Consider the following 41,974-nt stretch of genomic DNA (forward strand, 5'->3'; position numbering starts at 1 on the left):
CCCGGGGCCGGTCTTGCCGGTGCCGGGGACACCTTCGGCCCCGATGGCGTCCCCGCCCCGGCCGACGCCCCCACGGGCCGCGTCCGCCGCTTCTGGGCGACCCGGCGCGTCCCCGCCGCCGTGCTCGCGGCCCTCGTCGTGGGCGGGGCCGGACTCCTGCTCTACGACGTGGCGGCCGTACGCGCCGACCGCCGGGCCATGGCCTGGCGGCGCGAACTCGCCGACGGCCTCGCGACCCGGCCGCTCGACGACACCTGGGTCGTCGTCGGCGCGGCCGTCGCCGCCGTCCTCGGCGTCTGGCTCCTGGTGCTGGCCGCGACCCCCGGCCTGCGCGAGATCCTCCCGATGCGCCGCGAACACGCCGACGTACGGGCGGGGCTCGACCGGGAGGCCGCCGCCCTCGCCCTGCGGGACCGGGCCATGGAGGTCTCCGGGGTGCAGTCCGCCAAGGTCCGCGTCCGCCGCTCCAAGGCCGCGGTCAAGGCCGTCTCGCACTTCCGGGACCTCGACGAGGTCCGCGCCGACGTGGAGTCGGCGCTGACGGCCGGCGTCGACGAACTCGGCCTCGCCCACCCGCCCGCCGTCACGGTCCGGGTGGCCAGGCCGCCCAGAAAGGGATGATCCGGTGAGAGTCGTCCTCCGGCGCGTCAACCGCCTCCTGCTCGGTCTCGCCGGGCTGGTGCTGCTCCTCCTCGGCGGCGGCGTCCTCGCCGCCGCCCTCGACCTGTCCGTACCGTCCTGGTGGCCCTGGTCGGGCCCCTCGGACGTACTGCTCTCCACCGCGGACCGGCAGCGCTGGCGGTCGGAGGGCTGGTGGTGGCCGGTGGTCATCGCGGTCCTCGGACTCGTCGTCCTGCTGGCCCTGTGGTGGCTGCTCGCCCAGTTCCGGCGGGCCCGGCTCGCCGAGGTCGTCGTCGACAGCGGCGACGGCGAGGTGGCGGTGCTGCGCGGCCGGGCCCTGGAGGGCGTCCTGGAGGCGGACGCCACCGCGCAGGAGGGCGTGTCCCGGGCCCGGGTCGCCCTCACGGGCCGCCGCGCGGCTCCCTGCACCCGCGTCGCGCTCCACCTGGAGCCGTACGCCTCCCCGGGGGCCGCGCTCACCACGCTCAGCGGACAGGCACTGGCTCACGCCCGGACGTCCGCCGGACTGCCCGCGCTGCCCACCGAGGCGCGCCTGCGGGCGGTGAAGCACCGGGCCCGCAGGGTCGCCTGAGGGTCAGAACCCGGCGCGCGCCCCGCCGTCCACCGGGATCATCAGGCCCGTGAGGTACGAGGCGGCCGGCGACAGCAGGAAGGCCGCCGTCCGCCCGAACTCCTCCGGGGTGCCGTAGCGGCGCAGCGGGATCTCCGCCTCGTTGGCGGCGCGGGCCGCGTCCGCGTCGCCCGAGAGGGAGTCCAGGAACCGCACCCGGTCCGTGTCGATCCGGCTGGGCAGCAGTCCGATCACCCGGATCCCGCGCGGCCCCAGGTCGTTGGCGAGGGACTTCGCGAAGCCGGCGAGACCCGGGCGGAGCCCGTTGGAGAGGGCCAGGCCCTGGATCGGCTCGTGGACCGAGGCGGACAGCACCAAGCCGATGACGCCGCCCTCGTCGAGGGCGGCGGCCGCCGCGCGGGCCAGTCGTACGGCCCCGAGGAAGACGGTGTCGAAGGCGGCCGCCCACTCCTCGTCGGTGTTGTCGGCGGCGAAGCCGGGGGCCGGCCCGCCGACGCTGACGAGGATGCCGTCGAAGCCGCCGAACCGCGCCCGCGCCTCGGCGATCAGCCGCTCGGGGGTCCCGGGGTCGGTGTTGTCCGCGACGACGCCCGCCGCGTTCGGCCCGAGCTCGGCCACCGCCTCGGCGACGGTCTTCTCCTCGCGGCCGGTGACCAGCACCCTGGCCCCCTCGGCGAGCAGCGCCTCGGCGGAGGCCCGCCCGAGCCCCCGCGTCGCCCCGGTCACCACGTACACACGGTCCTTCATCCCAAGATCCATGGACCTATCCTGCCGGGTCCTCGTCCTCGGCTGCCAGTGCGAACGCCGTGCCCACCAGGCCGATGTGGCTGAACGCCTGCGGGAAGTTGCCCAGCTGGCGGTCCGTCACCGGGTCGTACTCCTCCGCGAGCAGGCCCACGTCGTTGCAGAGGGCCACCAGGCGTTCGAAGAGCGCGCGGGCCTCCTCGCGCCGGCCGCAGAGCCAGAGCGCGTCCGCGAGCCAGAAGGAGCAGACCAGGAAGGTGCCCTCCTGGCCCGGCAGCCCGTCCACGGTCCCGCCGTCCGTGCTGTAGCGGCGTACGTAGCCCTCGTGCAGCAGCTCGGCCTGTACCGCCTCCACCGTGCCCAGCACCCGGGGGTCGTCCGGCGGCAGGAAGCCGACCTGCGGGATCAGCAGGGTCGCGGCGTCCAGCTCCTGCGAGCCGTACGACTGGGTGAAGGTGTTCCGGACGGGGTCGAAGGCCCGCGCGCACACCTGCGCGTGGATCTCGTCGCGCATGGTCCGCCAGCGGGCCGCGTCCCCCGGCAGCGAGGGGTCCGCCTCCAGGGTCCGCACCGCCCGGTCGGCGGCCACCCAGGCCATCACCTTCGAGTGGGTGAAGTGCCGTCGCCGGCCGCGCACCTCCCACAGCCCCTCGTCGGGCTCGCGCCAGGTCGACTCCAGGAAGCCGAGCAGGCTCAGCTGGAGGTTCCAGGCGTGCTTCTCCGCGGGGATCCCGGCCTCGTGGGCGCGGTGGAGCGAGTCCATGACCTCGCCGTACACGTCGAGCTGGAACTGGTCCACGGCCGCGTTCCCGGTCCGTACCGGCGCCGAGTCGGCGTAGCCGCGCAGCCAGGGCAGGGTCGTCTCCGGGAGCCGCCGCTCCCCGGCGGGCCCGTACATGATCTGGAGGTCGGCCGGGTCGCCGGCGACCGAGCGGAGCAGCCAGTCCCGCCAGGCGCGCGCCTCGTCGACGTAGCCGGCGGCGAGCAGCGCGCCGAGGGTGAGGGAGGAGTCGCGCAGCCAGCAGGCGCGGTAGTCCCAGTTCCGCACGCCGCCGATCTCCTCCGGCAGGGAGGTGGTGGGGGCGGCCATGATGCCGCCGGTCGGCGCGTAGGTGAGGGCCTTGAGGGTGATCAGGGAGCGCAGCACCACGTCCCGGTAGGGGCCTCGGTAGGTGCAGCGGTCCGACCACTCGCGCCAGTCCGCGAGGGAGTGCTCCAGGGACTCGTACGGGTCGACGAGGTCTGGGCGCGGTTCGTGGGAGGGGTGCCAGGTGAGGACGAAGGCGACCTTCTCGCCGGCGTCGACGGTGAAGGCGGAGCAGGTGGAGAACTGCTGGCCCCAGGTCTTCACGGGCGGCTCGCTGCGCAGCCAGACGGCGTCCGGCCCGGCGACCGCGACCCGGTGGCCGTCGGAGCGGCGCATCCAGGGCACGACCGAGCCGTAGTCGAAGCGGAGCCGCAGGACGGAGCTCATCTCGACGCTCCCGCTGATCCCCTCGACGATCCGCATCAGGTCGGGGGCCGTGTCCCGCTGCGGCATGAAGTCCACGACCTTGACCGTGCCCGTACGGGTCTCCCAGAAGGTCTCCAGGACGAGGGTGCCGTCGGCGTAGCGGCGGGAGGTGCAGCTGGTGGCGCCCTTCGGTGCGATGCGCCAGTGGCCGTTCTCCTCGTCACCGAGGAGCGAGGCGAAGCAGGCGGCCGAGTCGAACCGGGGCAGACACAGCCAGTCGACCGATCCGTCACGGCCGACGAGTGCGGCCGTCTGGAGATCGCCGATGAGGGCGTAGTCGTCGATACGTTGCGTCACTCTTTGGGCTGTTCCCGCAAGTGGCGGTGGTCAATCAGCGGGACGGAGTGGCCTGGGCCTCAGCCGCGTGGCTCCCGGGGCCGTCCGGGGTGTCCGGGGCGTCCGGGGCGTCGTCTCCGCCGGCCCCGGAGGCGCCCGCGGCGCCCGAAGCGCCCGCGGTCTCGCGGTCGCGCTTCTCGCGGCGGACCAGGATCACCCAGCCGACGGGGACGCCGGCGGCGAAGAGCCACCACTGCACCGCGTACGCCATGTGGGCGCCGATCGACTCGTGGTCGGGCTCGGGGATCAGCTCGGGGGTGTCGCCGGCGGGCTCGGGTCCGGTCTGCTCCAGGTAGCCGCCGAGCACCTCGCGGCCGATGAGCTGCGCCTGCTGCCCGCTGTTGATGAGCATGACCTGGCGGTCGGGGAGGCCCTTCAGGTCCTTGATGCCGCTCGCGCCGGTCGTCTCGTCGGCCTTGAGCCGGCCGGTGATGGTGACCTCGCCCTTGGGAGCGGGCGGCACCGGCGGGAAGGAGTGCTGGTCGGCGGCGGCTGGGACCCAGCCGCGGTTGACCAGGACGACCAGGCCGTCCCGGAGGACCAGCGGGGTCAGGATGTGCACGCCGACCCGCTCGTCGGAGGAGGTGCGGCGCCGGACGACCACCTCGTGGGTGGTGTCGAAGGTGCCGGTGGCGGTGACGGGCCGCCAGTAGTCGGAGCGGGGGACCGTGTGCCCGGGGGAGGTGAGCTCCTCGACCGGGACCGGCTTCGCCGCGATGCTGTCCGCGATCAGGGCGTTCTGGGCGACCCGGCGCTCGTGCCGGTGGAACTGCCAGAAGCCCAGCTCGATCATCGTCGGGACGAGGACGAGGGCGATGAGGGTGAGGATCACCCACTGCCGGGACAACAAGAAGCGGTACACCCCATGACCGTACAACTCGGTCCACGGGGTGCACGCACGGGGGGGCGGCTCGCGGGGAGGCCGGGCGGAGGCGGGCCGATGGCCGTCTCCCCGGACCCCGCCGTCCTTCAGACCCTGTCGACGATGCCCACCTTTCCCTCCGCGCGGGCGCAGTGGCCGCCGCAGAACCAGCTGCCGTCGACCTCGACGCCCTGTCCGATGATCTGGACCCGGCAGTGCTCGCAGATGGGCGCCATGCGGTGGATGGCGCACGCGAAGCAGTCGAAGACATGGACCGCGCCCTGTGCATGTACCTCGAAGGACATGCCGTAATCGTTTCCGCAGACCTCACAACGTGCCATGCGCCACAGGGTGGGGCTCACGCCCCGGCGGGCGCCGCGCGGCACGCCCGCCGGGCCGGGGGTGTCACCCGTCTGCCGGGGCCACGTCCCGCAGCAGCTGGGTGTAGGCGGCCTCGTCGACGATCGGCGTGCCGAAGGTCTTGGCCTTGACGGTCTTGGAGGTGGCCGCGTCCGGGTCGTTGGTGACGAGGAGGCTGGTCAGCCGGGAGACGCTCCCCGCCACGTGCAGCCCGGCCTCGACCGTGCGGTCCTCCAGGAGTTCGCGGTCGACGGAGGTGTCCCCCGAGAACGCCACCCGCATGCCCTGCCTGAGCGGTCTGTCCGTCTCGTACCGGCCCGGGTTGGGGTACGGGCACGGCGGCCGCTTCCGCGAGGGGCGCCAGCTCCCCGCCCGGTACGACGAGCCGTACCCGGCCTGGTGGCCGATCCGCGGCTGCGGCGCGGGCGACGCGGCCCACTCGGTCAGCGGCCGGCATTCGAGCAGCGGCAGCCGCACGTTGCGCTCGGCCGCCGTGTGCAGGCTCGGCCGGAACGCCTCCGCGAGCACGCGCGCGTCGTCCAGCGCGTGGTGCGCGCGCTGCTGGACGACGCCGAAGTGGGCGGCGAGCGACTCCAGCTTGTGGTTGGGCAGCGGCAGCGACAGTTCCTTGGCGAGCGCGATCGTGCACAGCCGCTGCCGCACCGGCGCGGCCGACTCCGCGCGCGCGTACTCCCGGGCGATCATCTGCCAGTCGAACATCGCGTTGTGCGCGACGAGCACCCGCCCGTCCAGCCGGGCCGCGAACTCCGCCGCGATCTCCGGGAAGAGCGGCGCGCCCTCCAGGACGTCGGTGGTGAGCCCGTGGATCCAGACGGGACCCGGATCGCGCTCGGGGTTGACCAGCGTGTACCAGTGGTCCTCGACGTTCCCCTGGGCGTCCAGCCGGTAGACGGCAGCCGACACTATCCGGTCGTCGCGGGCGAGTCCGGTGGTCTCCACGTCGACGACCGCGTACCCCTGCGGGTAGGCGGCCGGCCACGTCGCTGCTGTCGTTCGGTCGTCAAGCACGGTCACAGAGAATACGGCCCGCGGCCGACAGCTCCGTCCCCGGTGCCCCCGGGAGCCCCGGCGAGGAGTCCGTCGACCAGGGCCCGCACCGAGTCGACGAACAGCCGCTCGGTGTCGACCGGAGCGGCGAGCGCCCGCGCCAGGGGGGCGTCGGACTCGGCGTCCTCACCGCTCCACAACTCCTCCTCGGCGGGCGACTGCGCCGGCGCGCGCTCCCGGTTGCGCTCCACCAGGACGAAGCCGACGACCTGGAACTGCACCGCGCGCACGGCCCGCGCCGCGTGCGCCCCGCGCAGTCCCGCGGCGTGCGCCTCGTGGACCAGCGCGCGCTGGGCCGGCAGGAACATGCGTTCCGTCAGGCCCCGTTCGTGGACCATCGCGACCAGATGGGGGCGCTCGCGCAGCGCGCGGCGCAGCGCGCGGGCGACCGAGACCAGCCGCTCGGCCGGGGTCGCGCCGCGCGGCCGGATCGTGTCGAGGTCGGCGACCGTCCGCTCCACCAGGGCGTCGAGCAGCGACTCGCGGTTGCCGACGTGCCAGTAGATCGAGGTGACCGCGGTGCCGAGGTCGGCCGCGAGCCTGCGCATGGTGAGGGCGTCCGGGCCGTGCCGGCGCACCAGGGCGGCGGCGGCCTCCAGGACCTCCTCGCGGGTGAGTGCGGCGCGCGCCATCCGTCCCCCAACTCCTGTGCGTGCACGGGTCTTTACCCTTCATCGCCGTCGGTGTAACTGTGTTACAGACTCGACCCCCCGAAGGGTGGTACGCCATGGCACGAGTACGGTACGGGGCGCGCACGGACGCCGAGATCACGGCGGCCCGCACCAGGAGCGCGAAGCTCCCCGACATCTGGTCCACCGGAGTGGTCGCCCTCTGGGAGACCGATCCGGAGGTGGTGGCGGCCGTCCTGCCGCCCCCGCTGAAACCCACCGCGCGGCCCCTCGTCCGGGCCACGATCTCCCAGGTCGACCTGCCCGGCTACCCGCTCGGCGCCGGCTCGGTGGCGGTCGCCGCCGCCCACGGCGACCGCGAGGGCTGGTACCCGCTGGTCATGCCGATGACCCACGAACGCGCCCTCGTCGGCGGCCGGGAGGTCTTCGGCGAACCGAAGAAGCTCGGCGAGGTCGTCGTCGAGCGCGACGGCCTCGTCGTCCGCGCCGCGCTCGGACGGCACGGCATCGACTTCGTCGAGGTGCGCGGCGCGGTCTCCGGGCCGCTGCCGCTCCCGGAACCGGCCGAGCGGACCGACTTCTACTTCAAGTTCCTGCCGGGCGTGGAGGGCTCGGGTTTCGACGCCGACCCCGTCCTCGTCCACTGCGTCCGCCACGAGAAGGTCCGCCGGCTGGAGCGCGTCACCGGCGACGTGGTGCTGCGCGAGTCCATGTACGACCCGGTCGCCGACCTCCCCGTCCGCCGGCTCGTCGAGATCACCCTCGGCGAGAAGACCACCGACCAGAAGGGCGCGGTCGCCGAACGGGTCTCCGCGCAGGCCCTCCTGCCGTACATCCACCAGCGGTACGACGACCCGCAGCAGATCCTCGACGGACCGCCCGAGGGGAGCGCCTGATGGAGCTGCGGGAGGGACAGGTCGCCGTCGTCACCGGCGCGGCGAGCGGCATCGGCCTCGCGATGGCCCGCCGCTTCGCCGCCGAGGGCCTGGCCGTCGTCCTCGGCGACATCGAGGAGGGCGCGCTCGCCGAGGCCGCCGACGAGCTCACGGCCGCCGGGGCGCGGGTCCTCGCCCGGACCGTGGACGTCTCCGACCCCGACGCGGTGCGGGAGTTCGCCGACGCCGCGTACACGGCCTTCGGCGCCGTCCACGTCCTCTGCAACAACGCCGGGGTCGGCTCCGGCGCCGAGGGCCGCATGTGGGAGCACGAGCCCAACGACTGGAAGTGGGCCTTCTCGGTCAACGTCTGGGGCGTCTTCCACGGCATCCAGGCCTTCGTCCCCCGGATGCTCGCGGGTGGCGAGCCCGGCCACGTCGTCAACACCTCCTCCGGCGACGGCGGCATCGCCCCGCTGCCCACCGCCTCCGTGTACGCGGTCACCAAGGCGGCCGTCGTCACCATGACCGAGTCCCTCTACGCCCACCTCCGGGCCGAGCACGCGCGCGTGGGCGCCTCCGTGCTCTTCCCCGGCCCGTACATGCTCCGCACCGGCCTCTGGGAGTCGCACCGCAACCGACCCGAGCGGTACGCCAAGGAGCGCCCGCGCAGGACCCCGTACCGCAGCCTCGACCAGTGGGAGGCCGCGATGAGGGAGGCCGGCCACGAGGTCGCCTTCACCCCGGTGGAGGAGGTCGCCGAGCACGTCGTCGACGGCATCCGCGCCGACCGCTTCTGGATGCTGCCGGAGAGCGAGCACAGCGACCGGCAGATCCGGGCGCGCTCGCGGTCGATGCTCGACCGCGCCGACCCGTCGTACCTGGAGAGCTTCATTCTCGACTGAGGAGGCCGTGATGGCCGATCCGAACGACCCGTATCTGATCATCTCCTCCGACTGCCACGCCGGACTCCCCACCGAGGAGTACCGGCCCTATCTGGACTCCCGCTTCCACCGCGCCTTCGACGACTTCCTCGCCGGCCGCGAGGCGCGCCGGGAGGCCATGACCCGGCTGGGGGTCCGCAACGAGGCCTTCGCGCAGCAGTGGTTCAGCGACCACGAGGAGGGGCTGCGGGGCGGCTGGGACGCCGGGCAGCGCCTCAAGGAGCTCGACGGCGACGGGGTGGCGGCCGAGGTCGTCTTCCCCGACGCGGACGCCGTCGACAGCCGGACCGCCGCGCCCTTCGGCGTCGGCCTCGGCCTCTCCGGAGACCAGGACCCCGAGCTGGGCATGGCGGGCGCGCAGGCGCACAACCGCTGGCTCGCCGAGTTCGTGGGCCGGAACCCCGCCCGGCACTGCGGAGTCGCGCTGCTGCCGATCACCGCCGAGCCCGCGAAGGTCGTCGCCGAGATCCACCGGGCCAGGGAGTCCGGACTCGGCGCGCTGATGATCCCCTCCATGTGGGTGGACAAGGCGCCCTACCACGACCGGGTCTACGAACCGGTCTGGGCGGCCGCCGCCGAGACGGGGATGCCGCTGGTCACCCACTCGGGAGCGGCACCCCGCGAGGAGTACGGCGACCACCTCGGCATCTACGTCTCCGAGGTCACCTGGTGGCCGGCCCGACCGCTGTGGTTCCTCCTGTGGTCGGGCGTCTTCGAGCGGCATCCCGGACTGCGGTTCGGGGTCGCCGAGTCCGGCTGCTGGTGGCTGCCCAACCTGCTCTGGTTCATGGACCGGCTCTACCTCGGCGCGCACGGCGGCAAGAAGCTGTCCCCGTTCGCCGAACTGAGGCGCCCGCCGAGCGAGTACCTGGACCGGCAGGTCTTCGTCTGCGCCACCAACACCAAACGCCGCGAACTCGCCCAGCGGTACGAGATCGGCGTCGACAACATCCTGTGGGGCTCCGACTTCCCGCACCCGGAGGGCACCTGGCCCGACACCCGCGGCTGGCTGCGGCGGACCTTCCACGACATCCCGGTGACGGAGACCCGCCGGATGCTGGGGCTCGCGGCGGCCGAGGTCTTCGGCTTCGACCTGCCGACGCTGGAGCCGATCGCCCGCCGCATCGGCCCCACCCCCGCCGACCTCGGCCAGCCCGCCGACCAGACCGCCGTCGAGGCCTCCTGGGCCCGCTCGCGCGAGGTCGGCCGCCACTGGCTCACGGACCACGACTTCCCCACCCTGGGGGTGAGCTGATGGACCGCTACACCGTCATCTCCGCCGACTGCCACGCCGGCGCCGACCTCCTCGACTACCGCCCGTACCTGGAGAGCCGCCACCACGAGGCCTTCGACGCCTGGGCGGCCTCCTACGTCAACCCGTACGAGGACCTGCTCGCCGACACCGCCGACCGCAACTGGAACTCCGATCGCCGGCTCCGCGAGCTGGAGGCGGACGGCATCGTCGCCGAGGTCGTCTTCCCCAACACCGTCCCGCCGTTCTTCCCCAAGGCCTCCCTGATGGCCCAGCCGCCCACCGCGGCCGAGTACGAGCTGCGGTGGGCCGGACTCCAGGCGCACAACCGCTGGCTGGCCGACTTCTGCGCGGCCGCCCCGGGGCGCCGGGCCGGGGTGGCGCAGATCCTCCTCAACGACGTGGACGCGGCGGTCGCCGAGATCCGCCGCGCCCGCGCGGCGGGGCTCACCGGCGGCGTCCTGCTCCCCGGCGTGCCGCCCGGCTCGCCCGTGCCCGAGCTGTACTCGGAGGCGTACGACCCGATCTGGGCGGTCTGCGCCGAGCTCGACGTCCCCGTCAACCACCACGGCGGCTCGGCGTCGCCGCCGCTGGGCGACGAACCGGCCGCCCGGGCGGTCTTCATGGTGGAGACGACCTGGTTCTCCCACCGGGCCCTGTGGCACCTGGTGTTCGGCGGGGCCTTCCGGCGCCACCCGGGGCTCCGGCTGGTCCTGACCGAACAGGGCTCGGGCTGGATCCCGGGCGTGCTCGACATGCTGGACTACTACCACGGCCGGCTGGTCTCGGCCGCGACGCGGGCCGCCACCGCCGAGTCCAAGTTCGGCGCCGGCCTCGCCGAGGCCATGGGCAGGGGACCCAGCACCGTCTGGCGCGACAACTGCTTCGTCGGCGCCAGCTTCATGCGGCCCCACGAGGTCCCGCTCCGCGACCGGATCGGCCTCGACAAGATCATGTGGGGCAGCGACTACCCGCACGACGAGGGCACCACGCCGTACTCCCGCGAAGGCCTCCGGATCGCCTACGCCGGACTGCCGACGGAGGAGGTCGCGGCGATGGTCGGCGGCAACGCGGCCCGCGTCTACGGCTTCGACCTCCGCCTCCTCGCCCCCCTCGCCGCCGTCCACGGCCCGCGCGTCGAGGAGATCGCCGAGCCCCTGAAGGAGGTCCCCGCGGGCGCCACCAGCCCGGCCTTCGCCCCGGGCGGGTCGGTCCGCGTCTGGTGACCCGCCGGGTGCGACGCTCACGGACGTGACCGACGCACCCCAGCCGACCGACGTACCCGCCGCCGACACCCCGGCCGCCGAGACCCCCGGCGGAGGCCTCGGCTCCCGTCTCAACTGGCTCCGGGCCGCCGTGCTCGGAGCCAACGACGGAGTCGTCTCCACCGCGGGCCTCGTCGTCGGCGTCGCGGGCGCCACCGAGTCCCAGGCGGCCCTGCTCACCGCCGGCCTCGCCGGGCTGCTCGCCGGATCGATGTCGATGGCGGCGGGGGAGTACGTCTCCGTCTCCACCCAGCGCGACTCCGAGAAGGCCGCCCTCGCCGAGGAGAGGCGCGAACTCCGCGAGGACCCGGAGGCGGAACTGGCCGAACTCACCGGCCTCCTGGCGGCCCGCGGCCTCTCCACCGACGTGGCCCGCGAGGCCGCCGAGCAGCTCACCGCCCGCGACGCGCTGCGCGCCCACGCGCGCGTGGAGCTGGGCATCGACCCCGACCGGCTCACCGTCCCCTGGCACGCGGCCGCGGCCAGCTGCCTCGCCTTCACCGTCGGCGCCCTGCTCCCGCTCCTCGCGATCGTCCTGCCCCCGGCCTCGGCCCGGCTCTGGGTCACGGTGCTCTCCGTGCTCGCGGCCCTCGCCCTCACCGGCTGGTGGAGCGCCCGCCTGGGGGCCGCCCCCGCCGGCCGCGCGATCCTCCGCAACGTGGCCGGCGGAGCCCTGGCGATGGCGGTCACCTACGGCGCGGGCTCCCTCCTCGGGTCGACGGGCGTCTAGCCGCCCCACGGCGCCCGCCCCCGCCACCGCGCCGACCCGCACCCGCCGCGCGGAAGCACCGCACGCGATGTACGACGAACGTCGTACAACCGTCCGACAGCAAGGAACGTCCGTCATGCGCGCCACCACCATCCACGCCCCGTTCGACCTGCGCGTGGAGGACGTGCCCGACCCGGTCGTGCGGGACGCCACCGACGTCGTCGTCCGCGTCCTGCGCGCCTGCGTCTGCGGCAGCGACCTGTGGGCCTACCGCGGCGAGTCCGCCCGGCAGCCCGGCCAGCGCATCGGCCACGAGTTCCTCGGCATCGTCGAGGCCGCGGGCTCCGAGGTCACCGGATTCACCGCCGGAGACCTCGTCGTCGCCCCCTTCGTCTGGTCCGACGGCACCTGCGACCGCTGCGCCGAGGGCCTCCAGACCTCCTGCCCGAGCGGCGGCTTCTGGGGCTCGGTCGGCTCCGACGGCGGCCAGGGCGAGGCCGTCCGCGTCCCCTTCGCCGACGGCACCCTCGTCAAGCTCCCCGCCGACGCCGCTTCGGACGACCGCCTCCTCACCGCGCTCCTCGCGCTCTCCGACGTCCTGGGCACCGGCCACCACGCCGCCCTCGGCGCCGGGGTCCGCAAGGGCTCGACCGTCGCCGTGGTCGGCGACGGCGCCGTCGGCCTCTGCGGCGTCCTCGCCGCCCGCCGCCTGGGCGCCGAGCGGATCATCGCGCTCGGCCGGCACACCGCCCGCACCGACATCGCCCGCCTCTTCGGCGCCACCGACGTCGTCGCCGAGCGCGGCGAGGCCGCCGAGGCCGCCGTCCGCGAGCTCACCGGCGGCCAGGGCGCCCACGCCGTCATCGAGGCCGTCGGCACCGAGCAGTCCATGCGGACCGCCGTCGCCGTCGCCCGCGACGGCGGCTCGATCGGCTACGTCGGCGTCCCCCACGGCAGCGGCACCGGACTCGACCTGTCCGTCATGTTCGACCGGAACATCGCCCTGCGCGGCGGCGTCGCCCCCGTGCGCGCGTACATCCCGGAACTGCTCCCCGACGTCCTCGACGGCACCATCGACCCGTCGCCGGTCTTCGACCTGACCGTCGGCCTCGACGGAGTCCCCGACGGCTACCGGGCGATGGACGAGCGCACCGCCCTCAAGGTCCTCGTCACGCCGTAGCCCAGGCGGGGGCGTCGGCCCCCTGGACGCCCGGCGGGCGGGACCAGCCCGCCGGGCCGCCCTCGTACGCGACGGGCGACAGCGCGTGCCGCAGCCGGCCGAGCGGCCCCTCCGTGTCGGTGACGTACCGCCCGGGTTCGTACCGCGGCAGCGCGTGCGTCAGCCAGTGCCCCGTCCCGGCCAGGGCGAGCCGCACCAGCCGCGTGCCGCCGTCCCGGTCCTGCTCGGTCAGCGACCGCAGGACCGCCGCCGCGAGCAGATAGCCGGTCCCGTGGTCCAGCGCCTGCGCCGGCAGCGTCCCCGGCCGCTCCGCCGACCCCTCGGTGACCGCGATCCCGGTCGCCACCTGCACCAGGCTGTCGAAGCCGCGCCGCCCGGCCCACGGGCCGTACTCGCCCCAGGCGGAGAGCCGCGCGGTGACCAGCCCGGGGCGCTCCAGGCCGAAGCGGTCCAGCGCGCCCGGCCGGTAGCCGGTGACCAGCACGTCGGCCGAGTCCAGGAGCTCCTGGAAGGTACGCCGGTCCGACGGCCGGTCCAGGTCGAGCGCCGAGGTCCGCTTGCCGACGTCCGTGTCCGCGTGCTGGTCCGGCAGTTCGGGACGGCCCGGCGGGTCGATCCGCAGCACGTCCGCGCCGAGGAGCGCGAGCGTCCGGGTCGCGACCGGCCCGGCGATCACCCGGGTCAGGTCCAGGACCCGCAGCGGCCCGCCGCGGCGCCGCGGCGGGGCGTCGTCGAGCCGCTCCCGGGTCAGCAGCGGCCGCGCCGCCACCTCCCGGCCCTGCGGATGCTCCGCCCACCGCGCGGGCGTCCGCAGCGCGACGGCCAGACCCCCGGCCGCGTACACCGCCGTCTCGACCTCGACCGCCCCGCGCGCCTCGATGGCGGCGCCGACGGCCTCCACGGACCCGTCCCGCACATCGAGCGCGGTCAGCAATGCCGCCTCGTGGTGCGGGTAGTTGGCATGCGTGCGGACCCAGCCGTCGGCCGCCCGCCAGAATCGGGAGAGCGGGGCGAAGCTCACCGGGGACCGCCCGTCGACCCGCAGCTGCCGCTCGCTCACGAACGCGGTGGCGACGGCGCCGTCGTCCACCCGTACCGGCCCGGGCAGCCCCGCCCGCTCCACGGCGGCGAGCGAGCAGACCGCGACCGAGGCCCGGGCGAGCTCCATCACCGGAAGCCGCGCGGCCAGCAGCCCCGCGGGTCCGCCGTACTCCACCCGGTCCACCAGGGCGGGATCACCGCCGAGGACCGACCACAGCAACTCCGTACCCGTGCGCACCGTGTTGTCCATGCTGTCGTTGCCCATGAGCCGACTATGGCACCCGGTGCCATGCGAAGGGCCCCGGTGTGGCACAGCACACCGGGGCCCTCATCCGCTCATGTGCCTAGTGACGGCGGACGGCGTCCAGCGCGTCGATCAGACCGGCTCCGTAGAAGCCGTTCTTGTTCTTGCCACCCTCGCACACCGCGTCGATCTTGCCGTCGGCGTCGATGTCGTAGGGGTTGGTGCACGCGCGCTTGTCGGCCTGCGCGTACAGCAGCGCCTTGAGGGCCGCCGGGCTCGCCGAGGGGTACGTCGACTTGAGCAGCGCCAGGACGCCCGCCGCGTGCGGCGCGGCCATCGAGGTGCCGGCCTTGTAGTTGTAGCCGCCGTTGACCGTCGTCGACAGGATCAGGCCGTTGACCGCCGGGGGCTCCGGGGTCTGGAACCGGGTGCTGTCGCCGCCGGGGGCCGCGATGTCGATGACACCCAGGCCGTAGTTCGAGTACGACGACTTCAGGCCCTTGGCGCCGGTCGCGGAGACCGTGACCACACCCGGCAGCATCGCCGGGTAGTCGAGGCACTTCTTGGGGTCGATGACCCGGTCACCGGGGGTGGTGTCGTTCGGGCTGCTGTTGTCGAGGATCTCGTCGGCCGCCAGGTCGAACTTCGAGTTGCCGGCCGCCGCGACGTTGACCGCGCCCTTGTGCTCCGCGTAGCGGCTCGCGCGGGTGACCGCCTCGATGAGCGCCTTCTGGTCCGCGTCGTTCTTGCACGCGAACATCCACGGGTCGGTGTAGTAGCTGTTGTTCGTGACGTCGACGCCGTGCTCGGCCGCCCACACGAAGCCGCAGACCACGGCCTCCGTGTAGAAGAAGCCGTCCGGGGTCGACACCTTGATGCCGGAGACCTTCACGCCCGGGGCGACACCGGTGATGCCGATGCCGTTCTTGGCGGCGGCGATCGTACCGGCGACGTGGGTGCCGTGGTCGCTCTCGCCCGGGTTCGGACGCCATGAACCGGGGGTGGTGTCCGCCTTGCCGGAGACACAGTTCGCGGAGGCCTTGGCGTCGAAGTTCGGCGCCAGGTCCGGGTGGGTGTCGTCGACACCCGTGTCGATGACGCCGACGGTGACCCGCTTGCTGCCGAGGGTCCGCTTGTGCGCCTTGTCGGCCTTGATCGCCGGGAGGTCCCACTGCAGGGGCTCGAGGGCGTCCTGCTCGTCCGTCGCACGGGCGGCGGCGGCCTTGGCCTCGGCCTCGGTCAGCGCCTGCGAGCCGCCGCCGACGGAGTTGTCCGTCTGCACGGAGAGCGGGGCGGTGCGGGTCGAACCGGCCGACACCACGCCGTAGGCCCGACGGATCTCCTTCGCGAACTCGGGGTTCTGCGAGTGGACGACTATGACACCTATCTGGTCGTACGAGACGACCACCGTGCCACCGGCCCGGACGATCGACTTCCGCACCGCGGCGGGAGTGCCGCGACCCGCGCCGACGTTCACGACGTAGGACAGCTTCGGCCCGTTCGTCGCCACGGTGGCCTTCGCCGGTGCGTCGCTCAGTTCCGCGGCGGAGGCAGCGCCGGAGGGAAGGAAGCCGAGCGAGGCCGTGAGCGCGAGACCAACAGGCAGAGCGAGAGCTCGGCCGCGCCTCGATCCCAGATGAGCCATGGGTTCTCCACATCATCCGTATGTACTGCCCGCGCGCGGGTTTACGCGCGGACAGGTGCATGACGAGTGAAGCTATCGCTGATCTTCCTCGCCCATCAATGAGTTGAGAAGACTTCATGAAGATCTGACCGAAGAAATCCTCGGCGTGAACCACTTCCCGTTCGGCGCCGTGCCGTTGGGCAGGGGAGGGGCTCCGGCCGGAGCCCCCGGTTCCACACCCCGGTGAGGCCCCCTTGTCCATGCCGTCCGCCCCCGCGTCACGAGGAGAGTCCGTGCCTACCGAAGCACCCCCGCCGACCAGAGACGGGACGGAGGGCCCCGCGGGTCCCGCCGGGCCCGGCACGGAGCAGTTCATCGAGGTGCAGGAGGGGGCCGAGTTCGGCGAACTCCGCCGCACGTACCGCTCCTTCGCCTTCCCGCTCACCCTGGCCTTCATCGCCTGGTACCTGCTGTACGTGCTGCTCTCCAACTACGCGGGCGGCTTCATGGGGACCAAGGTCGTCGGCAACATCAACGTGGCCCTGGTCCTGGGACTCGGCCAGTTCGCCACCACCTTCCTCATCGCCTGGCTCTACTCCCGGCACGCGGCGAACCGGCTCGACCCCCAGGCCGACGCCATCAGAAAGCGCATGGAGGGCGACGCATGAACACCCCCGTCCTGCTCGCGGCCAACGCCACCAGCGAGCACCGACCCCTGATCATCGCCCTCTTCGGCGCCTTCGTCATCGCGACCCTGGCCATCACCGTCTGGGCCGGCCGGCAGACCCGCAGCGCCGCCGACTTCTACGCCGGCGGCAGCCAGTTCACCGGCTTCCAGAACGGCCTCGCGATCTCCGGCGACTACATGTCCGCCGCCTCCTTCCTCGGCATCAGCGGCGCCATCGCCCTCTACGGCTACGACGGCTTCCTGTACTCGATCGGCTTCCTGGTCGCCTGGCTCGTCGCCCTGCTGCTGGTCGCCGAACCGCTCCGCAACTCCGGCCGGTTCACCATGGGCGACGTCCTCGCCTACCGGATGCGCCAGCGCCCGGTCCGCACCGCCGCCGGCACCTCCACCATCGTCGTGTCCATCTTCTACCTGCTGGCGCAGATGGCGGGCGCCGGCGTCCTCGTGTCGCTGCTCCTCGGCATCACCAGCGACGGCGGCAAGATCGGGATCGTCGCCCTGGTCGGCGTCCTGATGATCGTCTACGTGACGATCGGCGGCATGAAGGGCACCACCTGGGTGCAGATGGTCAAGGCCGTCCTGCTCATCGCGGGCACGCTCCTCATCACCTTCCTCATCCTGCTGAAGTTCGACTTCAACCTCTCGCAGCTGCTCGGCGCCGCCGCCACCAACAGCGGCAAGGGCGACGCCTTCCTGGAACCCGGCCTCAAGTACGGCGCCACCGCCCTCTCGAAGCTGGACTTCCTCTCCCTCGGCATCGCCCTGGTCCTCGGCACCGCCGGACTGCCGCACATCCTGATCCGCTTCTACACGGTGCCGACCGCCAAGGCCGCCCGTAAGTCGGTCAACTGGGCCATCGGCATCATCGGCGGCTTCTACCTGATGACGATCGTCCTCGGCTTCGGCGCCGCCGCGCTGCTCAGCGGCGACACCATCACGGCGTCCAACAAGGCGGGCAACACGGCGGCCCCGCTCACCGCCCTGGAGGTCGGCGGCGGCGCCGGCTCCACCGGCGGCGCGATCCTTCTCGCCGTCATCTCCGCGGTCGCCTTCGCCACCATCCTCGCCGTGGTCGCCGGCCTGACCCTGGCCTCGTCCTCGTCCTTCGCCCACGACATCTACGCGAACGTGATCAAGCGCGGGAAGGCCACCGAACAGGAGGAGATGCGGGCGGCCCGGCTGTCCACCGTCCTCATCGGCATCGTCTCGATCGCCCTCGGCGCCCTCGCCCGCGACCTCAACGTCGCCGGCCTGGTCGCCCTCGCCTTCGCCGTCGCGGCCTCCGCCAACCTGCCCACGATCCTCTACTCGCTGTTCTGGAAGAGGTTCACCACCCAGGGCGCGCTCTGGTCGATCTACGGCGGACTGATCTCCTCCGTCGTCCTCGTCCTGTTCTCCCCGGTCGTCTCCGGCGGCCCGGCCTCGATGTTCAAGGGCGTGGACTTCCACTGGTTCCCGCTGGAGAACCCCGGCCTCGTCTCGATCCCGCTCGGCTTCCTCCTCGGCTGGCTCGGCTCCCTCTTCTCCAAGGAGGAGCCGGACGCGGGCAAGTACGCCGAGCTGGAGGTCAAGTCCCTCACCGGCGTCGGGGTCGCCGCCGCGGTCAAGCACTGACCCCAGCGCAGTCGGCCGTACACGGTCCGCGACCTCCGGGCGGCCGCGTCGTAGAYRTCTACGACGCGGCCGCGCCGGTCCTCGTGACAATCTGCCCTGCTCGCCGGCCGCCCGCTCACGTAGGCTCGAACCACACGCCCACACCAAGACGGGGAGGGGGCCCACAGTGCTCATCGACACCTTCGGCCGGGTGGCAACCGACCTGCGCGTCTCGCTCACCGACCGCTGCAATCTCCGCTGCACGTACTGCATGCCGGAAGAGGGCCTGCAGTGGCTCGCGAAGCCCGACCTGCTCACCGACGACGAGATCGTCCGGCTCATCCGCATCGCCGTCACCGACCTCGGCGTCACCGAGGTCCGCTTCACCGGCGGCGAACCCCTGCTCCGCCCCGGACTCGTCGGCATCGTCGAGCGCTGCGCGGCCCTGGAGCCGCGCCCCAGGATGTCCCTCACCACCAACGGCATCGGGCTCAAGCGCACCGCCGCCGCGCTCAAGGCCGCCGGCCTGGACCGGGTCAACGTCTCCCTGGACACCCTGCGGCCCGAGGTCTTCAAGACCCTGACCCGGCGCGACCGCCACCAGGACGTCCTCGACGGCATGGCCGCCGCCCGCGACGCCGGCCTCACCCCGGTCAAGGTCAACGCCGTCCTGATGCCCGGGCTCAACGCCGACGAGGCACCCGACCTGCTCGCCTGGGCGGTCGAGGAGGGCTACGAACTCCGCTTCATCGAGCAGATGCCGCTCGACGCCCAGCACGGCTGGAAGCGCGACGGCATGATCACCGCCGGGGACATCCTGGAGTCCCTGCGCACCCGCTTCGCCCTGACACCGGAAGGCGCCGACGAGCGCGGCTCCGCCCCCGCCGAGCGCTGGGTCGTCGACGGCGGACCGCACACCGTCGGCGTCATCGCCTCCGTCACCCGGCCGTTCTGCCGGGCCTGCGACCGTACCCGGCTCACCGCCGACGGCCAGGTGCGGACCTGCCTGTTCGCCACCGAGGAGACGGACCTGCGGGCCACCCTCCGCTCGGACGCCTCCGACGCCGAGGTCGCGGAGCTGTGGCGGAAGGCGATGTGGGGCAAGAAGGCCGGCTCCGGCCTCGACGACCCGGAGTTCCTCCAGCCCGACCGCCCGATGTCGGCGATCGGCGGCTGACCGCAGAGTCCCTCGGCCCGGACCGCGGCTAGGCCGACTCCCAGTCGGCCAGCGGTACGACGTCCTTGAGGAATCCCCGTACGCCCAGGAACTGGGACAGGTGCTCCCGGTGCTCCTCGCACGCGAGCCACGTCTTGCGGCGCTCGGGGGTGTGCAGCTTGGGGTTGTTCCACGCGAGGACCCAGACGGCGTCGGCGCGGCAGCCCTTGGCGGAACAGATCGGCTTCTCTTCGCTCACCTGATCATTGTCCAGCAAAGGCGATGCCGAGCAGCCACGGGGGGAGCTGCCCGGCATCGGTCTGTCGCTCCGACGGGGGATGCGGAGCGCGTACGCAGTATGTCACGGCACATGGGGTGCGGTGCACCGGAACTTCACGATTGATCTGAGCTTTTCTTGAGCTTTCCGGCCACTGTCCGTGATCAATTCTGGCCGTACGGTCGCTGCGTGTCCCCGCCGTTCCCGGCGTTCCCCTCCGAGGGGACCTCCCCGACTCCGAGCGCGGGCCGCACCGGAGCCGGTACGAACGTGGACGGAAGGGACGGGGCCGTCTCACGGCCCGCGTTCGCGATGACCACGGCGATGTAGGGGAGCAGGATCCCCAGGGCCAGCGCCACGATCGCCACGTGCCGCTCGACGTTCCACAGCACCGCCGCCGCGATCACCGACAGCGTCCGGACCGTCATCGAGATGACATAGCGCCGCTGGCGCCCCCGGACGTCGTCCGCGAGCCCCTGCCGCGCCCCCGTGATCCGGAAGACCTCGCCTCCGTCGCGCTTCGCCATCGCCGCCCACCATCCACCGGTCGCGCCGGACCCCGCCGGGTCCGGACCTCGTTCCACGGTACGCCCGCCCCTCCCGGCCGACGAGACCGGGGCACGGATGGAGCTGTCCGACATGCGGCGTATGACGGATGGGCCGAGACTGGGCGCACATGCGTACAAGGAGGCGACGATGAGTTGGTTGTGGGCGATCATCGTGGGATTCGTCCTGGGTCTGATCGCGAAGGCGATCCTGCCCGGTAAGCAGCAGATCCCGCTCTGGCTGACGACCGTGTTCGGCATTCTCGGCAGCGTGCTCGGCAACGCCGTCGCGACCTGGATCGGCGTCAACGACACCAAGGGCATCGACTGGACCCGCCACCTGCTCCAGCTCATCGGCGCCGTCGCCGTGGTCGGAGTGGGGGACATGCTGTGGGCCTCGATCAAGGGCAACAGACGACGGGCCTAGACGTCTTCGCCGGGACCCCGTACGCCGGAGGGCCCGGTACGGCACACCATCTGCCGTACCGGGCCCTCCGGCGTGTCCGGGTGTCAGGCGCCGGCCAGCTCGATCGCCGCCAGGTTCTTCTTGCCTCGCCGCAGCACCAGCCAGCGGCCGTGCAGCAGCTCCGCCGCCGACACCTCGGCGTCCTCGGCGGTGACCTTCACGTTGTTCACGTACGCCCCGCCCTCCTTCACCGTACGGCGCGCCGCCGACCTGCTCGGGGCCAGACCGACCTCGGTGAACAGGTCGACGACCTGGCCGAGCTCCGTCACCCGGGCGTGCGGCAGCTCGGACAGGGCGGCGGCCAGCGTCGCCTCGTCCAGCTCCGCCAGGTCGCCCTGGCCGAACAGCGCCTTGGAGGCGTCGATGACGGCCGCGCACTGGTCGGCGCCGTGCACCAGGGCGGTCAGCTCCTCGGCCAGCGCGCGCTGCGCGGCACGGGCCTGCGGCCGCTCGGCGGTCTGCCGCTCCAGCTCCTCCAGCTCCTCGCGGGACGAGAAGGAGAGGATCCGCATGTAGGTCGAGATGTCCCGGTCGTCCACGTTCAGCCAGAACTGGTAGAACGCGTACGGCGTCGTCATCTCCGGGTCGAGCCAGACGGCGCCGCTCTCGGTCTTGCCGAACTTGGTGCCGTCCGCCTTGACCATCAGCGGGGTCGCCAGCGCGTGCGCCTCGACGCCCGGCTCCAGCCGGTGGATCAGGTCGAGGCCGGCCACCAGGTTGCCCCACTGGTCCGAGCCGCCCTGCTGGAGGGTGCAGCCGTAGCGCCGGTACAGCTCCAGGAAGTCCATCGCCTGGAGCAGCTGGTAGCTGAACTCCGTGTAGCTGATGCCCTGCTCGGACTCCAGGCGCCGGGCCACGGAGTCCTTGGTCAGCATCTTGTTGACCCGGAAGTGCTTGCCGATGTCCCGCAGGAACTCGATCGCGGACATCCCGGCGGTCCAGTCCAGGTTGTTCACCATGACCGCGGCGTTCTCCCCCTCGAAGGAGAGGAACGGCTCGATCTGCGTCCGCAGCCGGTTCACCCAGTTCGCGACCGTCTCGGGGTCGTTCAGGGTGCGCTCCGCCGTCGGCCGCGGGTCACCGATCTGCCCGGTGGCCCCGCCGACCAGCGCCAGCGGCCGGTGCCCGGCCTGCTGGAGCCGGCGGACGGTGAGGACCTGGACCAGGTGGCCGACGTGGAGACTGGCCGCGGTCGGGTCGAAACCGCAATAGAAGGTGACGGGACCGTCCGCGAGAGCCTTGCGCAGTGCGTCCTCGTCGGTGGACTGGGCGAAGAGCCCACGCCACTTCAGCTCGTCGACGATGTCGGTCACGTCGTCCGTCTCCTTGTGCGTCCGGTGGGAAAAGTCGTCTCAGTCTAGGTGGGTCAGACCCCCTTGCTGACCGAGCTCATGTTGAAGTCGGGGATCCGCAGGGCGGGCATCGCCGCCCGGGTGAACCAGTCGCTCCACTCGCGCGGCAGCGTCTTCTCCGTCCGGCCCGCCTCGGAGGCCCGCGACAGCAGGTCCACCGGCGACTCGTTGAACCGGAAGTTGTTCACCTCGCCGACCACCTCGCCGTTCTCGACGAGGTACACGCCGTCCCGGGTCAGTCCGGTCAGCAGCAGCGTCGCCGGGTCGACCTCGCGGATGTACCAGAGGCAGGTGAGGAGCAGGCCCCGCTCCGTCGAGGCGACCATCTCCTCCAGGGAGCGTTCGCCGCCGCCGTCCAGGATCAGGTTCCCCGCGCCGGGGGCCACGGGCAGGCGGGTGAGTTCCGCCGAGTGCCGGGTGGTGATCAGCCGCTCCAGCCTTCCGTCCCGCACCCAGTCCGTGGGGGCGATCGGCAGGCCGTTGTCGAAGACGGAGGAGTCGTCGCCCGAGGAGTGGGCGACGACGAACGGCGCGGACTCCAGGCCCGGCTCGTTCGGGTCGCTGCGCAGGGTCAGCGGCAGCGGGGAGAGGGTCTCGCCGAGCCGGGTGCCGCCACCTGGCTTGGAGAAGACCGTACGGCCCTCGACCGCGTCCCGGGCCGTGGAGTTCCACAGCTGGTAGATCAGCAGGTCGGCCACGGCGGTAGGCGGCAGCAGCGTCTCGTACCGCCCGGCGGGCAGCTCGATCCGGCGCTCCGCCCAGCCCAGCCGGGTCGCCAGCTCGGCGTCGAGGGCGGCCGGGTCGACGTCCTTGAAGTCCCGCGTCGAGCGTCCGGCCCAGGCCGAGCGCGCGCGGTCGGGGGACTTGGCGTTCAGCTCCAGGGTCCCGTTGGGCTGGTCGTGCCGGAGCCGCAGCCCCGTCGACGTCCCCAGGTAGGTGGAGGTCAGCTCGTGGTGGGCGAAGCCGTAGAGCTCACGGCCGCCGGCCCGGGCGCGGGCGAAGGCCTCGCCGAGCGCCGGCGCGAAGTCGGCGAAGACCGCGGAGGAGGTCTCGGCCGGCGCGTCCGTGAAGTCGGGCGACGCGGGCACGTCCGTCACCAGCGGCTGGGCGTCCTCGGCGGGCCCGGCGGCCCGCGCGGCAGCCTCGGCGGCCCGCACCAGCGGCTCCAGGTCGTCGACGGTCACCGCGGACCGGGAGACGACACCGGAGGCAGTGCCCTGCGCGCCGTCGACGGTCGCGATGACGGTGAGGGTACGGCCGCGGGTGACCCCGTTGGTGGTGAGCGCGTTCCCCGCCCACCGCAGGTTCGCCGAGGACTCCTCGTCGGCGATGACGACACACCCGTCGGCGCGCGACAGCTCCAGGGCCCGCTCGACGATCTCGTACGGCTTGCTGACGCGGCTCATCGCCCGGCCTCCTGCGTCGTGTTGAGACAGTGCTTGCCCGGGGGGCGACCCCCGGACCCCCGGCAGATGTCGTGGCTGACGCTCATCGCCCGGCCTCCTGCGTCGTGTTGAGACGGTGCTTGCCCGGGGGGGCGACCCCCGGACCCCCGGCAGATGTCGTGGCTGACGCTCATCGCCCGGCCTCCTGCGTCGTGTTGAGACGGTGCTTGCCCGGGGGGCGACCCCCGGACCCCCGGCAGATGTCGTGGCTGACGCTCATCGCCCGGCCTCCTGCGTCGTGTTGAGGATGTTGACGCCCCGGAAGAGGGCGGAGGGGCAGCCGTGGGAGACGGCGGCGACCTGGCCCGGCTGGGCCTTGCCGCAGTTGAAGGCGCCGCCGAGGACGTACGTCTGCGGGCCGCCGACCTGCTCCATCGAGCCCCAGAAGTCCGTGGTCGTCGCCTGGTAGGCCACGTCCCGCAGCTGCCCGGCGAGCCGGCCGTTCTCGATGCGGAAGAAGCGCTGCCCGGTGAACTGGAAGTTGTAGCGCTGCATGTCGATCGACCAGGACCGGTCACCGACCACGTAGATCCCGCGCTCCACGCCCCCGATCAGATCCTCGGTCGACAGGCCGCCCGGGTCCGGCTGGAGGGAGACGTTCGCCATCCGCTGCATCGGCACGTGCGCGGGGGAGTCGGCGAAGGCGCAGCCGTTCGACCGGCCGAGACCGGTGAGCTTCGCGATCCGCCGGTCCAGCTGGTAGCCGACGAGCGTGCCGTCCTTCACCAGGTCCCAGCTCTGCGCCTCGACGCCCTCGTCGTCGAACCCGACGGTCGCCAGACCGTGCTCGGCCGTCCGGTCGCCCGTCACGTTCATGATCGAGGAGCCGTACGCCAGCTTGCCCAGCTGGTCGAAGGTCGCGAAGGACGTGCCGGCGTACGCCGCCTCGTAGCCCAGCGCCCGGTCCAGCTCGGTGGCGTGGCCGATGGACTCGTGAATGGTCAGCCAGAGGTTCGACGGGTCCACGACCAGGTCGTACCGGCCCGCCTCCACGCTCGGCGCCCGCATCTTCTCCGCGAGCAGCGCCGGGATCTCGTCCAGCTCCTTGTCCCAGTCCCAGCCGGTGCCCGTCAGGTACTCCCAGCCCCGTCCGACCGGCGGCGCGATCGTCCGCATCGAGTCGAACTCGCCGGTCGTCTCGTCGACCGCGACGGCCGTCAGCTGGGGGTGCAGCCGGACGCGCTGCTGGGTGGTCACGGTGCCGGCCGTGTCCGCATAGAACTTGTTCTCGTGGACGGTCAGCAGCGAGGCGTCCACGTGCGCCACGCCCTCCGCCCGCAGCAGCCGGGAGCTCCAGTCCGCGAGCAGCGCGCTCTTCTCCTCGGCGGGGATGGAGAAGGGGTCGATCTCGTACGAGGAGACCCAGGTGCGCTCCTCGTGCACCGGCTCCGCCGCGAGCTCCACGCGTTCGTCGGATCCGGCCGCCGCGATCACCTTGGCCGACAGCTTGGCCATGGCGACCGCCTGCGAGGCGACCTTGGCGGCTCCGTCCATCGTCAGGTCGACGCCGGACGCGAAGCCCCAGGCGCCGCCGTGCACCACCCGCACCGCGTAGCCGAGATCCGTGGTGTCCGAGGAACCGGACGGTTTGGCGTCGCGCAGCCGCCAGGAGGCGCTGCGCACCCGCTCCAGGCGGAAGTCCGCGTGCTCGGCGCCGAGCGCGCGCGCCCGGGCGAGCGCCGCGTCGGCGAGCGCCCGCAGGGGCAGCGCGACGAACGAAGGGTCGATCTGGTGGACCACGAGCGGCCTCGCTCTCGGTGATCGGAAGGCTGGGGTCGAGCAGGGATGGAGCTGTCGTTGATCTGCGTCGGAAGTCAATCACGGGACGCCGCGCGGAGTCGGCGCATTACGTGACGCGGGGCGGCCTGAGCTGTAGGGACCCGACAGTGACGCCCGGGCGCCACTGTCGGAGGTCGATTCCTCATGTCGGGAGCGATACCGATAGGTTTTCGGCTACCAGACCGCTATCGAAAGGGTGATCCGTTGAGCCGCTCGGTTCTCGTCACCGGAGGAAACCGGGGCATCGGCCTCGCCATCGCCCGCGCGTTCGCCGAGTCCGGCGACAAGGTCGCGATCACGTACCGCTCCGGCGACCCCGCCGAGCTGGAGAAGGACGGTTTCCTGGCCGTCAAGTGCGACATCACCGACTCCGAGCAGGTCGACCGGGCCTACAAGGAGATCGAGGAGAAGCACGGTCCGGTGGAGGTCCTCGTGGCCAACGCCGGCGTGACGAAGGACCAGCTCCTCATGCGGATGTCCGAGGAGGACTTCACCTCTGTCGTCGACACCAACCTCACCGGCACCTTCCGGGTCGTCAAGCGTGCCAACCGCGGGATGCTGCGCGCCAAGAAGGGCCGCGTCGTCCTGATCTCCTCGGTGGTCGGTCTGCTGGGCTCCGCGGGCCAGGCCAACTACGCCGCCTCGAAGGCCGGTCTGGTGGGCTTCGCCCGTTCCCTCGCGCGTGAGCTCGGCTCCCGCAACATCACCTTCAACGTCGTCGCCCCTGGTTTCGTCGACACCGACATGACCGCCGTGCTCACCGACGAGCAGCGCGCGGGCATCGTGTCCCAGGTGCCGCTGGGCCGCTACGCCCAGCCGGAGGAGATCGCCGCCGCGGTGTCGTTCCTCGCCTCCGACGACGCCTCGTACATCACTGGAGCCGTCATCCCGGTTGACGGCGGATTGGGCATGGGTCACTGACCATGAGCGGAATTCTCGAGGGCAAGCGCATCCTCATCACCGGTGTGCTGATGGAGTCCTCCATCGCCTTCCACGCCGCCAAGCTGGCCCAGGAGCAGGGCGCGGAGATCATTCTCACCGCCTGGCCGCGGCCGACGCTGACCGAGCGCATCGCCAAGAAGCTGCCCCACCCCGACAAGGTCAAGGTGCTGGAGCTCGACGTCTCGAACGACGAGCACCTCGCCCGCCTGGAGGGCCAGGTCCGCGAGCACCTGGGCGACCGCCTCGACGGCGTCGTGCACTCCATCGGCTTCGCGCCGCAGGACGCCCTCGGCGGCAACTTCCTCAACACCCCGTTCGAGTCCGTGGCCACCGCCATGCACGTCTCCGCCTTCTCCCTGAAGTCGCTGACGATGGCGCTGCTGCCGCTGATGAGCGAGGGCGGCTCGGTCGTCGGCCTCACCTTCGACGCGAAGTTCGCCTGGCCGCAGTACGACTGGATGGGCCCGGCCAAGGCCGCCCTGGAGGCCACCAGCCGCTACATGGCCCGTGACCTGGGCAAGCAGAACATCCGCTGCAACCTGATCTCGGCGGGCCCGCTCGGCTCGATGGCCGCGAAGTCGATCCCCGGCTTCGGCGAGCTGGCCTCCGTCTGGGACAGCCGCTCCCCGCTGGAGTGGGAGCTCACGGACCCGGAGCCGGCCGGCCGCGGCATCGTCGCGCTGCTCTCCGACTGGTTCCCGAAGACCACGGGCGAGATCATCCACGTGGACGGCGGTCTGCACGCCATCGGCGCGTAACCGCTCCGCACCGCGACACCAGGGCCGTGTGGCCGCCCCGAAGGGGACGGACACACGGCCCTCGCCGTTCCGCAAGCCGTGCACGACTCGAAAAGTCGAACGAACCACCCCAGACTGGGGCAGAGCGCGATGCTACTGCTGCTGACGGGGAGGAGGTACGGGCATGCACGCGATACGTCACGGGTTCGGCGCGTTCGTCTCCGTCGCCGTACTGCTCACCGGGACAGCCGTCGCCGCAGAGGTCCGGGCGGCGCCTGCCCCGGCCGAGGAAGCGCCCGCGGCCGCCCCGGCGGCGGACGAGAAGGAGAACTTCGGCGCCTCCTGCCAGACCGTCGTCCAGGGCTCGACCGTCACCGCCCACTGCCGGAACCCGTACCCCCGCACCGACCGGGTCCGCCTCCACGTCGAGTGCGAGCGCTGGTGGGACGTCGACTCCGACAGCGCCCCCGTGGAGGTCGCCCCCGCCGACTACGGCAGCATCACCGGCCGCTGCTGGAAGGAGGTCCGGTCCGCCTGGATCACGCACCAGCCGGCGGACGGGACTCCCGACCCGACTCCGGTACGGGGCTCCTGAGGCACATGTAGGGGTAGCCGGCGGCCTCCGTGCCCGCCCGCTCCGCGTCGCCCTTCCGGATCGCGTCCACCAGCCGCCCGTGGTCCATCCAGTTCTCCGGCAGCAGCACCTGCCCGACGTCGTCGCGCAGCCACTCCCGCAGCAGGTCGCCGAGGTCGGCGTAGAGCTCGGTGAGCACCTCGTTGCCCGAGGCGGCGACGACCGCGTGGTGGAAGGCCGCGTCGGTGGTCACGAACCGTTCGGCGTCACCGGACTCCCAGGCCTCCTCCCGGCGGACCAGCAGGGCGTCGAGCTGCTTCAGGTCGCGCTCGCCGCGCCGCGCGGCCGCGAGGCGTGCCGCGGCGGACTCCAGGGTCGAGCGCAGCTCGGCGACGTGCCGGGGGTCGGAGCCGGCGAAGCGGCGGTGCATGACGCCGGCCAGCTCGCTGGTGGCGACGACGTACGTCCCGGAGCCCTGGCGGATGTCGAGGAGCCCGTTGTGGGCCAGGGCCCGGACCGCCTCGCGCACGGTGTTGCGGGCCACGCCCAGCTGCTCGACCAGCTCGGGCTCGGTCGGGATCCGTGAGCCCACCGGCCACTCGCCGGAGGTGATCTGGTTCCGCAGCTCGGCGATCACCTGATCGGAGAGGCCTGCGCGCCGGGGGTGGCCGAGGGCCATGGAGCACCTTCCCATTCGTCCGGGTCGCCCACATCGTTCGGAACTGGACAACCAATCATCCCATGATTCTATGATGGCTCCATGCCTGACGAGCCGAAGACCCTCGACCCCGCCGCACGACCGGCCACGACCACCACTCCGGCGGCCACCACGACCCCGCACGGAGCCGCCGTCACCGGCGATTCTCCCGTACCGGGGCGGGCGCAGCGCTGGACCCTCGGCCTCGTCACCCTCGGACTCGTCCTGGCCGCCCTCAACCTCCGCCCCGCCATCACCAGCCTCGGCGCCCTCCTCGAAGAGGTCAGCGCGGACCTCCACATGAGCGGCACCGTCGCCGGCGTCCTCACCTCCGTCCCCCCGCTCTGCTTCGCCGTCTTCGGCATCACCGCCCCGCGCCTCGCCCGCCGCTTCGGCCCCGCCGCCGTCGTCTGCGCGGGCATGGCCGCGATCTTCGCCGGCCTGGTCCTGCGCCCCTTCGCCGGCGGCACCGTCGGCTTCCTGGCCGCCAGCGCCCTCGCCCTCATGGGCATCGCCGTCAGCAACGTCCTGATGCCCGTCATCGTCAAGCGGTACTTCCCCGACCGCATCGGCAGCATGACCGGCCTCTACTCCATGGCCCTCGCGCTCGGCACCTCCGTCGCCGCGGCCGCGACCGTCCCCATGACCGCGGCCCTCGGCGGCGACTGGCGCATCGGCCTCGGCGTCTGGGCGGCCGTCGCCGCACTGGCCGTCCTGCCCTGGATCCCCCTCGTCCGCGACCGGGACCGCGGCCCCGCCAGGACCGGGAAGGCCGCCACGACCAAGACCGCCGGAGCCGCCGCCGCGACCGAGGCCCCCGCCCCCCGCATCACCCGCAGCCGCACCGCCTGGGCCCTCGGCTGCTACTTCGGCCTCCAGGCCACCGGCGCGTACATCACCATGGGCTGGATGCCGCAGATCTTCCGTGACGCCGGCGTCCCCGCCTCCACCGCGGGTGTCCTCCTCGCCGTCACCATGGTCATGGGCGTCCCGCTCGCCTTCGTGATCCCCCGGCTCGCCACCCGCATGAAGAACCAGGGCCCGATCGTCGTGGCCCTCGGCCTCTGCGGCCTCGCCGGTTACACCGGCCTCTTCCTCGCCCCGTCCGCCGGCGCCTGGTTCTGGGCGGTCCTCCTCGGCGTCTCCAACTGCTCCTTCCCGCTCGCCCTCACGATGATCGGCATGCGCTCGCGCACCGGCGCGGGAGTCGTCCGGCTCTCCGCCTTCGCCCAGAGCGTCGGCTACCTCATCTCCATCCCCGGCCCCCTCCTCGTCGGCGTCCTCTACCAGCACAGCGGCGGCTGGGGCCTCCCCATCGCCCTCATGGGCGGGCTCATGGTGCCGCAGATGATCATCGGTATCCTGGCGGGGCGGGACCGGACCGTCGAGGACGAATGCTGAGATGCGAGACTGTCGCCATGCCAGTTCTCGAACCCAGTCCTCCCAACGGCCAGAAGAAGCTGCTCCTCGTGTTCGGCGCGATGATCGGCATCACGGTCGTCATCGGCGTCATCGCCTCGATCGCCTCCCCCTGACACCGGCCCCGCCACCCCGGGGTGGGGCTGACCCCCGTATCCCCTAGGGGGCAGGACTCAGGGTCGAGTGGGTGGATCACCGGATGGGCCGAGCGGCCCGCGCTCCCTACCGTGGACACGACAGGGAAAGCGAAGCCCTCACCCACGGAGGCGGTCATGTCGGCCCACACGTCCACCCGCGTCCGCCCCGGGACGGCCGGCGCCGACACCCGGCTGCCCTGGTGGGCCCTCGCCCTCCCGGCGGCCGCCTTCCTCGCCCTCCTGCTGCTGATGAGCGGGTCGGGTGAGGCGCACGCGGCGGCCGGCGGCCCGGGCGTCGGAGGGTTCCTGGAGCTGGTCCGGCAAACGCTCTCACTCTGAGTCGGCGCGGCCCGATTCGTGCGAAGCTGAGAACCATGAGCGTCGACACACCCCGCAGGATCGTGCTGCTCCGACACGCGAAGGCCGACTGGAACCAGGAGGCCGACCACGAGCGCCCCCTCGCCGACCGGGGCCGCGCGGACGCCCCCGTAGCCGGCCGCCGCCTCGCCGACACCGGCATCGCCTTCGACCTGGCCCTCTGCTCCACCGCCACCAGGACCCGCGAGACCTGGAAGCTGGCCGTACAGGCCCTCCCCGAGCGCCCGAAGACCGTCTACGAGGACCGGCTGTACGAGGCCTCGCTCGGCGAGCTCATCGCCCTGCTCAACGAGACCTCCGAGGACGTCTCCGACCTCCTCGTCATCGGCCACAACCCGGGCATGCACGCCCTCGCCGACGCCCTCTCGGGCCAGGCCGAGGGCGACACGCTGTCCCGGATGACCCGCAGTGGCTTCCCGACCTCCGCCTTCGCCGTCCTCGCCTACGACGGCTCGTGGAAGTCCCTGGAGCACGGCGCCGGACGCCTCGTCGAGTTCTGGACCCCGCACCCCTGACCCGTACGCGGAAGGGCCCGGCCGTCACCCGACGGCCGGGCCCTTCCGCGTACGCACGTCAGTGCAGCAGGTCCTCGGCGCCGCCGTCCGCCGCCTCGACCTCCTCGCGGGTGATCCCCAGCAGGTACAGCACGGTGTCCAGGAACGGCACGTTCACCGCCGTGTGCGCGGCCTCCCGCACCACCGGCTTCGCGTTGAACGCCACGCCGAGACCGGCCGCGTTCAGCATGTCCAGGTCGTTCGCCCCGTCGCCGATCGCCACGGTCTGCGCCAGCGGCACCCCCGCCTCCGCCGCGAACCGGCGCAGCAGCCGCGCCTTGCCCGCCCGGTCCACGATCTCGCCGGTCACCCGCCCGGTCAGCTTCCCGTCCACGATCTCCAGGGTGTTGGCCGAGGCGAAGTCCAGCCCCAGCCGCTCCTTCAGATCGTCGGTGACCTGCGTGAACCCGCCCGAGACGACCCCCACCTGGTAGCCGAGCCGCTTGAGCGTACGGATCAGGGTCCGGGCGCCCGGCGTCAGCCGCACCTCGGAGCGCACCTTGTCGACCACCGAGGCGTCGAGGCCGGCGAGCAGCGCCACGCGCGCGTGGAGGGACTGCTCGAAGTCCAGCTCGCCGCGCATCGCGGCGGCCGTCACCTCGGCGACCCGGTCCTCGCACCCGGCGTGCGCCGCGAAGAGCTCGATCACCTCGTCCTGGATGAGCGTCGAGTCGACGTCCATGACGACGAGCCGCTGGGCCCGCCGGTGCAGCCCCGCGGAGACCACCGCGACATCCACCCCGATGGTGTGCGCCTGGGTGGCGAGGGCGGTCCGCAGCGGCGCGGTCTCGCAGCCGGAGACGGCGAACTCGACGGCGGTGACCGGGTACTTCGCCAGCCGGAAGACCCGGTCGATGTTGCCGCCGGCCTCCGCGATCCTGGCCGCTATGGCCGCCGTCTGCTCCGCCGTCAGCGGGTTGCCCAGCACGGTGACGTGCGAGCGCCCCTCGCCCCGGGGACGGTTGTCGCCCGTGCCGGAGATGATCTCGGCCTGGAGCTTCAGCGACTCGGCCCAGCTGTGCACGGTCGCGCGGAGCTCGCCCGGCGGGGCGACGGTCGGCTCGGTGACGAGCGCGCACAGGACGAGGCGGCCGCGGGAGACGACCTGCTCGATGTCCACGACGTCGACGGAGTAGGCGGCGAGGGTGTCGAAGAGTCCCGCGGTGATCCCGGGACGGTCCTTCCCGAAGATCTTGACGAGAAGGGTGGGAACGTCTGAGGTCTGCGATGCGCTCATGGTGCTTCCACCGTATCGGGCGGCGTGCGCCCCCCGGCCCCCCGTCCCGCCCAGCGGACACCCGGGCGGCCCCGGGCCCGGCCCGGGGGAGCGTCCCCGGAGACCCGTGCCGGGTCTTCACGCGGCCCGACTTTCGGAGAGGGGACCGGGCCTGAAATAGTTCCCCCGGATGATTCGCATCCCTGGACTCCCCGCGACGGGGGTACATCGGGGGACAAGTAGTGGGGCATGGAGTGCCAGAACTCGTACTGGAATTGAACGGAAGGACCTGGACGCTCGATCCGTCCAGGTCGTACACCCTGGGCCGCGACCCGCAGGGGGACCTGGTCATCGACGATGCCAGGGTCTCGTGGCGGCACGCCACCATCAGCTGGGGCGGCCGCAGTTGGGTCATCGAGGACCACGGCTCGACGAACGGCACGTTCCTGCGGGGACAGCGCGTCCACCAGGTGGAGATCGGGCCCGGCTCGGCCCTCAACCTCGGCAACGCCACCGACGGCCCCCGGCTGAATCTCGCCGCCGCCCCGTCGCAGCGGCAGGCCCCGGCGCCGCAGCAGGCCCCGGCCCACCAGGTCCCCGCCCACCAGCCGGCCGAACAGGCCGAGTGGATCACGCACCAGGCCCCGCCGCAGGCCCCGCAGCAGAACTGGCAGCAGCAGGCCCCGCACCAGCAGGTCCCGCCCCAGCAGGGCCACGGCGGCCCCGTCGAGCAGTTGGCGCAGAAGGTGCCCGGCCAGGGAGGCGGCGCGGCAGGGCCCTCGGCGGCCTATGCCGACCGCAGCCCCACCACGTTCCACCAGCTGTCCCTCGGCCACGTCATGCGCATCGGCCGTGCCCTCGAGAACGAGCTGGTCGTCTCCGACCTCCAGGTCTCGCGGCACCACGCCGAGTTCCACGCGACGCCCGACGGACGCTTCGAGATCCGCGACCTCGGCTCGCACAACGGCACGTACGTCAACGGCCAGCCGATCACCAAGGGCGGCTCCGCCCTCCTCGGTCCCCAGGACATCGTCGGCGTCGGCCACTCGACCTTCCGGCTGGTCGGCGGCCAGCTCGAGGAGTTCGTCGACACCGGCTCCGTCTCCTTCTCGGCCCGCCACCTCACGGTCACGGTCGACGGCGGCAAGCAGATCCTCAAGGACGTCTCCTTCGGCGTCCCCGAGAAGTCGCTGATCGGCGTCATCGGCCCCTCCGGCTCCGGAAAGTCCACCCTGCTCAAGGCGCTGACCGGCTACCGCCCGGCCAACGAGGGCGACGTCCTCTACGACAACCGAAGCCTCTACAAGCAGTTCGCCGAACTGCGCCAGCGCATCGGACTGGTCCCGCAGGACGACATCCTGCACAAGGAGCTGACCGTCCAGAAGGCCCTGCGCTACGCGGCCAAGCTCCGCTTCCCCGGCGACACCGCGACGGCCGAGCGCGAGGCCCGGATCGGCGAGGTGCTCCGCGAGCTCAAGCTGGACATCCACAAGGAGAAGAAGGTCACCTCCCTCTCCGGTGGCCAGCGCAAGCGCGTCTCGGTCGCCCTGGAGCTCCTCACCAAGCCGTCGCTGATCTTCCTGGACGAGCCGACCTCCGGCCTCGACCCGGGCATGGACCGCGACGTCATGCAGCTGCTCCGCGGCCTCGCCGACGACGGCCGCACGGTCCTCGTCGTCACCCACTCGGTGGCCGAGCTGGGCCTCTGCGACAAGCTGCTCGTCATGGCCCCCGGTGGTTCGGTGGCGTACTTCGGCCCGCCGGACGAGGCACTGAACTTCTTCGGCTACTCCACCTGGGCCGATGTCTTCTCCGCCTTCGAGAACTACCGCGACTACGACTGGGCGGGCCGCTGGAAGGGCTCGCAGCACTACCAGCTGTACGCCGCGGACATCGACTCCGTCGCCGCGCAGCCCGTCCAGATGCCGCAGCAGGCGATGTCCCGGCCGCCGAAGCCGCAGGGCTGGGGCTCCCAGCTGTGGACCCTGATCCGGCGCTACGTCTCCGTCATCGCCTCCGACGTGGGCTTCATGGCCCTGATGGTGATCCTGCCGGCCGTCCTCGGCGCGGTGTCCGTGGTCATCCCCGCCGACTTCGGCCTCGGGAAGCCCACGCCCCCGTCCCGGTTCAACGGCGACGCCGGCACGATCATGCTGATCCTCGCGGTCGGCATGTGCTTCAGCGGCGCCGCCAACTCGGTCCGCGAGCTGATCAAGGAACGGGTCATCTACGAGCGGGAGCGCGCCGTCGGCCTGTCCCGCTCCGCGTACCTGATGTCCAAGGTCATCGTCCTCGGCGTGATCACGGCCATCCAGGGCGTGATCATCTGCGCCATCGGCTTCTCGACCCGGGCGCTGCCCGAAGAGGGCCTGCTGATGCCGCCGGCCGTCGAGCTGTGCATCCAGGTCATCGGCCTCGGCCTGACCTCGATGATGGTCGGCCTGGTCATCTCCGCGCTGGTGAAGACCGCAGAGAAGACCATGCCGCTGCTCGTCATGTTCGCGATCATCCAGGTCGTGTTCACCGGCATCCTCTTCCAGGTCTACGACTCGCCCGGCCTGGAGCAGTTCGCCTGGCTCATGCCCTCCCGCTGGGGCATCGCCGGCGCCGGCGCGACCCTGGACCTGGCGCACCTGATGCCGCCGTGGGACCAGAAGAACCCGGCGAACACCGACCCGCTGTGGGAGCACACCGTCGGCCAGTGGAGCCTCGACCTCGGCATCCAGCTGTTCATGGCGGCGATCTGCTGCGTCGCCGTGGCGCGTCTGCTGCGCCGCCACGAGCCCGAGGTCATGCGCAAGTGACCGCCTGAACGACCGGTACGCCGAAGGGCGGCGCCCCCAGCACGGGGGCGCCGCCCTTCGGCGTACGACAGCGGGTGACCGGGTGCGGTCAGTACGCGCTGTTGACGTTGTCGATCGAGCCGTAGCGGTCGGCCGCGTAGTTGGCGGCGGCGACCAGGTTGGCGACCGGGTCGTACTGATCGAACTTGGTGCCCGGGATGTGGTACGTCTTGAAGGTCGGGTAGATGACCTGCAGAAGACCCTTCGACGGGATGCCGTTGATGGCGTTGATGTCCCAGTTGTTGATGGCCCGCGGGTTGCCGCTGGACTCCCGCATGATGTTCTTGTGCAGGCCGTTGTACGTGCCCGGGATGTTGTGCTTGTCCATGATGAACAGCGCCTCGCGGATCCAGCCGTCGAGGTTGTTCGCGAAGACGGGGGTACGGGCCACGGAACGGCTCGCGGCCGTCTTCGCCGCGGCGCGCTTCTTCGCGTCGGCCTTCGCCTTCGCCGCGGCCTTCGCCCTGGCGTCCGCCTTCGCCTTCGCGGCGGCCTTGGCCTGGGCGTCCGCCTTGGCCTTCGCGGCCGCGTCGGCCTTCGCCTTGGCGGCGGCCTTGGCCTTCGCCGCGGCCTCCTGCTGGGCCTTCAGACCGACGGTGGTCTGCTGCTCGGTGACGCTGGCCGCCAGGGCCTTCGCCTGGGGGCTGTTCGCGTTGTAGGACCAGGCCACCTGCTGCGTACCGGAGAGAGCCTGGGGCTCGGTCTCGGTGGAGCCGTTGTGCGGCACCAGGGAGAGGGTGAGCGCGGCGGCGCCCAGGGCGGCGACACCGGCGATCGTGGCCTTGTGGGTCTTCTTCAGACCACGGATGTGGCCAGGGGTGTTCGCAGACATAACGGACTACCTCTTCGAATCGCTGGGGGTCGTCGCACGGCCGGGGCGGCGCTGCGCCTTCATCGGCGGCGACGAGGGCAATTCTTAGCGGCCGCAAAATGCTGTGGCAAAGGTGTGACGTACGATCCCGGGTAGTGGATCAGGGACCCGTGCACCCGCCACAGAAGCGCCCTTATGTCCGTCTCACACCACCCTGACCCCCCTGTCCGGGGTCCACTAGGCCCCTTCGTAAGTGACCTGGGTCCTATGCGCGGGCTCACATCGGGCGCGTAACGAACTGACCAGGCGTTGCGGCAGCAATGCGCACGGTGAGTCCCCTCCTCCGCAGGGAGGACACGATCCCCCGGGCCCTCCGACCTAAGACCGGCCTAGGTCCCCGGTCCCCCTCCTCCGGTCTCCGGACGGATACGGACCGTCACGGCCCGCCGGTACGGTGAACACATGAGCCACCGACCGAGCTCCGGCCTGGCCGCCGTGAGCACCGCGCTCCTCGCGATGAGCCGCCATCTGGAGGTCCGCGACGTCCTCAAGACGATCGTCGCCTCCGCACGCGAGCTGCTCGACGCCGAGTACGCGGCCCTGGGCGTCCCCGACGACCACGGGGGCTTCGCCCAGTTCGTGGTGGACGGCGTCAGCGACGAGCAGTGGAAGGCGATCGGCCCGCTGCCCCGGCAGCACGGCATCCTCGCGGCGATGCTCCACAAGGCCGAGCCCGAGCGGCTCGCCGACGTCCGGCAGGACCCCCGCTTCGAGGGCTGGCCCGACGCCCACCCCGAGATGTCCGACTTCCTCGGCCTGCCCGTCCGGGACGGGGACGAGACCCTCGGCGCCCTCTTCCTCGCCAACAAGCGCTGCGCCAGGGAGACCGGGAGCTGCGGCTTCACGGCCGAGGACGAGGAACTCCTGTCGATCCTGGCCCAGCACGCGGCCATCGCCCTCACCAACGCGCGCCTGTACGAGCGCAGCCGCGAGCTGACCATCGCCGAGGAGCGCTCCCGCCTGGCCCACGAGCTGCACGACGCCGTCAGCCAGAAGCTCTTCTCGCTCCGGCTGACCGCCCAGGCCGCCGCCGCCCTCGTGGACCGCGACCCGGCCCGTGCCAAGGGCGAGCTCCAGCAGGTCGCCGCGCTCGCCGCCGAGGCCGCCGACGAGCTCCGCGCCGCCGTCGTCGAGCTCCGCCCCGCCGCACTCGACGAGGACGGCCTCGTTCACACCCTCCGCACCCACATCCAGGTCCTGGACCGCGCCCACACCGCCCGGGTCACCTTCGAGAGCCCCGGCACGCGCGCGCTGCCCGCCGCACAGGAGGAGGCCGTGCTCCGGGTCGCCCAGGAGGCCCTGCACAACGCCCTGCGGCACGCGGACGCCGCCCGCGTCGCCGTGGCCCTCACCCGCGCGGGCCAGGGCGCCCGGCTCACCGTCACCGACGACGGCAAGGGCTTCGACCCGCGTACGGTCCGCAGCGCGGGGCGCCACCTCGGCCTGGTCTCCATGCGGGACCGGGCCGGCGGCGTCGGCGGATCGCTCACCGTGACCTCGGCCCCCGGCGAGGGCACCACGATCGAGATGGAGGTTCCCGGTGGCTGACCGACGGGTCCGTGTCCTGCTCGTCGACGACCACCAGGTGGTCCGCAGGGGCCTGCGGACCTTCCTGGAGGTGCAGGACGACATAGAGGTGGTGGGGGAGGCCTCCGACGGCGCCGAGGGCGTCGCCCGGGCCGAGGAGCTCCGCCCCGACGTGGTCCTCATGGACGTGAAGATGCCGGGGACCGACGGCATCGAGGCGCTGAAGCGCCTGCGCGCCCTCGACAACCCCGCGAAGGTGCTCGTTGTCACGAGCTTCACCGAGCAGCGGACGGTGGTCCCCGCGCTGCGCGCCGGCGCCTCCGGGTACGTCTACAAGGACATCGACCCCGAGGCACTGGCCGGCGCGATCCGCTCCGTGCACGCCGGGCACGTCCTGCTCCAGCCCGAGGTCGCGGGCGCCCTGCTCGCCCAGGACGACTCCCACGGGGGCACGGGACGCGGCTCGACCCTCACCGAGCGGGAGCGCGAGGTCCTCGGCCTGATCGCGGACGGCCGGTCCAACCGCGAGATCGCCCGCGCGCTCGTCCTCTCCGAGAAGACGGTCAAGACGCACGTCTCGAACATCCTCATGAAGCTCGACCTCGCGGACCGCACACAGGCGGCCCTCTGGGCGGTCCGGCACGGCCTCAGCCCCTGACGCGCCCCCCTATGCGCCGGGCGCACGACCGTTCTGTCCTTCATACCGTCGTGTGGATGTCCCCCGTTCGGCGCAACCCGGCGGGGCGTGCCGCGTTGTCCAGGGCGTGCTGCGGCTGACCGGCCGCAGCGACGACCAGGAGGATGTACCAAGTGAAGAACCTCAAGAAGGCCGCCGCCCTCACCATGGTCGCCGGTGGCATCGTCGCCGCCGGTGCCGGTGTCGCCTCCGCCCACGGCGCCGAGGCCACGGGACAGGCCCTCAACTCGCCGGGCGTCGCGTCCGGCAACCTGGTGCAGGTCCCGGTCCACGTCCCCGTGAACGTCTCCGGCAACACGGTCAACGTGATCGGCCTGCTCAACCCGGCCTTCGGCAACCACGCCCTCAACGGCTGACCACCCCATGACGGACCGGCCCCCGGGGAATCCCCCGGGGGCCGGCCTGTCTCCCGGCCACGGCTCCCGCCCCGAACGCACGAACCGGGCCCGCTGGCGGGGCGCCGACAGGGCCCCGTGCCGACCGTGCCCACTCCCGGTCGTACGGCCAGGGCCCGCCCGCGGCGCACGAACCGTGCCCGCCCCGGGGCGCCGAGAGGGCCCGTGCCGACCGCGCCCGCTCCCGGCGCGGCGGGGGACCCCCCGTACGAGTGGGACGCACGGCGCGCCGGTCAGCCGACGCCCCCCGGCGCACCTCCAGAGCCCCCCCGGCGCACCTCCAGAGGCGGCGCTGGCCATTGTCGGGGAGGACGCGGTGCACCGCGTCCTCCCCGACAATGGCCAGCGCCGCCTCGTCCGGCGACACCGCCCCGGCCAGCAGGGCGTTGCCCCAAGCAGCCAGGCGTCCTGAGCGTGGTTCCGAAAGCATTCCCCAAGACTAGGGGGACTCCCGGGCGCCCCGGGGCGGACTCCAAGGACGGCCTGGGGACCGGCCCGCTCCGTCGATAACGTAGGTTTTCCCCTGGACGCCGCGCCCACCGGCGCAAGGCGACGACTCGAACGCAAGGGGAGACAACGCGCTCATGAGCGATGTACTGGAGCTGGTGGACGTATCCGTGGTCCGCGACGGACGGGCTCTGGTGGACGAGGTCTCCTGGTCGGTCAAGGAGGGCGAGCGCTGGGTGATCCTCGGACCCAACGGCGCCGGCAAGACCACCCTTCTGAACATCGCCTCCAGCTACCTCTTCCCCACCCGGGGCACCGCCCGCATCCTGGGCGAGCAGCTCGGCGGCGTCGGCACCGACGTGTTCGAGCTCCGCCCCCGCATCGGCATGGCCGGCATCGCCATGGCGGAGAAGCTCCCCAAGAGCCAGACCGTCCTGCAGACCGTGCTCACCGCCGCGTACGGCATGACCGCCACGTGGAACGAGGACTACGACCCGGTCGACGAGCAGCGCGCCAAGGCCTTCCTCGACCGCCTCGGCATGAACGACTACCTGGACCGGCGGTTCGGCACCCTCTCCGAGGGCGAGCGCAAGCGCACCCTGATCGCCCGCGCCATGATGACCGACCCCGAGCTGCTCCTCCTCGACGAGCCCGCCGCCGGCCTCGACCTCGGCGGCCGCGAGGACCTGGTCCGCCGTCTCGGCCGCCTCGCCCGCGACCCGTACGCCCCCTCCATGATCATGGTCACCCACCACGTCGAGGAGATCGCGCCAGGCTTCACCCACGTCCTGATGATCCGTCAGGGCAAGGTGCTCGCGGCCGGCCCGGTCGAGATGGAACTGACCTCGCGCAACCTCTCGCACTGCTTCGGCCTGCCGCTCGTCGTCGAGCGCGTCGGCGACCGCTGGACCGCCCACGGACTGCCCCTCAGGTAGCCGGCGCGGCGCCGACGTCCCGCACAGCCGTCCGTGCCCTGTCCCGGAGGACCCCACCGCCCTACCATGACCATGTGGACATCGACGCATGGGTGTGGTGGCTGATCGGCGCGGTGGGGCTCGGCATTCCGCTGGTCCTGACCGCGATGCCCGAATTCGGCATGTTCTCCGTCGGAGCGGTGGCGGGGGCGGTGACCGCGGCCCTCGGCTTCGGCATCGTCCCCCAGGTACTCGTCTTCGTGGTCGTCTCGGTCGCGCTGATCGCGGTGGTCCGCCCGATCGCCGCCCGCCACCGGGGACCCCAACACGCCTCCGGGGTCGACGCCCTGAGGGGGCGTCAGGCGGTCGTGCTGGAACGGGTCGACGCGGCCGGCGGCGGTCGCATCAAGCTCGCGGGGGAGATCTGGTCCGCCCGCGCGCTCGACCCCGACCAGGCCTTCGAACCGGGCCGGCAGGTCGACGTCGTGGACATCGACGGGGCCACCGCCGTCGTCATGTGACCGAACCTCACCCATGACGCCCGGTCATCTGGGAAACTCGATCATCGAAAGCAACCCGGCAGTCAACCGGCAGCGAAGGGCACGGGGAACACGATGTCAGCAGTCATCATCGTCCTGATCATTCTGGTGGTGCTCGTCTTCATCGCCCTGATCAAGACGATTCAGGTCATCCCGCAGGCGAGCGCGGCGATCGTGGAGCGCTTCGGCCGCTACACCCGCACGCTCAACGCCGGACTGAACATCGTCGTCCCGTTCATCGACTCGATCCGCAACCGGATCGACCTCCGCGAGCAGGTCGTCCCGTTCCCGCCGCAGCCGGTGATCACCCAGGACAACCTCGTGGTCAACATCGACACGGTCATCTACTACCAGGTGACCGACGCGAGGGCCGCGACCTACGAGGTCGCCAGCTACATCCAGGCGATCGAGCAGCTCACCGTCACCACCCTCCGCAACATCATCGGAGGCATGGACCTGGAGCGGACCCTGACCTCCCGCGAGGAGATCAACGCGGCCCTCCGCGGCGTCCTCGACGAGGCCACCGGCAAGTGGGGCATCCGCGTCAACCGCGTCGAGCTCAAGGCGATCGAGCCGCCGACCTCCATCCAGGACTCGATGGAGAAGCAGATGCGCGCCGAGCGCGACAAGCGCGCCGCCATCCTCACCGCCGAGGGCACCCGCCAGTCCGCCATCCTCACCGCCGAGGGCGAGAAGCAGTCCGCGATCCTCCGCGCCGAGGGCGAGTCCAAGGCGGCCGCCCTGCGCGCCGAGGGCGAGGCCCAGGCCGTCCGCACGGTCTTCGAGGCCATCCACGCCGGTGACCCGGACCAGAAGCTGCTCTCCTACCAGTACCTCCAGATGCTCCCGAAGATCGCCGAGGGCGACGCCAACAAGCTCTGGATCGTGCCCAGCGAGATCGGCGACGCGCTCAAGGGCCTCTCGGGCGCCTTCGGCAACAAGGACGGCAGCGTCCCCGGCTTCAACACCAAGACGGTCGGGGCCCAGCGCCGGGACGAACCCCCGGTTGACTGACACGTACACGTAATCTTCGTGCATGATCGGTCCGAGCCCCTCGACCCTGACGATCTCAGGGCGGGGAGGCGACTCACTGACCATGTAAGGAGATGGCGTTGTCCATCTGGGAAGCCCTGGCAGTCTTCGCCGCCGGCATCGGCGCCGGCACCATCAACACCATCGTCGGATCGGGGACGCTCATCACGTTCCCGGTCCTCCTCGCGACCGGACTCCCCCCGATCACCGCGAACGTCTCCAACGCCCTGGGACTCGTCCCCGGCTCCATCAGCGGCGCCATCGGCTACCGCGCCGAACTCAAGGGCCAGAAGCACCGGATCATCCGCCTCGGCGCCGCCGCCCTCGTCGGCGGCCTGATCGGCGCGATCCTGCTCCTCGCCCTGCCGTCCGACGCCTTCGACGCGATCGTCCCCGTCCTCATCGGCCTCGCGCTCGTCCTGGTCGTCCTCCAGCCCCGCATCGCCGCCGTCGTCAAGCGCCGCCGCGAGCAGACCGGCACCGAGGCCCACCCCGACGGAGGCCCCGCCCTCCTCGTCGGACTCCTCCTCGCCAGCATGTACGGCGGATACTTCGGCGCCGCCCAGGGCGTGCTCTACCTCTCCCTGATGGGCCTGCTGCTCCACGACACCCTGCAGCGGATCAACGCCGTCAAGAACATCCTCGGCGCCCTCGTCAACGGCGTCGCGGCCGTTTTCTTCCTCTTCGTCGCCGAGTTCGACTGGACGGCGGTCCTGCTCATCGCCGTCGGCTCCACCATCGGCGGCCAGATCGGCGCCAAGGTGGGCCGCAGGCTGCCTCCCACGGTCCTGCGCGGGGTGATCATCGCCGTCGGCGTCATCGCCATCCTCCAGCTGACCCTCCGCTAGTACGCCCCCACGGACACGACGGAGGGCCCGCCTCCCCTGGTGGGGGG

At 72.3% G+C, this 41,974-nt stretch carries 43 protein-coding genes; 27 read left to right on the forward strand and 16 right to left on the reverse strand.

The genetic code is table 11. The annotated features are described in order from the left end of the window. Together EAO70_RS22865 and amaP are read left to right on the forward strand one after the other, a co-directional pair. Positions 1-621: DUF6286 domain-containing protein (locus tag EAO70_RS22865; RefSeq protein ID WP_261992990.1), on the forward strand; the 621-nt coding region annotated here is incomplete at its 5' end. A gap of 4 nt (positions 622-625) precedes the next feature. After that, complete coding sequence (amaP, locus tag EAO70_RS22870; RefSeq protein ID WP_148004671.1) at positions 626-1,213, forward strand: alkaline shock response membrane anchor protein AmaP; 588 nt, start codon at positions 626-628, stop codon at positions 1,211-1,213. 3 nt (positions 1,214-1,216) lie between these two features. On the opposite strand, the gene EAO70_RS22875 is transcribed toward amaP, so the two are convergent. The 6 genes from EAO70_RS22875 to EAO70_RS22900 all read right to left on the reverse strand — a co-directional run bounded on the left by EAO70_RS22875 (position 1,217) and on the right by EAO70_RS22900 (position 6,728). Next, positions 1,217-1,972: an SDR family oxidoreductase gene (locus tag EAO70_RS22875; protein WP_148004672.1), complete on the reverse strand. Its 756-nt coding sequence runs from the start codon at positions 1,970-1,972 to the stop codon at positions 1,217-1,219. 4 nt (positions 1,973-1,976) lie between these two features. Continuing rightward, entirely contained in the window at positions 1,977-3,767 is a 1,791-nt protein-coding gene (locus EAO70_RS22880; protein WP_148004673.1) for a glycoside hydrolase family 15 protein, read from the reverse strand. Between the two features lie 34 nt (positions 3,768-3,801). Next, positions 3,802-4,668, reverse strand: coding sequence for an SURF1 family protein (locus EAO70_RS22885; RefSeq protein ID WP_148004674.1), 867 nt, complete (start codon positions 4,666-4,668; stop codon positions 3,802-3,804). Positions 4,669-4,775: 107 nt separating this feature from the next. Then, positions 4,776-5,009 carry a hypothetical protein gene (locus EAO70_RS22890; RefSeq protein WP_148004675.1) on the reverse strand — a complete coding sequence of 78 codons (234 nt, stop codon included), beginning with the start codon at positions 5,007-5,009 and terminating at the stop codon, positions 4,776-4,778. A gap of 64 nt (positions 5,010-5,073) precedes the next feature. Beyond that, on the reverse strand, positions 5,074-6,063 hold the full coding sequence (locus EAO70_RS22895) for a DEDDh family exonuclease (protein ID WP_148004676.1): 990 nt from the start codon (positions 6,061-6,063) through the stop codon (positions 5,074-5,076). Next, positions 6,060-6,728, reverse strand: a complete 669-nt coding sequence (locus EAO70_RS22900; protein WP_148004677.1) for a TetR/AcrR family transcriptional regulator — start codon at positions 6,726-6,728, stop codon at positions 6,060-6,062. The genes EAO70_RS22895 and EAO70_RS22900 overlap by 4 nt, the downstream gene beginning before the upstream one ends. A 95-nt stretch (positions 6,729-6,823) precedes the next feature. Between EAO70_RS22900 and EAO70_RS22905 the strand changes: the two genes are divergently transcribed. The 6 genes from EAO70_RS22905 (at position 6,824) to EAO70_RS22930 (ending at position 12,950) form a co-directional block, all read left to right on the forward strand. Beyond that, a complete protein-coding gene (locus tag EAO70_RS22905) occupies positions 6,824-7,621 on the forward strand; it encodes an acetoacetate decarboxylase family protein (RefSeq protein ID WP_148004678.1) in 798 nt (265 codons plus the stop codon). Then, positions 7,621-8,505, forward strand: a complete 885-nt coding sequence (locus EAO70_RS22910) for an SDR family NAD(P)-dependent oxidoreductase (RefSeq protein ID WP_148004679.1) — start codon at positions 7,621-7,623, stop codon at positions 8,503-8,505. The genes EAO70_RS22905 and EAO70_RS22910 overlap by 1 nt, the downstream gene beginning before the upstream one ends. A 10-nt stretch (positions 8,506-8,515) precedes the next feature. Beyond that, complete coding sequence (locus EAO70_RS22915) at positions 8,516-9,799, forward strand: amidohydrolase family protein (RefSeq protein WP_148004680.1); 1,284 nt, start codon at positions 8,516-8,518, stop codon at positions 9,797-9,799. Beyond that, positions 9,799-11,022: an amidohydrolase family protein gene (locus EAO70_RS22920; RefSeq protein ID WP_148004681.1), complete on the forward strand. Its 1,224-nt coding sequence runs from the start codon at positions 9,799-9,801 to the stop codon at positions 11,020-11,022. The genes EAO70_RS22915 and EAO70_RS22920 overlap by 1 nt, the downstream gene beginning before the upstream one ends. Positions 11,023-11,047: 25 nt before the next feature. Beyond that, positions 11,048-11,791: a VIT family protein gene (locus tag EAO70_RS22925; RefSeq protein WP_148004682.1), complete on the forward strand. Its 744-nt coding sequence runs from the start codon at positions 11,048-11,050 to the stop codon at positions 11,789-11,791. A 115-nt stretch (positions 11,792-11,906) separates the two neighbouring features. After that, positions 11,907-12,950: a zinc-dependent alcohol dehydrogenase family protein gene (locus EAO70_RS22930; RefSeq protein ID WP_148004683.1), complete on the forward strand. Its 1,044-nt coding sequence runs from the start codon at positions 11,907-11,909 to the stop codon at positions 12,948-12,950. Here EAO70_RS22930 and EAO70_RS22935 read toward each other — a convergent pair. Next, positions 12,940-14,256, reverse strand: coding sequence for a CoA transferase (locus EAO70_RS22935; RefSeq protein ID WP_148004684.1), 1,317 nt, complete (start codon positions 14,254-14,256; stop codon positions 12,940-12,942). The genes EAO70_RS22930 and EAO70_RS22935 overlap by 11 nt on opposite strands. A gap of 79 nt (positions 14,257-14,335) precedes the next feature. Continuing rightward, positions 14,336-15,880: a S8 family peptidase gene (locus tag EAO70_RS22940; RefSeq protein ID WP_148004685.1), complete on the reverse strand. Its 1,545-nt coding sequence runs from the start codon at positions 15,878-15,880 to the stop codon at positions 14,336-14,338. Between the two features lie 272 nt (positions 15,881-16,152). Here EAO70_RS22940 and EAO70_RS22945 point away from each other — a divergent pair, with 272 nt between their 5' ends. The 3 genes from EAO70_RS22945 (at position 16,153) to moaA (ending at position 19,317) form a co-directional block, all read left to right on the forward strand. Then, positions 16,153-16,527 (forward strand): DUF485 domain-containing protein, encoded by a 375-nt coding sequence (locus EAO70_RS22945; protein ID WP_148004686.1) that lies wholly within the window; start codon positions 16,153-16,155, stop codon positions 16,525-16,527. Then, entirely contained in the window at positions 16,524-18,161 is a 1,638-nt protein-coding gene (locus tag EAO70_RS22950) for a cation acetate symporter (RefSeq protein ID WP_148004687.1), read from the forward strand. The genes EAO70_RS22945 and EAO70_RS22950 overlap by 4 nt, the downstream gene beginning before the upstream one ends. A gap of 166 nt (positions 18,162-18,327) precedes the next feature. Continuing rightward, entirely contained in the window at positions 18,328-19,317 is a 990-nt protein-coding gene (moaA, locus tag EAO70_RS22955; protein ID WP_187283992.1) for a GTP 3',8-cyclase MoaA, read from the forward strand. A 28-nt stretch (positions 19,318-19,345) separates the two neighbouring features. Here moaA and EAO70_RS22960 read toward each other — a convergent pair whose 3' ends face one another. Next, on the reverse strand, positions 19,346-19,555 hold the full coding sequence (locus tag EAO70_RS22960) for a hypothetical protein (protein WP_148004689.1): 210 nt from the start codon (positions 19,553-19,555) through the stop codon (positions 19,346-19,348). A 182-nt stretch (positions 19,556-19,737) separates the two neighbouring features. Beyond that, positions 19,738-20,100 carry a DUF3099 domain-containing protein gene (locus EAO70_RS22965; RefSeq protein WP_148004690.1) on the reverse strand — a complete coding sequence of 121 codons (363 nt, stop codon included), beginning with the start codon at positions 20,098-20,100 and terminating at the stop codon, positions 19,738-19,740. 169 nt (positions 20,101-20,269) lie between these two features. Between EAO70_RS22965 and EAO70_RS22970 the strand changes: the two genes are divergently transcribed. Further along, positions 20,270-20,545, forward strand: coding sequence for a GlsB/YeaQ/YmgE family stress response membrane protein (locus tag EAO70_RS22970; protein WP_148004691.1), 276 nt, complete (start codon positions 20,270-20,272; stop codon positions 20,543-20,545). Positions 20,546-20,628: 83 nt separating this feature from the next. Here EAO70_RS22970 and tyrS read toward each other — a convergent pair whose 3' ends face one another. The 3 genes from tyrS to EAO70_RS22985 form a co-directional block, all read right to left on the reverse strand. After that, a complete protein-coding gene (tyrS, locus tag EAO70_RS22975; RefSeq protein WP_148004692.1) occupies positions 20,629-21,897 on the reverse strand; it encodes a tyrosine--tRNA ligase in 1,269 nt (422 codons plus the stop codon). 53 nt (positions 21,898-21,950) lie between these two features. Further along, positions 21,951-23,342, reverse strand: coding sequence for a metallopeptidase TldD-related protein (locus EAO70_RS22980; protein WP_148004693.1), 1,392 nt, complete (start codon positions 23,340-23,342; stop codon positions 21,951-21,953). Between the two features lie 255 nt (positions 23,343-23,597). Further along, positions 23,598-25,121 carry a TldD/PmbA family protein gene (locus tag EAO70_RS22985; protein WP_148004694.1) on the reverse strand — a complete coding sequence of 508 codons (1,524 nt, stop codon included), beginning with the start codon at positions 25,119-25,121 and terminating at the stop codon, positions 23,598-23,600. Between the two features lie 243 nt (positions 25,122-25,364). Between EAO70_RS22985 and fabG the strand changes: the two genes are divergently transcribed. From fabG to EAO70_RS23000, 3 genes are all read left to right on the forward strand, one after another. Further along, positions 25,365-26,081: a 3-oxoacyl-[acyl-carrier-protein] reductase gene (gene fabG / locus EAO70_RS22990; RefSeq protein ID WP_148004695.1), complete on the forward strand. Its 717-nt coding sequence runs from the start codon at positions 25,365-25,367 to the stop codon at positions 26,079-26,081. Positions 26,082-26,083: 2 nt separating this feature from the next. Beyond that, complete coding sequence (gene fabI, locus EAO70_RS22995; protein WP_148004696.1) at positions 26,084-26,860, forward strand: enoyl-ACP reductase FabI; 777 nt, start codon at positions 26,084-26,086, stop codon at positions 26,858-26,860. 163 nt (positions 26,861-27,023) lie between these two features. Further along, the gene (locus tag EAO70_RS23000; RefSeq protein WP_148004697.1) at positions 27,024-27,434 is read left to right on the forward strand and encodes a hypothetical protein; all 411 of its coding nucleotides are present in this window, start codon (positions 27,024-27,026) and stop codon (positions 27,432-27,434) included. On the opposite strand, the gene EAO70_RS23005 is transcribed toward EAO70_RS23000, so the two are convergent. Continuing rightward, positions 27,379-28,092, reverse strand: coding sequence for a FadR/GntR family transcriptional regulator (locus EAO70_RS23005; protein WP_148004698.1), 714 nt, complete (start codon positions 28,090-28,092; stop codon positions 27,379-27,381). The genes EAO70_RS23000 and EAO70_RS23005 overlap by 56 nt on opposite strands. Before the next feature lie 81 nt (positions 28,093-28,173). On the opposite strand from EAO70_RS23005, the gene EAO70_RS23010 reads away from it, so the two are divergent. The 4 genes from EAO70_RS23010 to EAO70_RS23020 all read left to right on the forward strand — a co-directional run bounded on the left by EAO70_RS23010 (position 28,174) and on the right by EAO70_RS23020 (position 30,559). Then, entirely contained in the window at positions 28,174-29,511 is a 1,338-nt protein-coding gene (locus EAO70_RS23010) for a CynX/NimT family MFS transporter (protein ID WP_148004699.1), read from the forward strand. A 17-nt stretch (positions 29,512-29,528) separates the two neighbouring features. Beyond that, positions 29,529-29,645: an SGM_5486 family transporter-associated protein gene (locus tag EAO70_RS39460; RefSeq protein WP_261992991.1), complete on the forward strand. Its 117-nt coding sequence runs from the start codon at positions 29,529-29,531 to the stop codon at positions 29,643-29,645. A 156-nt stretch (positions 29,646-29,801) separates the two neighbouring features. Then, positions 29,802-30,005, forward strand: a complete 204-nt coding sequence (locus tag EAO70_RS23015; RefSeq protein ID WP_148004700.1) for a hypothetical protein — start codon at positions 29,802-29,804, stop codon at positions 30,003-30,005. Positions 30,006-30,040: 35 nt separating this feature from the next. Beyond that, positions 30,041-30,559: a SixA phosphatase family protein gene (locus tag EAO70_RS23020; protein WP_148004701.1), complete on the forward strand. Its 519-nt coding sequence runs from the start codon at positions 30,041-30,043 to the stop codon at positions 30,557-30,559. A 58-nt stretch (positions 30,560-30,617) separates the two neighbouring features. Here EAO70_RS23020 and serB read toward each other — a convergent pair whose 3' ends face one another. After that, complete coding sequence (serB, locus tag EAO70_RS23025) at positions 30,618-31,835, reverse strand: phosphoserine phosphatase SerB (protein WP_148004702.1); 1,218 nt, start codon at positions 31,833-31,835, stop codon at positions 30,618-30,620. Positions 31,836-32,056: 221 nt separating this feature from the next. Between serB and EAO70_RS23030 the strand changes: the two genes are divergently transcribed. Then, positions 32,057-34,618, forward strand: coding sequence for an FHA domain-containing protein (locus tag EAO70_RS23030; protein ID WP_148004703.1), 2,562 nt, complete (start codon positions 32,057-32,059; stop codon positions 34,616-34,618). 88 nt (positions 34,619-34,706) lie between these two features. Here EAO70_RS23030 and EAO70_RS23035 read toward each other — a convergent pair whose 3' ends face one another. Next, complete coding sequence (locus tag EAO70_RS23035) at positions 34,707-35,489, reverse strand: transglycosylase SLT domain-containing protein (RefSeq protein ID WP_148004704.1); 783 nt, start codon at positions 35,487-35,489, stop codon at positions 34,707-34,709. Positions 35,490-35,930: 441 nt separating this feature from the next. On the opposite strand from EAO70_RS23035, the gene EAO70_RS23040 reads away from it, so the two are divergent. From EAO70_RS23040 to EAO70_RS23075, 7 genes are all read left to right on the forward strand, one after another. Further along, positions 35,931-37,076 (forward strand): GAF domain-containing sensor histidine kinase, encoded by a 1,146-nt coding sequence (locus EAO70_RS23040; RefSeq protein WP_148004705.1) that lies wholly within the window; start codon positions 35,931-35,933, stop codon positions 37,074-37,076. Next, the gene (locus tag EAO70_RS23045; RefSeq protein WP_148004706.1) at positions 37,069-37,713 is read left to right on the forward strand and encodes a response regulator; all 645 of its coding nucleotides are present in this window, start codon (positions 37,069-37,071) and stop codon (positions 37,711-37,713) included. The genes EAO70_RS23040 and EAO70_RS23045 overlap by 8 nt, the downstream gene beginning before the upstream one ends. 152 nt (positions 37,714-37,865) lie before the next feature. After that, positions 37,866-38,108 (forward strand): chaplin, encoded by a 243-nt coding sequence (locus tag EAO70_RS23050; protein WP_030322753.1) that lies wholly within the window; start codon positions 37,866-37,868, stop codon positions 38,106-38,108. Positions 38,109-38,731: 623 nt separating this feature from the next. Further along, positions 38,732-39,529, forward strand: a complete 798-nt coding sequence (locus tag EAO70_RS23060; protein WP_148004708.1) for an ABC transporter ATP-binding protein — start codon at positions 38,732-38,734, stop codon at positions 39,527-39,529. 74 nt (positions 39,530-39,603) lie between these two features. Beyond that, positions 39,604-40,029, forward strand: a complete 426-nt coding sequence (locus tag EAO70_RS23065) for an NfeD family protein (RefSeq protein ID WP_148004709.1) — start codon at positions 39,604-39,606, stop codon at positions 40,027-40,029. Between the two features lie 93 nt (positions 40,030-40,122). After that, positions 40,123-41,061, forward strand: a complete 939-nt coding sequence (locus EAO70_RS23070) for an SPFH domain-containing protein (RefSeq protein WP_148004710.1) — start codon at positions 40,123-40,125, stop codon at positions 41,059-41,061. 92 nt (positions 41,062-41,153) lie between these two features. Then, the gene (locus EAO70_RS23075; RefSeq protein WP_187283993.1) at positions 41,154-41,927 is read left to right on the forward strand and encodes a sulfite exporter TauE/SafE family protein; all 774 of its coding nucleotides are present in this window, start codon (positions 41,154-41,156) and stop codon (positions 41,925-41,927) included. Positions 41,928-41,974 lie beyond the last annotated feature (47 nt).

Origin of the sequence: Streptomyces sp. adm13(2018), from assembly GCF_008042145.1 — a bacterium.
GTDB lineage: Bacteria > Actinomycetota > Actinomycetes > Streptomycetales > Streptomycetaceae > Streptomyces.

Coding starts and splice junctions, on each gene's coding strand:
- EAO70_RS22875 (WP_148004672.1), bottom strand. CDS start 1,972: ATGGATCTTGGGATGAAGGACCGTGTGTACGTGGTGACCGGGGCGACG.
- EAO70_RS22890 (WP_148004675.1), bottom strand. CDS start 5,009: ATGGCACGTTGTGAGGTCTGCGGAAACGATTACGGCATGTCCTTCGAG.
- EAO70_RS23010 (WP_148004699.1), top strand. CDS start 28,174: ATGCCTGACGAGCCGAAGACCCTCGACCCCGCCGCACGACCGGCCACG.
- EAO70_RS23005 (WP_148004698.1), bottom strand. CDS start 28,092: ATGGCCCTCGGCCACCCCCGGCGCGCAGGCCTCTCCGATCAGGTGATC.
- EAO70_RS23035 (WP_148004704.1), bottom strand. CDS start 35,489: ATGTCTGCGAACACCCCTGGCCACATCCGTGGTCTGAAGAAGACCCAC.
- EAO70_RS39460 (WP_261992991.1), top strand. CDS start 29,529: ATGCCAGTTCTCGAACCCAGTCCTCCCAACGGCCAGAAGAAGCTGCTC.
- EAO70_RS23020 (WP_148004701.1), top strand. CDS start 30,041: ATGAGCGTCGACACACCCCGCAGGATCGTGCTGCTCCGACACGCGAAG.
- EAO70_RS22970 (WP_148004691.1), top strand. CDS start 20,270: ATGAGTTGGTTGTGGGCGATCATCGTGGGATTCGTCCTGGGTCTGATC.
- EAO70_RS22940 (WP_148004685.1), bottom strand. CDS start 15,880: ATGGCTCATCTGGGATCGAGGCGCGGCCGAGCTCTCGCTCTGCCTGTT.
- EAO70_RS22910 (WP_148004679.1), top strand. CDS start 7,621: ATGGAGCTGCGGGAGGGACAGGTCGCCGTCGTCACCGGCGCGGCGAGC.
- EAO70_RS23075 (WP_187283993.1), top strand. CDS start 41,154: ATGGCGTTGTCCATCTGGGAAGCCCTGGCAGTCTTCGCCGCCGGCATC.
- EAO70_RS23000 (WP_148004697.1), top strand. CDS start 27,024: ATGCACGCGATACGTCACGGGTTCGGCGCGTTCGTCTCCGTCGCCGTA.
- EAO70_RS23040 (WP_148004705.1), top strand. CDS start 35,931: ATGAGCCACCGACCGAGCTCCGGCCTGGCCGCCGTGAGCACCGCGCTC.
- EAO70_RS22965 (WP_148004690.1), bottom strand. CDS start 20,100: ATGGCGAAGCGCGACGGAGGCGAGGTCTTCCGGATCACGGGGGCGCGG.
- EAO70_RS23060 (WP_148004708.1), top strand. CDS start 38,732: ATGAGCGATGTACTGGAGCTGGTGGACGTATCCGTGGTCCGCGACGGA.
- serB (WP_148004702.1), bottom strand. CDS start 31,835: ATGAGCGCATCGCAGACCTCAGACGTTCCCACCCTTCTCGTCAAGATC.
- EAO70_RS22980 (WP_148004693.1), bottom strand. CDS start 23,342: ATGAGCCGCGTCAGCAAGCCGTACGAGATCGTCGAGCGGGCCCTGGAG.
- EAO70_RS22950 (WP_148004687.1), top strand. CDS start 16,524: ATGAACACCCCCGTCCTGCTCGCGGCCAACGCCACCAGCGAGCACCGA.
- EAO70_RS23070 (WP_148004710.1), top strand. CDS start 40,123: ATGTCAGCAGTCATCATCGTCCTGATCATTCTGGTGGTGCTCGTCTTC.
- EAO70_RS22905 (WP_148004678.1), top strand. CDS start 6,824: ATGGCACGAGTACGGTACGGGGCGCGCACGGACGCCGAGATCACGGCG.
- EAO70_RS22900 (WP_148004677.1), bottom strand. CDS start 6,728: ATGGCGCGCGCCGCACTCACCCGCGAGGAGGTCCTGGAGGCCGCCGCC.
- EAO70_RS22915 (WP_148004680.1), top strand. CDS start 8,516: ATGGCCGATCCGAACGACCCGTATCTGATCATCTCCTCCGACTGCCAC.
- EAO70_RS22930 (WP_148004683.1), top strand. CDS start 11,907: ATGCGCGCCACCACCATCCACGCCCCGTTCGACCTGCGCGTGGAGGAC.
- EAO70_RS22935 (WP_148004684.1), bottom strand. CDS start 14,256: ATGGGCAACGACAGCATGGACAACACGGTGCGCACGGGTACGGAGTTG.
- fabI (WP_148004696.1), top strand. CDS start 26,084: ATGAGCGGAATTCTCGAGGGCAAGCGCATCCTCATCACCGGTGTGCTG.
- EAO70_RS23015 (WP_148004700.1), top strand. CDS start 29,802: ATGTCGGCCCACACGTCCACCCGCGTCCGCCCCGGGACGGCCGGCGCC.
- EAO70_RS22920 (WP_148004681.1), top strand. CDS start 9,799: ATGGACCGCTACACCGTCATCTCCGCCGACTGCCACGCCGGCGCCGAC.